At 63.4% G+C, this 56,137-nt stretch carries 55 protein-coding genes, 1 pseudogene and 1 riboswitch (1 of these 57 cut by a window edge); of the genes and pseudogenes, 30 read left to right on the plus strand and 26 right to left on the minus strand.

Annotation, left to right across the window (positions count from 1 at the left end; genetic code table 11):
* A pseudogene (locus EN885_RS08270) lies at positions 1-118 on the plus strand (IS630 family transposase); the annotation flags it as partial.
* 86 nt (positions 119-204) lie between these two features.
* Here EN885_RS08270 and EN885_RS08275 read toward each other — a convergent pair.
* A complete protein-coding gene (locus EN885_RS08275; RefSeq protein ID WP_128244311.1) occupies positions 205-630 on the minus strand; it encodes a GNAT family N-acetyltransferase in 426 nt (141 codons plus the stop codon).
* Between the two features lie 164 nt (positions 631-794).
* The gene (locus tag EN885_RS08280; RefSeq protein WP_128244312.1) at positions 795-1,967 is read right to left on the minus strand and encodes an MFS transporter; all 1,173 of its coding nucleotides are present in this window, start codon (positions 1,965-1,967) and stop codon (positions 795-797) included.
* Positions 1,968-2,015: 48 nt separating this feature from the next.
* On the opposite strand from EN885_RS08280, the gene EN885_RS08285 reads away from it, so the two are divergent.
* Complete coding sequence (locus EN885_RS08285) at positions 2,016-2,555, plus strand: Lrp/AsnC family transcriptional regulator (RefSeq protein WP_128244313.1); 540 nt, start codon at positions 2,016-2,018, stop codon at positions 2,553-2,555.
* Between the two features lie 64 nt (positions 2,556-2,619).
* Here the strand turns inward: EN885_RS08285 and EN885_RS08290 are convergent, their stop codons facing one another.
* From EN885_RS08290 to EN885_RS08315, 6 genes are read right to left on the minus strand one after another with little or no spacing between them, the layout of a single operon-like run.
* Positions 2,620-3,879: an ABC transporter substrate-binding protein gene (locus tag EN885_RS08290; RefSeq protein ID WP_128244314.1), complete on the minus strand. Its 1,260-nt coding sequence runs from the start codon at positions 3,877-3,879 to the stop codon at positions 2,620-2,622.
* 53 nt (positions 3,880-3,932) lie between these two features.
* Positions 3,933-4,361: a DUF4440 domain-containing protein gene (locus EN885_RS08295; protein ID WP_245493031.1), complete on the minus strand. Its 429-nt coding sequence runs from the start codon at positions 4,359-4,361 to the stop codon at positions 3,933-3,935.
* 8 nt (positions 4,362-4,369) lie between these two features.
* On the minus strand, positions 4,370-5,425 hold the full coding sequence (locus EN885_RS08300) for an aldo/keto reductase (protein ID WP_128244316.1): 1,056 nt from the start codon (positions 5,423-5,425) through the stop codon (positions 4,370-4,372).
* On the minus strand, positions 5,422-5,781 hold the full coding sequence (locus tag EN885_RS08305; protein ID WP_095483805.1) for a TIGR04076 family protein: 360 nt from the start codon (positions 5,779-5,781) through the stop codon (positions 5,422-5,424). Before EN885_RS08305 ends, EN885_RS08300 begins: the two co-directional genes overlap by 4 nt.
* The gene (locus EN885_RS08310; protein ID WP_128244317.1) at positions 5,782-6,270 is read right to left on the minus strand and encodes a DUF3830 family protein; all 489 of its coding nucleotides are present in this window, start codon (positions 6,268-6,270) and stop codon (positions 5,782-5,784) included.
* Positions 6,267-7,004 (minus strand): GntR family transcriptional regulator, encoded by a 738-nt coding sequence (locus EN885_RS08315; protein WP_095483803.1) that lies wholly within the window; start codon positions 7,002-7,004, stop codon positions 6,267-6,269. Before EN885_RS08315 ends, EN885_RS08310 begins: the two co-directional genes overlap by 4 nt.
* A gap of 128 nt (positions 7,005-7,132) precedes the next feature.
* Here EN885_RS08315 and EN885_RS08320 point away from each other — a divergent pair, with 128 nt between their 5' ends.
* The 7 genes from EN885_RS08320 (at position 7,133) to EN885_RS08350 (ending at position 12,901) form a co-directional block, all read left to right on the plus strand.
* Entirely contained in the window at positions 7,133-7,933 is an 801-nt protein-coding gene (locus EN885_RS08320; protein ID WP_128244318.1) for an ABC transporter ATP-binding protein, read from the plus strand.
* On the plus strand, positions 7,930-8,697 hold the full coding sequence (locus EN885_RS08325) for an ABC transporter ATP-binding protein (RefSeq protein ID WP_128244319.1): 768 nt from the start codon (positions 7,930-7,932) through the stop codon (positions 8,695-8,697). The genes EN885_RS08320 and EN885_RS08325 overlap by 4 nt, the downstream gene beginning before the upstream one ends.
* Positions 8,694-9,602: a branched-chain amino acid ABC transporter permease gene (locus EN885_RS08330; protein ID WP_128244320.1), complete on the plus strand. Its 909-nt coding sequence runs from the start codon at positions 8,694-8,696 to the stop codon at positions 9,600-9,602. Before EN885_RS08325 ends, EN885_RS08330 begins: the two co-directional genes overlap by 4 nt.
* The gene (locus EN885_RS08335) at positions 9,599-10,576 is read left to right on the plus strand and encodes a branched-chain amino acid ABC transporter permease (RefSeq protein ID WP_164759010.1); all 978 of its coding nucleotides are present in this window, start codon (positions 9,599-9,601) and stop codon (positions 10,574-10,576) included. Before EN885_RS08330 ends, EN885_RS08335 begins: the two co-directional genes overlap by 4 nt.
* Positions 10,573-11,871, plus strand: coding sequence for an FAD-binding oxidoreductase (locus tag EN885_RS08340; RefSeq protein WP_128244321.1), 1,299 nt, complete (start codon positions 10,573-10,575; stop codon positions 11,869-11,871). The genes EN885_RS08335 and EN885_RS08340 overlap by 4 nt, the downstream gene beginning before the upstream one ends.
* Before the next feature lie 183 nt (positions 11,872-12,054).
* Positions 12,055-12,249 (plus strand): hypothetical protein, encoded by a 195-nt coding sequence (locus EN885_RS08345; RefSeq protein WP_127203636.1) that lies wholly within the window; start codon positions 12,055-12,057, stop codon positions 12,247-12,249.
* Complete coding sequence (locus EN885_RS08350) at positions 12,242-12,901, plus strand: GDSL-type esterase/lipase family protein (RefSeq protein WP_127203635.1); 660 nt, start codon at positions 12,242-12,244, stop codon at positions 12,899-12,901. Before EN885_RS08345 ends, EN885_RS08350 begins: the two co-directional genes overlap by 8 nt.
* A gap of 154 nt (positions 12,902-13,055) precedes the next feature.
* On the opposite strand, the gene EN885_RS08355 is transcribed toward EN885_RS08350, so the two are convergent.
* The 6 genes from EN885_RS08355 to EN885_RS08385 all read right to left on the minus strand — a co-directional run bounded on the left by EN885_RS08355 (position 13,056) and on the right by EN885_RS08385 (position 19,047).
* Complete coding sequence (locus EN885_RS08355; RefSeq protein WP_095484009.1) at positions 13,056-13,892, minus strand: GNAT family N-acetyltransferase; 837 nt, start codon at positions 13,890-13,892, stop codon at positions 13,056-13,058.
* A gap of 5 nt (positions 13,893-13,897) precedes the next feature.
* On the minus strand, positions 13,898-14,644 hold the full coding sequence (locus EN885_RS08360; RefSeq protein ID WP_095484008.1) for an aspartate/glutamate racemase family protein: 747 nt from the start codon (positions 14,642-14,644) through the stop codon (positions 13,898-13,900).
* A gap of 8 nt (positions 14,645-14,652) precedes the next feature.
* Positions 14,653-15,471, minus strand: a complete 819-nt coding sequence (locus EN885_RS08365; RefSeq protein WP_095483797.1) for an ABC transporter permease — start codon at positions 15,469-15,471, stop codon at positions 14,653-14,655.
* A 4-nt stretch (positions 15,472-15,475) separates the two neighbouring features.
* The gene (locus tag EN885_RS08370) at positions 15,476-16,390 is read right to left on the minus strand and encodes an ABC transporter permease (protein WP_095483796.1); all 915 of its coding nucleotides are present in this window, start codon (positions 16,388-16,390) and stop codon (positions 15,476-15,478) included.
* 245 nt (positions 16,391-16,635) lie between these two features.
* Entirely contained in the window at positions 16,636-17,925 is a 1,290-nt protein-coding gene (locus EN885_RS08380; protein WP_095483794.1) for a PotD/PotF family extracellular solute-binding protein, read from the minus strand.
* 33 nt (positions 17,926-17,958) lie between these two features.
* Positions 17,959-19,047 carry an ABC transporter ATP-binding protein gene (locus tag EN885_RS08385; RefSeq protein ID WP_095483793.1) on the minus strand — a complete coding sequence of 363 codons (1,089 nt, stop codon included), beginning with the start codon at positions 19,045-19,047 and terminating at the stop codon, positions 17,959-17,961.
* 261 nt (positions 19,048-19,308) lie between these two features.
* Between EN885_RS08385 and EN885_RS08390 the strand changes: the two genes are divergently transcribed.
* Positions 19,309-20,022, plus strand: a complete 714-nt coding sequence (locus EN885_RS08390; RefSeq protein ID WP_128241198.1) for a GntR family transcriptional regulator — start codon at positions 19,309-19,311, stop codon at positions 20,020-20,022.
* Between the two features lie 180 nt (positions 20,023-20,202).
* Here EN885_RS08390 and EN885_RS08395 read toward each other — a convergent pair whose 3' ends face one another.
* The 8 genes from EN885_RS08395 to EN885_RS08430 all read right to left on the minus strand — a co-directional run bounded on the left by EN885_RS08395 (position 20,203) and on the right by EN885_RS08430 (position 28,373).
* The gene (locus EN885_RS08395; RefSeq protein ID WP_206616814.1) at positions 20,203-20,805 is read right to left on the minus strand and encodes a HupE/UreJ family protein; all 603 of its coding nucleotides are present in this window, start codon (positions 20,803-20,805) and stop codon (positions 20,203-20,205) included.
* A gap of 37 nt (positions 20,806-20,842) precedes the next feature.
* Positions 20,843-21,361: a hypothetical protein gene (locus EN885_RS08400; protein ID WP_095483790.1), complete on the minus strand. Its 519-nt coding sequence runs from the start codon at positions 21,359-21,361 to the stop codon at positions 20,843-20,845.
* A gap of 2 nt (positions 21,362-21,363) precedes the next feature.
* The gene (locus EN885_RS08405) at positions 21,364-22,572 is read right to left on the minus strand and encodes an agmatinase family protein (RefSeq protein WP_095483789.1); all 1,209 of its coding nucleotides are present in this window, start codon (positions 22,570-22,572) and stop codon (positions 21,364-21,366) included.
* Between the two features lie 12 nt (positions 22,573-22,584).
* The gene (locus EN885_RS08410; protein WP_126103452.1) at positions 22,585-23,394 is read right to left on the minus strand and encodes an ATP-binding cassette domain-containing protein; all 810 of its coding nucleotides are present in this window, start codon (positions 23,392-23,394) and stop codon (positions 22,585-22,587) included.
* Positions 23,391-24,203: an ABC transporter permease gene (locus EN885_RS08415; RefSeq protein ID WP_245465521.1), complete on the minus strand. Its 813-nt coding sequence runs from the start codon at positions 24,201-24,203 to the stop codon at positions 23,391-23,393. The genes EN885_RS08410 and EN885_RS08415 overlap by 4 nt, the downstream gene beginning before the upstream one ends.
* Positions 24,204-24,305: 102 nt before the next feature.
* Positions 24,306-25,370, minus strand: a complete 1,065-nt coding sequence (locus EN885_RS08420) for a putative urea ABC transporter substrate-binding protein (RefSeq protein WP_127289523.1) — start codon at positions 25,368-25,370, stop codon at positions 24,306-24,308.
* 100 nt (positions 25,371-25,470) lie between these two features.
* A riboswitch (guanidine-I (ykkC/yxkD leader) is annotated at positions 25,471-25,585 on the minus strand.
* Positions 25,586-25,793: 208 nt separating this feature from the next.
* Complete coding sequence (locus EN885_RS08425) at positions 25,794-27,374, minus strand: adenylate/guanylate cyclase domain-containing protein (protein WP_128241199.1); 1,581 nt, start codon at positions 27,372-27,374, stop codon at positions 25,794-25,796.
* A 306-nt stretch (positions 27,375-27,680) separates the two neighbouring features.
* On the minus strand, positions 27,681-28,373 hold the full coding sequence (locus tag EN885_RS08430; RefSeq protein ID WP_185928188.1) for a GntR family transcriptional regulator: 693 nt from the start codon (positions 28,371-28,373) through the stop codon (positions 27,681-27,683).
* 300 nt (positions 28,374-28,673) lie between these two features.
* On the opposite strand from EN885_RS08430, the gene EN885_RS08435 reads away from it, so the two are divergent.
* From EN885_RS08435 to EN885_RS08490, 12 genes are all read left to right on the plus strand, one after another.
* The gene (locus EN885_RS08435; RefSeq protein WP_095483784.1) at positions 28,674-29,801 is read left to right on the plus strand and encodes a BMP family ABC transporter substrate-binding protein; all 1,128 of its coding nucleotides are present in this window, start codon (positions 28,674-28,676) and stop codon (positions 29,799-29,801) included.
* Positions 29,802-29,859: 58 nt separating this feature from the next.
* Positions 29,860-30,966 (plus strand): ABC transporter permease, encoded by a 1,107-nt coding sequence (locus EN885_RS08440; RefSeq protein WP_245329789.1) that lies wholly within the window; start codon positions 29,860-29,862, stop codon positions 30,964-30,966.
* Positions 30,966-31,892 (plus strand): ABC transporter permease, encoded by a 927-nt coding sequence (locus EN885_RS08445; protein WP_095483782.1) that lies wholly within the window; start codon positions 30,966-30,968, stop codon positions 31,890-31,892. Before EN885_RS08440 ends, EN885_RS08445 begins: the two co-directional genes overlap by 1 nt.
* Positions 31,893-31,917: 25 nt before the next feature.
* Entirely contained in the window at positions 31,918-32,619 is a 702-nt protein-coding gene (locus tag EN885_RS08450; RefSeq protein WP_095483781.1) for an isochorismatase family cysteine hydrolase, read from the plus strand.
* A gap of 9 nt (positions 32,620-32,628) precedes the next feature.
* Positions 32,629-34,155, plus strand: a complete 1,527-nt coding sequence (locus tag EN885_RS08455) for an ABC transporter ATP-binding protein (protein ID WP_128241200.1) — start codon at positions 32,629-32,631, stop codon at positions 34,153-34,155.
* Positions 34,155-34,823, plus strand: coding sequence for an isochorismatase family cysteine hydrolase (locus EN885_RS08460; protein WP_095483779.1), 669 nt, complete (start codon positions 34,155-34,157; stop codon positions 34,821-34,823). Before EN885_RS08455 ends, EN885_RS08460 begins: the two co-directional genes overlap by 1 nt.
* Positions 34,816-35,166, plus strand: a complete 351-nt coding sequence (locus tag EN885_RS08465; RefSeq protein ID WP_127203632.1) for a cupin domain-containing protein — start codon at positions 34,816-34,818, stop codon at positions 35,164-35,166. The genes EN885_RS08460 and EN885_RS08465 overlap by 8 nt, the downstream gene beginning before the upstream one ends.
* Entirely contained in the window at positions 35,163-36,992 is a 1,830-nt protein-coding gene (gene atzF, locus EN885_RS08470) for an allophanate hydrolase (protein ID WP_095483777.1), read from the plus strand. The genes EN885_RS08465 and atzF overlap by 4 nt, the downstream gene beginning before the upstream one ends.
* Before the next feature lie 185 nt (positions 36,993-37,177).
* On the plus strand, positions 37,178-39,337 hold the full coding sequence (locus EN885_RS08475; protein WP_245493032.1) for a di-heme oxidoredictase family protein: 2,160 nt from the start codon (positions 37,178-37,180) through the stop codon (positions 39,335-39,337).
* Positions 39,334-40,764: a putative sulfate exporter family transporter gene (locus EN885_RS08480; protein ID WP_128241201.1), complete on the plus strand. Its 1,431-nt coding sequence runs from the start codon at positions 39,334-39,336 to the stop codon at positions 40,762-40,764. Before EN885_RS08475 ends, EN885_RS08480 begins: the two co-directional genes overlap by 4 nt.
* A 45-nt stretch (positions 40,765-40,809) precedes the next feature.
* The gene (locus EN885_RS08485) at positions 40,810-41,523 is read left to right on the plus strand and encodes a phosphoadenylyl-sulfate reductase (protein WP_127203630.1); all 714 of its coding nucleotides are present in this window, start codon (positions 40,810-40,812) and stop codon (positions 41,521-41,523) included.
* Positions 41,524-41,693: 170 nt separating this feature from the next.
* Positions 41,694-44,924 carry a hypothetical protein gene (locus tag EN885_RS08490; RefSeq protein WP_128241202.1) on the plus strand — a complete coding sequence of 1,077 codons (3,231 nt, stop codon included), beginning with the start codon at positions 41,694-41,696 and terminating at the stop codon, positions 44,922-44,924.
* A gap of 60 nt (positions 44,925-44,984) precedes the next feature.
* Here the strand turns inward: EN885_RS08490 and EN885_RS08495 are convergent, their stop codons facing one another.
* Together EN885_RS08495 and EN885_RS08500 are read right to left on the minus strand one after the other, a co-directional pair.
* Positions 44,985-45,623 (minus strand): LysE family transporter, encoded by a 639-nt coding sequence (locus tag EN885_RS08495; protein WP_126103467.1) that lies wholly within the window; start codon positions 45,621-45,623, stop codon positions 44,985-44,987.
* Positions 45,624-45,972: 349 nt separating this feature from the next.
* On the minus strand, positions 45,973-46,992 hold the full coding sequence (locus EN885_RS08500; RefSeq protein ID WP_127203628.1) for an isopenicillin N synthase family oxygenase: 1,020 nt from the start codon (positions 46,990-46,992) through the stop codon (positions 45,973-45,975).
* A 503-nt stretch (positions 46,993-47,495) separates the two neighbouring features.
* Here EN885_RS08500 and EN885_RS08510 point away from each other — a divergent pair.
* From EN885_RS08510 to EN885_RS08530, 5 genes are all read left to right on the plus strand, one after another.
* A complete protein-coding gene (locus tag EN885_RS08510) occupies positions 47,496-48,842 on the plus strand; it encodes an extracellular solute-binding protein (protein ID WP_126103469.1) in 1,347 nt (448 codons plus the stop codon).
* A 98-nt stretch (positions 48,843-48,940) separates the two neighbouring features.
* Positions 48,941-49,879 carry a sugar phosphate isomerase/epimerase gene (locus tag EN885_RS08515; RefSeq protein ID WP_126103470.1) on the plus strand — a complete coding sequence of 313 codons (939 nt, stop codon included), beginning with the start codon at positions 48,941-48,943 and terminating at the stop codon, positions 49,877-49,879.
* On the plus strand, positions 49,876-50,805 hold the full coding sequence (locus tag EN885_RS08520; RefSeq protein WP_127203627.1) for a sugar ABC transporter permease: 930 nt from the start codon (positions 49,876-49,878) through the stop codon (positions 50,803-50,805). The genes EN885_RS08515 and EN885_RS08520 overlap by 4 nt, the downstream gene beginning before the upstream one ends.
* A complete protein-coding gene (locus EN885_RS08525; protein ID WP_128241203.1) occupies positions 50,805-51,707 on the plus strand; it encodes a carbohydrate ABC transporter permease in 903 nt (300 codons plus the stop codon). Before EN885_RS08520 ends, EN885_RS08525 begins: the two co-directional genes overlap by 1 nt.
* 1 nt (position 51,708) lies before the next feature.
* Entirely contained in the window at positions 51,709-52,881 is a 1,173-nt protein-coding gene (locus EN885_RS08530; protein ID WP_128241204.1) for a Gfo/Idh/MocA family oxidoreductase, read from the plus strand.
* Here EN885_RS08530 and EN885_RS08535 read toward each other — a convergent pair.
* The gene (locus EN885_RS08535) at positions 52,793-53,596 is read right to left on the minus strand and encodes an SDR family NAD(P)-dependent oxidoreductase (protein ID WP_128241205.1); all 804 of its coding nucleotides are present in this window, start codon (positions 53,594-53,596) and stop codon (positions 52,793-52,795) included. The genes EN885_RS08530 and EN885_RS08535 overlap by 89 nt on opposite strands.
* On the minus strand, positions 53,593-54,447 hold the full coding sequence (locus EN885_RS08540) for an NAD(P)-dependent oxidoreductase (RefSeq protein WP_127203624.1): 855 nt from the start codon (positions 54,445-54,447) through the stop codon (positions 53,593-53,595). Before EN885_RS08540 ends, EN885_RS08535 begins: the two co-directional genes overlap by 4 nt.
* Positions 54,448-54,680: 233 nt before the next feature.
* On the opposite strand from EN885_RS08540, the gene EN885_RS08545 reads away from it, so the two are divergent.
* The 3 genes in view from EN885_RS08545 to EN885_RS08555 are tightly spaced (at most 48 nt apart) and all read left to right on the plus strand, a layout consistent with a single transcriptional unit that may run on beyond the window.
* Entirely contained in the window at positions 54,681-55,325 is a 645-nt protein-coding gene (locus EN885_RS08545; RefSeq protein WP_128241206.1) for an isochorismatase family cysteine hydrolase, read from the plus strand.
* A gap of 48 nt (positions 55,326-55,373) precedes the next feature.
* Positions 55,374-55,925, plus strand: a complete 552-nt coding sequence (locus EN885_RS08550) for a MarR family winged helix-turn-helix transcriptional regulator (RefSeq protein ID WP_128241207.1) — start codon at positions 55,374-55,376, stop codon at positions 55,923-55,925.
* A 41-nt stretch (positions 55,926-55,966) separates the two neighbouring features.
* On the plus strand, positions 55,967-56,137 hold the 5' portion of the coding sequence (locus tag EN885_RS08555; protein ID WP_095484005.1) for an amidohydrolase family protein. 1,017 nt of this gene lie beyond the right edge of the window; the window shows 171 of its 1,188 coding nt (coding positions 1-171); its start codon is at positions 55,967-55,969; the stop codon falls past the right edge of the window.

Genomic DNA, 56,137 nt, shown 5'->3' on the forward strand with positions numbered 1-56,137 from the left:
TCAGAAACGCACCATCGAGGACACTTGGCGACACATCGGCCATCTCGTCGCAACGATCGAACCCGGCGAATGCAAGAACTACTTCGCAAACGCCGGGTACGCTTCCGTCAAAACGTGAAAGACTCTAGAGCAAGATGAGATCAGGTTGGTCATTTTGCCGGGCTGGTTTGGGCCAAATCCTTCGGGCTTCGGCCCGACGGTACTTCAGGCCAACAATTTCTTCTGCAGGAAGACGCGGCTGCGGCCGACGGGAAAATCGGGAAGCATGCCGAAAGGCCGATATCCCTGACGCTCATAGACCTTGGCCGCTTTCGGATTGAACGTGTCGATCAAGGCGCCATGACAGCCGCGTGCGACGGCTTCCTGTTCGGCTGCGTCCAGCATCCTGCCGGCCATGTGCTGGCCGCGCAGTCGTTCGTCAACCCAGAGCCATTGCACATAGAGCCAGCCCCAGGCGGTGTATCCCGAGATACCGGCGACAACCGCCCGGTGCTCGTCGCGCACGAGCACGGCGAGCGCCTTTCTCTCTGCCGGACCGACATCGCTGTCGTTGAACGCGCTGAGCCGCTCCCCGAGAAAAGCGAGTTCTTTTGGCGAAGGATCGGCGGTCGTTTCAAGCGTCGTGATCATCGCACGTCCAGACGGGCTCACAGCCGGATATCGGTATACAGCGCCGCGCGTCCTTCCGGATGCTATCGCACTTTCATTTGCATTTATCGAAGGACAGGAGGGAGGCGCAAGCTCTGCCGCTTGCTGCCGCGTGGCTTAAACCGGCGACTTGCGATGGTCCGCGACTACCGCGGCGAATGCCACGCTGCCGCCGAAGCGGCAACCAGCATGAGCAACGCTGCGACCACGGCCGATGCCGCAAAGCCAAAGCTGGAATAAAGCGGTCCGAAGGCCGTGGTGCCGACAAACACCGCAAGATAGGTCACCGCGCTGTTCAAACCCATGATCGTGCCGCGCCGCGCCGGATCGAGCGCCGAAAGACGCATCACCAGGACGTTCAACCCGAAATGATTGGCAAGACCCCAGACCGCCACCATCGCGATGGTCAGATGAAAACTACTGCTTGACGCGGCAAGCGCGACATAGACGACCGCGATCAGAAGATAGGCGAACGGCATGACGCGTCGCGCGCCAAGCCGATCGATCACGCCGTCAAGAAGTGCCGCCATGCCGAAGCCGGCGCCATAGGCGAGCGCGGCCAACCCGTTGGCACTGACCGGCCGTCCCAATCCATTGTGAAGGTGATCGCCAAGATAGCCATAGACACCGTAAAAGGCGGTCATGAAGGCACCGCAGGCGACCAGAAGCGGCACTATGCCGGGAACGGCCAAGGCGCCGAGCGACGTCGGCGCCGGACCGCTTTTCCTGACATCGCTCAACGACGTCAACGTAAGCCCGGTCAACGCGAGCCCAGCAAGGACTGCGACCGCTGCGAAGACGGCGCGCCAATGCACCAGGTCGGCGAGCACCGCCGATAGCGAAACGCCGGCCACCATGCTGAGCGTCCATCCGGTCAGCACGACGCCGATCGTCCCGCTTTCGCGGCCGGGCGGCGCGATCGCCGCGGCGCTGGCATAGATTGCCGGCATGGCGATACCGGCGGCGATGCCGGCGAGAAGCTGGGCCGCAACCAGCGCCGTCACCGTCGGCGCGGCGGCGCTGGCGAGAAGCGCTATCGCCAGCAGCAGCAAGGCCCCTTGCAGCATGCGGCGAGCGCCAAGCCGATCGATATAGCGCGCCAGGAACAAGGCGCTTGCCGATGTTCCGAGGCCGAACGCAGCGGACGCGATCATGACGGCCGGCACGCTTGTCGCAAACGACGCGGCCACCGCCGGTGCTATCGGACCGAGAACCAGCGAGTTGGAGCCGATCACGGCGATGCATCCGGTGAGCAGAAAAGCGAGCGCCGGGATAGGCGGCTTAGCCGTCAACGTTGCGACTTGATCACTATTCGACATATGGCAATAATGGCCGTATTAAATTCTGTATCAATAAGGAATTTCATTATGGACGAAGAAACAGATGGCATTCCGCAGAACAGGCCTGCCGCCCGCGACATCGACGCCACCGACCGAAAAATATTAGGCATTCTGGTCGACGACGCCACGATCAGCTATGCCGAGCTCGGCGAACGCGTCGGCCTGTCGCCGCCGGCAGCCCATGAACGGGTGAAGCGGCTTCGGCGCAGCGGCGCCATCCGCAACACCGCGGCGATCATCGATCCCAAGGCGGTGCGCAAGCCGCTGCTTGCTTTCGTGCACATCGACACCAAGGGCTGGGGAAAGACCCCCGAACTGATGGCGATTTCCGAGCACCCCGAAGTCGAGGAGATTCATTCGGTGGCCGGAGACACCTGCATGCTGATCAAGGTCCGCACCGAGGACACGCGGGCGCTCGAAGGCCTGCTGTCGCGGCTTTACGAAACGCCCGGCGTCACCTCGACGCGAAGCTACGTGGTTCTATCGACCTATCTGGAGCGGCCGGTGCAGCCCGGGATCACGACCGAATGGCCGACGCCCCGGCATATGGCCAAGCCGCTCTACTAGCCGAAGCGCGCAAATACGATGTCCGGCATCAACCTCAATGAAATGATGCCGGACAAGAGGTGCCTTACTGAAGCTTCGCCTGCAGGGCGTTGACGTCATCCGTCGTCATTTCGCCATCGGTCGTCACCTTGCCGTCGACGATCTTCCAGAGGCGGAACGGGCCGGTGATGTCGCCGTATTTGTCGAAGGCGACCGGGCCGATGACGCCTTCGTAGCGGATCGGCTTGCCATCCTTGATCAGGCCGAGCGCCTTGGCGAACTCGTCCTTGCCGGCATAGATCGGCGTGCCGGCCGGATCGACCGCCTTGTACATCGCGTCCTTGATCTTGGCCGGATCCTCGGAGCCGGCAATGGCGATTGCCAAGCCGACGATGGCGCCGGCATCATAGGACCGGTCGGCCGCCGGGTTCGACGGTTCGATGCCCGAAAATTCCTTGTAGTTCTTGGTGAAATATTCGGTCGATGCGGTCGGGCTGGTGCCCGAGGAAGTGCCATAAGCGTCCTTCAAATAATCGGCGCCGACGGATTCGATGAAGTCCGGGCTGTTCATGCCGTCATTGAGCAGGAATTTCTGGACACCGCCCTGCGAAATCCAGGTACGGGCGATGGTCGCGCCGTCGACAGGCGTGCTGACGAGATAAAGCCCGTCGGGCTCGCCGGCCATTGCCGCCGTGACTTCGGACGCATAGCTCGACTGCTTTTCATTGTAAGGCGTGTCGGAGACGATGGTGCCGCCGAGCGCCTTATAGGCGCGCGAGAATTCCGCCACCATGTTGACGCCGAAGTCGTTGTTGACGTGGATGACCGACAGCTTCTTGAAGCCCTTGTCGATGGCATATTTGGCTGCGGCGACGCCCTGCAGCGCATCCGAGGTGATGGTGCGGAAGAAGATGCCGTTGGTCTTGCCGTCGCGCCCAAGCGCCGTCAGCGTCGGCGACGAGGAAGCCGGCGAGACCTGGACGATCTTGGCCGGAGCGGTGACCGAGGTCAGGATCGGGATCGACACCGAGGAGATGATGCCGCCGATGATCACCGGCACCTTCTTGACCTGCACGAGCTGGGTCGCGGCGTCGACCGCAATGTTGCCCTGGCTCTGGCTGTCGCGCGTGTCGGTGGCGAGGTCGCAACCGCGCACGCCGCCGGCGTCGTTGATATCGCGGAAGGCCATTTCGACCGACTTGGCGCCGGCCTGGCCGTATTCGCCGGCCGGGCCGGTCAGTTCCATGACGAGGCCGACCGTGATCTTGCAATCGGCGGCTTGCGCTGCACCGGCCGCTGTCAGCAGAGCCAGCGCGGTGGTGATCTGAAGTATCGTCTTTGTCATTGTTGTTCCCCTTTCGTTACACGACTCTGATTCAATTCATGTTTTGAGCCTGTTCAGCCTTCCGACACCTGCAGCCAGGTTTCATGCAGATGTCGCCATTCAACGCCATTGGGCGCCGATGAGCTGGTGGTGAAAACGGCACTCGAGCGACGGCGGCTGTGCTTGCCGGCGCGCTGCTGCGTTTCGACGTAGCAGACGACGATCGCGTCGTCGGCCTGCCAGCCGGCCCGGATATCCTCGATCGAAATGGTGAAGTCGCCATCACAGGTAGCGCGGCCTACCCTGACGTGGTCGACCACTGCGTCACGATCGAGGATCTGGCCGTCCGGCGCAACCATGCAGAAACTTTCGTTCATGACGCGTTCGAAGCGGCTGAAATCCGCCCTGTCCGCGCTTCCTGCAACGAACCAGTCGACGAAAAAGCGGTGAAGATCGACGACCTCGGCGCTCGCGCGGGAAAGCAGAGAGGACCTCTCGTCCATGGCGGCGCTCATATCCGGCCTGCGTTCAAATTGTAGTGCATGATCGAGCCGTGGCGGCCGTGACGGTCGCGTTCCAGCGTGTAGACATCGCCCAGGGGGCCGCGGCTTTGCGCGATCACGGCGGCGATCCGCGCCCGGTCGTCGGCATCGAGCGCGACGTCCATAATTCGGGCGTTGGCAAGGGCGTGCGCCTGGTTGCGGGCGCCGACGATGACGGCCGCCACTTGCGGCTGCTCCAGCACCCAGGCACTGGCGATGGTGGCGATGTCGACGCCATGGCGGTCGGCGACGGCCTTCAATGTGCGAAGCAACTCCTGGAAAAGCTCCCAGCCGCCGAAGTCGTCGATGATCAGCTTGTATTTGACCAGCGACCGGTTTTCGAGGGGCGTCTGCGGCTCGGCAGCATCAAGCCATTTTTCGCTCAGGAAGCCGCCTGCCACCGAACCATAGCAGAGGAAACTGACGCCGTTTTGCTTGGCGAGTGCCGCGAGGCTGTTGGCCGGCCGCTGGTCGAGCACGGAGTATTGCAGTTGCTGACTGACCAGCGGCACCCCGGCGGCCAGGATCTCGGCCAAATGCGGCGTATCGAAATTGGTGGTGCCGACATTGCGCACCTTGCCTTCCAGGCGAAGGTCGTTGAGCCAGCCCATCGCGTCGACATAGCCGGGCAGCGCATAATCCCACCAGTGGAACTGCACGAGATCGAGCCGCTCCGTCTTCAGCCGCCGCAGCGACTGGTCGACGATGCCCCTGATATAGTCGCGGCTGATGTTTGCAAGCCTTTCCAGGTCAGGCACCAGCTTGGTGTGAACCTTCATTTTGGCGGCGGCGTCGAGACCGCGCTCACTGGCGAGCCGCAGCCGCGCCGCGCCGATCAGCTCCTCGACACCGGTATAGATATCGGCGCAATCATAGGTACTGATGCCGGCATCGAAAGTGGCTATCAGGTCGGTCACCGCCTGTTCGCGATCGATCGTGCCGTGCCCGCCGGCAAGCTGCCAACCGCCGCGGATGACGCGTGAGATCGTATAGCCGGGGCTGAGCTCGAAAGCCTTGACGGTCATCTCTGGTCATTCTCCTTCGGCAGCGGCACCGCCGTGGTTTCGGCATGGCTGAACCGCCGCTTGCCCGTCCTGACGATCCTGAGCCGACTGGCGCAATTGGGATCGGGACAGGCGATCTCGGCGTCCGAGGTCATCCAGTCGTTCTTGTGGGTCGGGCGCTGTTTAGCCGCGAGCAGCGGCAACACGGCTGATATCGAATAGATCGAAAAACCCTGCCCCGCCGGCATCGACAGCATCTCGCCCTTGAGCTCGAAATAGTCACCCGCCTTGGCACCGCAATAGATCGGCTTGCCCTCGGGAATGACCGCCTCGACACGAAGATCGAAGAGTTCGAAACTGTCGTCGTCCTCAGCCATTCATATCTCCACACGAGTGAAGGTGATGTCGCAGGCGCCGTTGCGTCGGATCACGCCGCAGGCGGCGGCGAAGCGGTCGCGCTCCTCCGGACGCACCTGCGCGACCACGCTTCCGGCAAGCCAGCCGATCGGGAACAGCAGGCGCGCACCCTGTCCGTAAAACAAGCCGATGTCGAAAATCGCATTCGGATTGCCGCCCCACATGCGGGGCGGCACGTAGGATAGCACGATGTCGCCCGGCTGCGGCGTCAGCGTTGCATTCTCCGCCGGCAGGGGCCCGGCATAGGTTTGGCCCTCAATATCCGCTGACGGAACCGGGCAGGAGATCTCCGGCCCCGTCCACATCGCATGGATGCCGGCAACGACGCGCGGCTGCTCGAGATAGGCCAGCAGGAAGGCAGCGTTGTCGGGCGCCTTTTCAGGCAACAGCAACGCCGTCACGGAAAGCTTTGAGCGTCCCTCAGTGATCCTGATGGCAGGCGTCGTCATGCCCTCAATCCTTCTTTGCTTGCGGATTGGAGCTTGTCGCGCAGGAAGGCGAAGGGCCGGCTGATGTCGGCCACCAATGCCTCGCGCGCCGCTTGGGCATCCTGTCTCGCAAGCGCTGCGACGATGCTGCGGTGATAGTGGGCGGTATCGACCTCGCCGGCATCCGAAAAGGCGTAAATCGCGACGCGGATACAGGGTCCGGATTGCAACCAGAGGCTCTCGATCATCGGGATCAGCACGGCGGAGCCGCAGCAGCGGTAGATCTCGAAGTGGAAGCTCTGGTTGAGCGTCGCCTCGCGATCGATATCCTTCTTATGCTTCAGCGCCCGCATCTCGTCCCACTCGCCGAGCATGGCCTCGACCGAAGCAATCTGGCGCGGGTTCATGCGCGTGGCAGCCAGCGCAATCGCTTCGCCCTCGATCAGGGAGCGGGCGCGCAAGAGATCGTCGATCCGCTCCAGCGTGATCGGCGGCACGCGCACGGAGCGGTTGGGAAGCGCTTCCAGCGCCTTTTCTGTGATCAGACGTCCGAGCGCCTCGCGCACCGGCATGGTGCTGGTGACCAGCGCGTCGGCGAGGCCGCGGATGGTCAAAACCTGGCTCGGCTCGAAAAGGCCGCCAATCAAGGCGCGACGCAGCTCCGAATAGACGCGATCCTGCACGGTCTCGCGGCCGACCGGCGTAAGCTGGGCTGCGATCGTTTCGTTGTTCCGTTCGATGGCGGCCTTCTGCATGGGCAGTCCCGGTCTTTGGCCGTTTTCGGCTTGCGGAAGAAATTAAAGCCGAATAGCGTGATCAAAGCAAGTGTGATCACAAATCAAAACCAGAAGGCGGCGACGATCGCTTTCGGCCAGAGGGTTCCATGAGTGACACAACCGCACAACAGCGGGCGGAGACCCGCACGCCGGTTCTGACGGCCAGGAACGTCGTCAAGCGCTTCGGCGGTCTCGTCGCGGTCAACAATGTCTCGTTTGAGGTCCAGCCGGGTGAGATACTCGGCCTCATCGGCCCGAACGGCGCCGGCAAGACGACGATGTTCGACCTGCTGGCCGGCAGCATCCTGCCGACCAGCGGCGAGATCCTTCTCAACGGCACACTGGTGTCGGGGGAAGCAGCGCATCGCCGCATCGGCCGCGGACTCGGCCGCACGTTCCAGATCCCCCGGCCGCTGCCCAACCTGACGCTGATCGAAAACGTCATGCTGGCCGCGCAGGGACAGGCCGGAGAACGGCTGCTCGCCAATTTCCTGACGCCACGGCGGGTCGCCACTGAGGAAAGGGCTGCCGAGGCGAGAGCCATCGAATTGCTCGAGCTCGTCACGCTTGCCCGCCTCGCACATGAACCGGCGCGCGTGCTTTCCGGCGGCCAGCGCAAGCTGCTCGAGCTCGCCCGCGTCATGATGGCCAACCCGGCGATCATCCTGCTCGACGAGCCGGCGGCCGGCGTCAACGCGACGCTGCTCGAAGTCATCATCGACCGCATTCGCGACATCAACAGAGGCGGCATCACCTTCCTGCTGATCGAGCACAATATCGACATGGTGACGCGGCTCTGCCACCGCGTGCTGGTCATGGCGAGCGGCCAGCTTCTGTGCGAAGGCAGCCCGGACGAGGTGGCGCGCGATCCGCGCGTCATCGAGGCCTATCTCGGAGGCGCGGCATGAGCCAAACGGTTCTCGATGTCCGCAACCTAGAAGCCGGCTACGAGCCAGGCGTTCCGATCGTGCGCGGCGCCTCGATCACCGTCGACAAGGGCGAGATCGTCGTCGTTCTCGGCCCCAACGGCGCCGGCAAATCGACCTTGATCAAGGCGATCGCCGGCCTTGTCCCGATCACCGGCGGCACGGTGCTGCTGGACGGCAAGGATATCACCGCCGCACCCGCCCACACCATGGTCCGCCTCGGCCTTGCCTTCGTGCCGCAGACCGAAAATATCTTCCCGCTAATGTCGGTCGAGGACAATCTGAAGGTCGCCTGCGGCATCCTGAAGCCGCGCGAGACCCCTGCCCGCATCGAGGAAATGTATGCGGCCTTCCCCGATCTCGCCCGTCAGCGCAAGACCGCCGCCGGCAACCTCTCGGGCGGACAGCGGCAGATGCTGGCGGTCGCCCGGGCATTGATCGTCCATCCCAAGGTGCTGGTGCTCGACGAGCCGTCGGCCGGCCTGTCGCCGAAATTCGTGGCGATGGTGTTCGAGATGCTGGCCGGTATACGCATATCCGGCGTCACTATTCTGCTGGTCGAACAGAACGCCAAGGCAGCGCTTGCCATCGGCGATCGCGCCTATGTGCTGGTCGAGGGCAAGGACCGGCACGAGGGCGTCGCCTCCGAGCTCTGGAACGATCCGGTCGTCGCCGAGCTCTATCTTGGCCAGCGCCGCCTCGATCCTGAACGAGACCGGCACTCCGGCAAAGGAAGTGCGGCATGAACCTGCAATTTGTCGTCGACGGACTGCTGGCAGGTTCGATGATCGGCCTCGGCGCCATTGGCGTGACGCTCACCTATTCGATCCTGCGCTTCTCGAACTTCGCACATGGCGACTTCATGGCCTGGGGCGCCTATGCGACGCTCGCCGTCGTCGGCGCCATCGGCGCGATGTTCGGCAAGATCGCGCCGATCGCTCCCCTCTCCTTCGGCTGGCCGTTGATCGCCGCGGTCGTCATTGGCATGGCGGTCACCGGCCTGCTGGCGTTGCTGCTCGACATGGTGCTTTTCGCGCGGCTGCGGGCCAAGGGCCAGGCAATCATCGTGGTGATGGCGAGCTTCGGCGCCTCGATGGCGCTGAGAAGCCTGCTCGAATTCATCTTCAGCTCGCGTCCGACCTATTTCAGCCGGGCCATCCAGATCGCCATGCCGGTCGGCTTCGGCATTCGCATCACCCCCGACCAGATCGCGCTGCTGCTTCTGACCGCCGTTCTGGTGCTCGGCGTGCATCTCCTGATGACCCGCACCCAGACCGGCCGCTCGATGCAGGCACTGAGCCAGAACGCGGCATTGGCCCGCATTGTCGGCATCGACGTGGCCAAGGTCGTGCGCGTCACCTGGATCGTCGGCGGGGCGCTAGCCTGTGTCGCCGGCGTGATGATCGGCATTCTCATCCAGATCCGCCCATTCATGGGTTTCGACATGCTGCTGCCGATGTTCGCGGCCGCCATCCTCGGCGGCATCGGCAGCGTGCCTGGCGCCGTTCTCGGCGGCTTGATCATTGGTCTCGCCGAAGCCGGCGCAGTGCAGTTGATCGGCGCCGAATGGCGGGCGGCCGTCTCCTTCATCATCCTGATGACCGTGCTGTTCGTGCGGCCCATCGGCCTTTTCGGAGTGAGAGAACGCTGATGGATCTGCTCGGCTACGGCGCTTTCTTCCTGACCACCGCGCTGATCTTTTCGCTCGTCACGCTCGGGCTCAACCTGCAATGGGGGCTGACCGGGCTTTTCAATGTCGGGCTCGCCGGCTTTGTCGCCATCGGCGCCTACACCTCGGCGCTGCTGACCACGCCCGACGATGCCGCACGCCTCGGCGGCTTCGGCCTGCCGATCCTTGTCGGCTGGCTGGGCGCGATGGTCGTTGGCGGGGTCGCCGCCGCGATCACCGGCATCGCCACGCTGCGCCTGAGATCGGACTATCTGGCGATCACCACCTTCGGCGTTGCCGTCGTCGTGCAGCTGGTGGCGCTCAACGCCCAAAAACTGACCGGCGGCCCCTTCGGCATCGGCTTCATTCCGCGTCCCTTCGGCGGCCTCGCGGAGACGCCGTTGCTGTTCAACCTGTCGAACCTAGCCGTCGTCTCGGTGGTGACACTGATCGTCTATCTCGCGCTGGAGCATCTGTCGCGCAGCCCGTGGGGGCGCGTGTTGAAGGCGCTTCGCGAGGATGAGCGGGCCGCGATATCCCTGGGGAAAAGCGCGCGTTTCTACCGCGTCCAGGCCTTTGCCGTCGGCGGCGCCATCATGGCACTGGCCGGCGCGTTGCAGGCGCATTTCACAGGCTTCATCGCGCCGGACAATTATTTGCCGGCGCTGACTTTCCAGGTCTGGGTGATGCTGATCGTCGGCGGCTCGGGCAGCAACATCGGCGCCGTCATCGGCAGCATCCTGGTCTGGGCGATTTGGGCCGGATCGGGAGCCTTGACGAGCGTCTTGTTCTCGCCGGAACAACAGGCGCGCGCCGCCTCGCTGCAGATCGTCGCCATCGGCGTGATGCTGTGCGTCATCCTTCTGGTCAGGCCGAACGGCCTGTTTGGCGACAGGCCGCGGCGTCCAAGGTTCGGCAAGCGTGCACGCGTGGCCCCGAGCGAGAGCGGCTCATGAGCGCTGAGATCCGGCCGCACGGCATTTCCCTTTGGCATGCCGTCAGCCGCAATCGCCGTGATCGGCCCGCGCTCGAAGGCGCACTCGATGTCGATCTGGCAATTGTCGGCGGCGGGTTTTCAGGCCTTTCCACCGCGCTGCACAGCGCCGAGAAAGGCATCTCGGTCGCCGTCCTCGAAGCGGAAATCATCGCCTGGGGAGCAACCGGCAGGAATGCCGGCTTCGTCGTGCCGAATTTCGCGAAAAGAGACCCCGACGATATCATTGCCCAGCTCGGGCCAGAACGTGGCGAACGCCTCATCGATTTCGCGGCCGGCAGCGCCGACCTCGTCTTCGACCTGATCAGGCGGCACGGCATCGAGTGCGATGCCGTCCAGAGCGGATGGATACAGCCAGCCCATTCGCAGGCTGCTCTCGAAAAAACCAGATCGCGCGCCGAACAATGGGCGAGGCGCGGAAGACCGACTGTTGCGCTGGACAGGCGGGCGGTCGAAGAGCTGACCGGCGTTCGCGGTTATGTCGGTGGCTGGATGGACCGTTCGGGCGGCGTCCTCAATCCGGTCGAATATGCGCGCGGATTGGCCGACGCTGCGGAAAAAGCCGGCGCGCGCATCTTCGAGCATACGCTCGTTACATCGATCGATCGCATTGGGGATGGCTGGGTCTTGAAGACGGCGTCGGGCTCGGTACGCGCCGGAAAGGTGCTGATTGCCACCAATGCCTATGGCGGGCCGCTAAACCGCACGCTTGAGCGAACCTATTTCCCGCTGAAAATCTTCCAGATCGCGACGGCTCCGCTGCCACGCGAATACCGCACTCGCCTGCTTCCAGGCGGGCAAGGCGTCGGCGACACAAGACGCAATCTTTTCACCTTCCGCTTCGACAGCGAAAACAGGCTGATTACCGGCGGCATGCATAGTTTTGGTCCGGGCGCCGAAGCGCGGGTGCCGCAAGCGATCTGGCGGCGGCTGGCAAAACACCTCGACCTCCCGGAGATCCCACCGCTCGAATATAGCTGGTCGGGGATGGCCGCCGTCGAGCCCGACTTCCTGCCGCACCTCGTCGATCTCGGGCCCGGCCTGATCGCGGGCTTTGCCTGCAACGGACGCGGCATCGCCATGACCACGAGCATGGGCAAGGTGCTTGCGGATTGGGCTGATGGCGCGAAGCCGCAGGACTTGCCGCTGCCGTTTGCGCCGCCGTCGCCGATCCCGTTCCACAGCCTGATGCGGCATGCGCCAAACATGCTGCTTCCCCTAAGCATGCTGCGCGACCGGCTGGATGAGGCGGGCTAGTGTATGTCGCCCAAAAGTGCGCAGCGGTTTTGGGACAACGACATGCACTATGCAACGCGCAAGATTGGATAGCTCTGCCGCACTCGGCCCTTTCTTCTACCTAGACCCGCCATACTTCGGCAGCGAGGGCGACTACGACAAAGAGCTATTCGTGCAAAAGAAGGCGTCTGGAGTAGGTTCCTCGTGTCGGAGGAGACCGGAAAACTGGTCTTCGACAAAACCATTCTTGCTAATCTAGAGCAACGCTTGAAGGAGATCGATGAGCAGTTGCCGAACGCCTCGCCGAGAATGAGAGCAAAACTTGGCAATGACGGGTTGGCCATGGCGCTCGATTCCTTAAAGTATCTGCTCCGTGTATGCGAGCCGCGAGATGCCTAAGTGCTTCATCCATCCATCGGCAGCGCTGATCTTTGGCGCAATGCTGTCGATTCTGTTGGCGACGGCCCTTGCTACGCGGTCCGAAAACGCCGCGTGGCAAGCCAAAGTCGACGAGTTCCGTCAATTCAAAGGACATGCCGACATCGTCATGTTTGGCGATTCTCTCACTGCGAGTGGCCATTGGCAGGAGATGTTTCCCAGACTATCGATTATCAATCGAGGCATATCTGGCGAACGCGTCGGCAGCGCGCTCCTGAGGCTCGACCAGATTACGGCAGCGCAGCCCCGACTGGTTTTCATCATGCTCGGGATCAACGATATTCGCAGGTCAACCAGCCCCGACGACGTGGCTGCATCCTACGACAAGATCATCGATCGGTTGGCGGATGTGGAGAGCATCGTCGTCCAGTCGACGTTGCTCACGAACAGCGAGGTCCACAACGCCGCGATAAAGCGATTGAACAGTGCGCTCATCGCCCTGTGCTCAAAGGCTGCAAACTGCCGATTCGTGGATCTTAACGTGCCTCTCTCCCGAGATGGCAGCCTACGACCGGACCTCACGACTGACGGGATCCACCTCAACGGCGCCGGCTATCGGGTTTGGGAGAACCAGCTCCGGCCGATGATGGCTGCGGTTTCAGCGGAACGATAAACAATAGTCACGGATCTCCCCAACAGGAGTGTTTGACCTGTGACGTTGGGCTTTAAGGCACCGTTAACGGCCGTAGAAAGCGCGCGAGTTAGTGCCAAGTGAAGTTGCGCGGAGGTGCCAACCGACTTTGCGCGTTACAAATAGACGCTCCGCCTCAACCAAGCTCCAAGGTCGTCATCGCAAAGACCCCGGGCTGCGTGAGCTGCGGCGCTTTTCCCTTGTACATTCGAGCGGTTTCGAAGCCCGGTTGAAGACCGGCGGCCGTCAGCCGGGCTGCAAAGTCCCCGCTGGTCTCGGGAACGTCGAGATGGATATTTCCGGGTCCGGAAGCATTGGCGAGTGCGGCGAAGAGACGGCTTGCCGCGCCCAGGCTGTCGGCAAAGAGCGGGCCGATCTTGTGACCGTCCCGGCATCGGCGCGCGACGCCGTATCCCTCGATTGCGCCGTCCCTGACGATCGCAAGCGCGATGTGCGGCGGGCGCAGCCAGTGTTCCAGGAACGACCGTCTCGGAGCGGGAAAGAACCGGCTGTCGTAGCCCAAGAGATCCGCTATGAGGTCAGGGCCTATGGCACGGATGTCACTGTCGGTGCCTGCCGAAACATTCGGCGCTCCGACGAACCGGATCGTCCGGTAGACCGGCGCAAAGCCCATGCTGCGGTAGTTGGCCTGCTGTTCAACGACACCATCGAGGCCGATCGTGCGGCTGCCGAGCCGCGCCGTGCCGGCATCCCAGACCGCCTTGCCATGGCCCTCTCCGCGCCTGTCCGGCCGACAGATGTACAGGCCGATGAAGCCAAAATCGTCGCCATAGGCCACGGCCGAAATACCGGCCACCATCTCGCCATCGACAAAGGCGCCAATGAAGCCGTCGGGATCCGCCGCGTGGAACGCTGCGGCATCGCCGAGGCCGGGATTCCAGCCCTCCGCTGCCGCCCAGTCGACAAGCGTTTCCACTTCTTCAAGTGCGAGCGTTCTGATCGTTCGGGACATTGCGATCACTCGGCGGCAACTATACCGGGGGCGAAGGATTTCAAGGCGCCACGATAAGGCTTTGCCAGTGGGTTTGCATAGGCACCACGCTTGGATGTCGACAGGCCAAGCGCGATCAACGCCTCGGCCTGTTTCACGGCGGCGCCGACACCGTCGATGACCGGAACGCCGAACTCCCGCTGCAGCGCAGCCGCAAGATCGGCCATGCCGGCACAGCCGAGCACGATGGCCTCGGCGCGATCCTCCTCGAGTGCGCGCGCGATCTCGCCGCGCAGCTTCAGGATCGCGTCCGATGCCGGGTCTTCGAGGGCAAGAACCGGAATGTCGGCGGCGCGCACGCGTGCCCGCCCCGCCATGCCATAGCGCTGCACCAGCCCTTCGACCGGCACGCGCGAGCGCTCGGTCGTGGTGACGACGGTGAAGCGCTGGGCGATGAACGAGGCCGTGCTGAGCGCTGCCTCGCAGATACCGATGACCGGGATGTTGGCCATGGCGCGCGCGGCATCGAGGCCGGTGTCGTCGAAACAGGCGACGATCGCAGCCTGCGCGCCCGAGCGCTCGCCAGCGGCGATCTCGACCAGCAGGCCCGGCACGGCAAGCGCCTCGTCATAATAGCCTTCGATCGAAACCGGACCCATCGACGAGGTGACGGCGACGATTTCCGTGCCGGCGCCGGCCACGAGCCGCGCCGCCGCTGCAATGGTTTCGGTCATGCTGGCGGTGGTGTTCGGATTGACAACGAGGATCTGCACTGCGGTTCTCAAATACGTGCCCGGCGACGGCCGACATAGACGATTGCGCCGAGCGTCAGCAGGATCACCAGGAAAGAAAACACTGATGTCACCGTGCCCAGCGCATAGAGCACCGGCGTCGTCACATTTGTCGTCATGCCATAGATCTCGAGCGGCAGCGTGTTGAACGTGCCCGAGGTCATCAGCGTGCGGGCGAACTCGTCATAGGAGAGCGTGAAGCCGAACAGGCCGACACCGATCAGGCTGGGCGAGATCATCGGCAGGACGACATGCGCGAAGGTCTGCCAGGACGATGCTCCGAGGTCGCGCGCGGCTTCCTCATAGGCCGGCGAGAACCGGTTGAAGACGGCGAACATGATGAGCACGCCGAAGGGCAAGGTCCAGGTCAGATGCGCCCCGAAGGCGGACGTGTACCAGGCGGGGCGAAAGCCGATCTGCTGGAAGACGACGCCAATGCCGAGCGAAATGATGATCGACGGCACGACGAGGCTGGCGACGGCCAGATAGAACAATGCGGTGGCGCCACGAAACTTTTGGCGGAAGGCAAGACCGGCAAGCAGCGACACGATAACGGTCACGATCATCACCATAAGGCCAAGGATGAAGGAGCGTTTGAAACTGCCGCCGAAATCGCCGACCGCCTGGCGCTCGAACAGATTGGCGAACCAGTGCAGCGAAACGCCGTTCAGCGGAAAGGTCAGCCCGCCATTCTCGCCCTGAAACGAAAGAATGAGAATCGCCGAAAGCGGGCCGTAGAGAAACAGCACGAAAATAGCGAAGAAGGCTGCCAGCACGTAGAATTCGAGGGAGCGCTTGTCCTGGCTCATCGCTTCACAGCTCCTTGCGGATGTCGACGATGCGCAGGATGCCGGCGACCATCAGCAACACCAGCACCAGGAGCACGACCGCGTTGGCGGCAGCCGCCGGATATTGCAGCAGCGACATCTGGTTCTTCATCATCAGCGCGACGGAGGCGCTCTGCCCGCCGGACATCACCTGCACGGTCGAAAAGTCGGCCATCACCAGCGTGACGACGAAGATGGTGCCGATCGCCATGCCGGGCTTGGCAAGCGGGATGATGACGTTCCACAACACCTGCCAGCCGGACGCGCCGGCGTCACGCGCGGCCTCGATCAGCGACTTGTCGATGCGCATCAGCGTGTTGAAAATCGGTGTCACCATGAACAGGGTGTAGAGATGCACCATGGCGAGCACCACGGCGAATTCGGAATAAAGCAGCCATTCGATCGGCTTCGGGATCAGCCCCATCTGCACCAGCGTCGAGTTGACCAGGCCATTGCGGCCAAGAACCGGAATCCAGGAGATCATGCGGATGATGTTGGAAGTCAGGAACGGCACCGTGCAGACAAGGAACAGCACCATCTGCATAGCAGTGGTCCTGATATGGAAGGCGAGGAAATAGGCGACCCAGAAGCCGATCAACAGCGTCAGCGCCCAGACGATGGCGGCGTATTTCAGCGTATTCAGATAGGTTTTCCAGGTGACCCAGGAGCCGAGCGTGTCGGCGTAGTTGGTGGTCAGGAAATCCGGGTACATCGCCGCGAAATCATAGTCCCAGAAGGAGACCACGGCGATCATCAGGATCGGCAGCAGAAGGAACGTGCCGAGGATCAGCGCCAGCGGCGTCGCCTGGAGGTAGGGGGCGAGGGTGCCGATCGAGAGCCGGCGGCGTCTGGCGGGGTTTGCGGCGGTGGTGGCTACAGGCTGGTTGAGGACCACGGTCATCTGGAACAGCCCGGGCGTGTCGCGGAGGGCCGACAATCTGGCAAGCTGTGATCCTTCGCGCCCCCCTCTGTCCTGCCGGACATCTCCCCCACTTGGGGGGAGATTGGCAGCTTCGCTGTTGGCGCCTCTTCTTGCGAAGTTGGAGATTGGCGAAAGCAGCGGCGACGGCCGATCTCCCCCCAAGTGGGGGAGATGTCCGGCAGGACAGAGGGGGGCGCGAAGGAATGCAACATCTCAGCCTTGCATCAAGCCGCGATGAATTCGTTCCAGCGCTTCACCATGTAGCGGTCCTCGTCCATGACCGAGTTCCAGCAGGCGACCTTGCCCATGCGCTCGACGAAGGAGCCGCCGTCGCGCACGGCGCCCGCCTTTTCCATGACCTTGCCGTCCGGCGCCATGATATCTCCCTTGGCGGCCTTGCCGTCGACCCAGTAGCCCCATTCGTCCTCGGACATGAACTGCTTGGCCGTGTCCATGGCGGCCGAGTAGTAGCCTTGGCGGTTGAGATAGGCGCCGACCCAGCCGGACAGGTACCAGTTGATATACTCGTAGGCGGCGTCGAGTTGGGCGCCCTCGAGATGCGCTGCCAGGCCAAGGCCGCCGCCCCAGGAGCGGTAGCCTTCCTTGAGCGGCTGGTATTTGCAGGCGATGCCCTTGGAGCGGACCGCAGCGACCGCAGGCGACCACATCGACTGGATGACCACTTCGCCTGAAGCCATAAGGTTGACGCTCTCGTCGAACGATTTCCAGAACGCGCGGAACTGGCCGTCCTGCTTGGCCTTGATCAGGAAGTCGATCGTCTGATCGATCTCCTCCTTGGTCATGTTGCCCTTGTCGGCATATTTGATGTTGCCCATGGCTTCCATGATCATCGCCGCATCCATGATGCCGATCGACGGGATGTTGAGGATGGCGGCCTTGCCCTTGAAGGCCGGATCCATGATGTCGGCCCAGGTGGTGATGTCGCGACCGACAAGGTCGGGGCGGATGCCGAGCGTGTCGGCATTGTAGATGGTCGGAACCATCGTCATCCACTGGGTCGGTTCCTTGGCGAAGGTCTTGGCGTCCTGTGCCTCGACGAAGCCGACGGTGTGCGGCGCGGTGCCTTGCGCGATGGCGCTGTCGGGCGTCAGCTTGCCGGTGATGAAAAGCGGCACGATCTTGTCGTAATATTTCAGCTTCTTGACATCCATCGGCTGCATCACGCCGGAGGGATACACCTTCTTGGCGATCCAGTATTCGATGTCGGCGATGTCGTAGCTGTCCGGCTGGGTCACCGCGCGCTGGGCGGCGGCGTCGGAATCGGTCGCCGTCATCTCCAGCGTGATGCCGAGGTCGGCCTTGCACTTGTCGGCGATGGCGTTGAGGTTGGACACGCCGGTGCCAAACTGGCGCAGCGTGATCGGGTTCTGCGCCCAGATCGTCGGGAAGCCGGTGATGACGCCGGAGCCGGCTGCAAAACCGACGGCGGCGGCACCTGTCTTGAGCAGCGAGCGGCGGGAAATTCCTGTCTTCTTGTCGGTGGTGTTGGTCATGTCAGTTCCCCTTTTTTGATTGGTTGTTCTGGTTCAGGAATCGAGACGGCCAAGGACGATCGCGTCCTCGGGGTCCCAGGCGATCGGCACCGCGTCGCCGACGGCGACCGGCTTGGCGAAAAAGCTGGTGTCGTCGACGATCACCGTGAAATCCTCGATGCCGGCGCCATTGACCGAGAGCTTCACGGTCGAGCCGCGGTATTCGACGTTGGAGACGATGCCGGTGAAACCCAGCCCCACGGCCGGCGGGTCGCCGATCCGCACATGGTCGGTTCGAATGGCGATATCGATCGGCTCGCCGATCGCCTTGCCCTGGCCGCTGGCCGCAAGCGAGGCGCCACCCGGAACATCGAAGACAATCATGCCGTCCCGGCTGCCGCTGACGCGGCCGGAGACGACGTTGTGATCGCCCATGAAACGGGCGACGAAGGCGGTGGCCGGCCGCTCAAAGACGATGCGCGGATGCGCCGCCTGCTCGATGCGGCCGTCGTTCATCACCACGATCAGATCGGCGAGCGCCATCGCCTCTTCCTGGCTATGGGTGACGTGAACGAAGGTGATGCCGAGCGACGTTTGCAGCTTCTTCAGTTCGGCCCGCATCCTGATCTTCAGGAACGGATCGAGTGCCGAGAGCGGTTCGTCGAGCAGCAGCGCCTCGGGGTCGGTGATCAGCGCCCGGGCCAGAGCGACGCGCTGCTGCTGTCCGCCCGAAAGCTGCGCCGGGCGGCGGCCGGCATAGGCTTCCATCTGCATCAGCTTCAGCATGACGAGCGCCTTGGCGCGGCGCTCCTCCTTGCCGACACCCTTCATCTTGAGGCTGAACGCAACATTGTCGATCAGGTCGAGATGCGGAAACAGCGCGTAGGACTGGAACATCATGGCGGTGCCGCGCCTAGCCGGCGGCAGGTCGGTGACCACAATATTGCCGAGCCGCACGTCGCCGCTCGATATGCTCTCGTGCCCGGCAATCATGCGTAACGTCGAGGTCTTGCCGCAGCCGGACGGGCCGAGCAGGCAGCAATAGGTTCCCGCGGGAATTTTCAGGCTGATGTCTTCGACGGCAGTCGTTGCGCCATAGATTTTCGAAACGGACACGATGTCGATTTCGGCGGCTTTGGACATCCGGCTTCCTCTCTAAATCAACTTAAGCAAAGCATCATGCATGCCAATTGCTCCACATCGGCCTCAAGCGATTGAAAGCTTAGGAAAATCAGGATTGCATCCGGCTGGCTGCCGAAACGGCACGCTTGTGCAATGCACAAATTATAGGCGATAGCGGGCGATTCCCGCAAAAATCGTATGCAATCTTTTTTGGGATCGTATTCACTTTGGCCCTCGTGCACGCGACCCGATTCAGGGTAGAAAGGTGCAGGGACTACCATCATGAATATAGCCGACCAGACTTTCCCTGCTGTCGACAATGCCAACGAGGACCGCGCCCAAGCGATCCGCGACCAGTTGCGCGACGCGATCGTCGATCGCCGGCTGGCGCCCGGAACCAAGCTGTCCGAAGGCGAGGTCGGCACTTTGTTCGACGTCAGCCGCACCGTGGCCCGCGCGGCGCTGCAAATGCTCTCCTTCGAAGGTTTGGTGCGGACCGAGCGCAACCGCGGCGCCTTCGTCGCCAATCCGTCGCCGGAGGAAGCGCGCCAGGTTTTTGCTTCGCGCCGGCTGATCGAGCCCGGCATCGCGATCGCCGCGGCCGGGCGCATGACGCCGGCGCATGTCGTTGCGTTCAAGGCCCAGCTCGATGAAGAGGGCCGCTTCATTGCCGAACGCGGACCAAGCGCAAGACGGTCGGAGATCAAGGCTTCTGGCGATTTTCACCTGCTGCTGGCGTCGGTCGCGGGAAACGTCATCCTCCAGCGTTTCATGGAGGAGCTGGTCGCGCGGTCATCGCTGGTGATCGCGCTTTATGGCCGCTCGGGCGTCTCGAGCTGTGGCCATAGCGAGCACATGAATATCCTCGAGGCGCTCGAAAATGGCAATTCCGAACGCGCCAGCGCGCTGATGCTGCACCACATCGACCATATCGAGGCCGACCTCGATCTGCGCGTCAGGAGCGGTCCGGCACTCAGGCGGGCGCTCGAATTCTGACGCTCATTCCGACCGGAGGGACGCGAAAGGCGCGCCCCTCAAAGCCGTTCGGCACGGGTTTTCAGGATCTGGTGCAGCATGTCGCGAATGCGTCGCAGCCTCATCAACCACTTCTGGCTCATCTGCTTTCCAGTTCTGTTTGCCCACCGCGCGCCGGTTGCTTCACTCGGAAGAGGTGCCTCAGAAGGCTTGCGCTGCCATGGCCATTCCAACCAGCGAGGTGGCGACACCCGCGGTGCGGACCGTCGTCGGCCAACGGCCGAGCTTGAGGACGAACAAGACCCCGATCGCATGCAGCGTCGATGTGCCGAGCACGAAGCCGGCGGCGTACGCGACGCCGCCGGCGCTCTCGGGGATCTCGAGGCCGTGGGCATTGCCGTGGAAGAGGCCGAACAAGGCCGTCAGTGCAGCCGCGGCGGCCAGCGGCAGCGGCCTGGCAAGACCGACCATGGCGCCAAAGACCACAAGCGACAGCGCGATGCCGGTTTCAAGCGAAGGCAGGCCGATGCCGGCCATGCCGAGCAAGGCTCCGGCGACCATGGCCGAGACAAAGAACAGCGGCACAAGGGCAATACTGCGCCCGTCGGCGCGGGCGCCAATCATGCCGACCGCGACCATGGCGAGCAGATGATCCATGCCGAGGAGCGGGTGTTCGAGGCCGGCGAAAAGGCCGTGGACGTGAAGGCCGCCGCTATGGGCAAACGCCAGCGACGGTGTGAGGGCGGCCATAACTGAAAGTGTGCCAAGTCTTGCTAGTGTTTTCATGCCTGCGAATGTTTTCATGGTTGTACCTGTTCGATGAGAGTGACGGGTTCTGGTTTCAGTGCCCGGGAACGGTGAATTGCGAAGCGGCGGAACGGTCCGCGAGAGCGCGCGCCGCGGCGAAGCCGAGAGGCTTTTGCTCACTGCCATCGTGATAGATGAAAGCGAGGCGGCGGCGGTGCGATGTCAGGCGCGCCGGCAACGGGTGATAGGCGACGCCGGTGCCGCCGACGAGCGGCATGACCGCGCCGACATCGACCAGATCCTCGGTCTCGACGCGCAGCAGATGAAGCCGCACGCCGTCCGCCCTCTCACCGACAAACGGTATGCCGGCCAGACGTAGAAAGCTGGACGGGTCCGGCGCCCGCGCAAAGCCTTCGAGGAAAGCGGATTCGACAAGATCGAGGTCGACCGTCGCTGGATCGGCCGGCGGCTCGTGAGCCTGGTCCGGCAGGTGCGGCGTCTGCCATTGCAGCGGCTTGCCCGCGGGCCCGTTGTGGCCGAGCGCGTGCGGATGGTCGTGGTGATGGTGGCCGTCGCCATGGTCGTGACTGTGGTGGTGGTGATCGTCGTGCATGGTCAAAAACTCACCGGTTTGTCGATGATCGATTTATGCTTGCCGAGATTGCCGTGAGCGACCATCGAGCCGAGCGCCTCGACGACGACCCGCACGCCGAACAGCGCTGTGATGTCCGACGTGTCGTAGGGCGGCGAAACCTCGACCACTTCCAGCCCGCAAATGCCCGGCGCCGTCACCAGCCCAAGCAGCTTGAGCGCCTCGCGCGGCAGGAAGCCGCCCGGCTCAGGCCAGCCCGTGCCCGGCACGAAGCCGCAGTCGAGGCTGTCGACGTCGAAGGAGATGTAGACGGCGTCGGTGTCTTTCCATGCGAGCTCGAGCGCGATTTCCGCCGCCTTCTCAAGCCCCATCTGCTCGATGTCGGCAATGGTGAGCACGTTGGTGCCGCGTTTCCTCGCTTCGGCGACGCCGTAGCGGGGAACCTGCCAGCCGCCGATGCCGAGCTGCACGAGATTGGTCGCCGAGACATTCGGCAGGTTGGTCGCCCAGTACCAGGGCGTGGTGTGCATGCGCTCGTCGAGATCCTTTTCCTGGATGTCGATATGGCGGTCGAAATGGATGATGCCGATGCGTTTCGAGGTCACGTCGGCGATGCCGCGCACGCAGGGAAATCCAATCGAATGGTCGCCGCCAAGCATGATCGGCAGCGCGCCGGACGAGGCGACATGGCTGACGCCCTTGGTGATCTGGTCAAAACTCTTTTCGAGATTGGCGGGAATGGTGAAGACGTCGCCGGCATCGCACAGCGTCATCTGCTCGCGCAGGTCGACACCGAGCTCGTAGTTGTATGGCGTGTAGAGCGCCGAGATGCGACGAATGCCTTGCGGGCCGAAGCGGGTCCCCGGCCGGTAGGTGGTGCCGCTGTCGAAAGGAATGCCGATGACGGCGGCATCATATTTGCCGACGTCGCGGACGTTCTCGACATAGGGCGCCTTGAGAAAGGTGTTGATGCCGGCGAAATGCGGCAGCTCGCCGCGCGCGAATGTCGGGATCGACTTGTCGACGATCGACTCCGATCCCGGCAGGCCCATGTCGAGCGCCCATTGCTGCTCCTTGCGCCAGCCGCTTTCCGGCAGCTTTCCCTCGGCCTCGATCGACTTCCAGCCCTGCGTTCCGCGGGCATCGAAATCCGGGTGGTGGAAGCGTTCCCTTGCCTCCCGAGCGACGAGCCCTGCCCGGCGGTGGCTGCGTTCGGGGATATTTCTGAACATACACGGTCTCCGTTACGACGCCGTCGTCGCCATTGCTGTATCCGGCCGGGTCGTCCCGACCATCGCGGCCACCTTGGCCAAGTGATGAGAGGAAGCCCGGGTCTTGCGATCGAGCCTCAAGTCGTAGGTGATCGTCGCGCCATAAGCCGACGGAAACTGCGGATCGTGGCGCACCTTGTCGAAGACCAGCACGCGGGTGCCGAGCTTGAAGGCCTCGCCGATATCGTGGGTGACCATCACCACCGTCATGCCGTGCTCGGTCCAGAGCTCGGTGAGCAGCTCGTGCATCTCGACGCGGATGCCCGGATCGAGCGCACCGAACGGTTCGTCGAGAAGCAGTATCTGCGGCCGGCCGAGCAAGGTCTGCGCAATCGCAAGCCGCTGCTGCATGCCGCCGGAGAGCGATGCCGGATACAGGTCGCGCGCATGGGCAAGCCCGACCCGTTCCAGCATGGTCTCGGCCTCTTGCCTGGCGTTTGCGCGCCTGGCGCCGAAGACGCGGCCAAACGGCCCGCCCGAGCGAAAGTCTTCGACCAGCTGCAGGTTTTGGATGGCGGTCAGATGGGGAAACACCGAATAGCGCTGAAAGACGATGCCACGCTGCGGCGTCGGCTCTGGGACGATCGGGCCATCGCCGACGATGACGACGCCACTGCTCTGCTGCTCCTGGCCGAGCAGGATGCGCAGGAACGTCGATTTTCCGCAGCCGCTGGCGCCGACCAGCGACAGGAATTCGCCGGCTTCGGCAGTGACGTTGACCCGCTCGAGCACGCGGGCATCGCCGTAGCTCTTTTCCAGCCCATGGACGACGATGCGGCTCATCTGGCCTCCACGGGATGCGCCCAAGGGGAGACCGCCCGCGACAGCCGCACCAGCAGCCAATCGGTGATGACGGCAAGCAGCGTGATCCAGGCGACATAGGGCAGGATGACGTCCATCGAGAGATAGCGGCGGACGAGGAAGATGCGGTAGCCCAGCCCTTCGGTCGAGGCGATGGCTTCGGCGGCGATCAGGAACAGCCAGGCCGGCCCGAGCGCCAGCCGCACGCAAGTGATGAGGCGCGGCATGACTTGCGGCAGCACCAGCCGCAAGATCATGGTCCAGCTGTTGCCGCCAAGCGTCTGTGCCTTGGCCACCAGTTCGGACGGCAACTCCATCACCCGGTTGGCGATGTCGCGCACCATCACCGGCGCGACGCCAAGGGCGATCAGCGTGATCTTGGCCGTTTCGCCGAGGCCGAGCGCGATGAACAGGATAGGCAGCAGCGCCAGCGGAGGGATGACGCAGACCACGGTGACGAACGGCAGCAGGAAGGCCCGCACCCGTGGAATGAAGCCGATGGCGACGCCGAGCGAAAGCGCCGCGAAGGTGGCAACACCCACGCCAGCGAACAGCCTGAGGAGACTGGCATAGGTGTCGACCCACAGGATGAGATCGCCCGAGCGTTTGTCCGGAACCGTGGCAAGGTCAAGAAAGGCCGACCACATCTGTGCCGGCGAAGGCAGCAGCTTATCGCTGGGATTGACCGCCAGTCGTTGCGCCGAGGCGATCAGATAGGCGATCGCCACGAACAAGAACGGCAAGCCGCCGAGGAACAAGGCGCTGCCGCGCGAGACCTTCGCATTGATCATGCGAAGGCGCACCTTCGGCCTTGGCCGGGAAGGACGCATGCCCTCCCCGCCCGTTTCGGAGACTGTATTCATGTCGCTCGGTCCCCTGGCCAACATGTCGTGTCAGGGCGTTGCGGTTGCGGCCTCGGCCATGAAGGCTGGATCGAAACGCAGCTTGACGTTTTTGGCGTCGCCCAGCGTGGATCCGTCGGGAAAGCTCATGCCGATCACGTCGACACTCGCCGCGTTGGTGCCGAGAATGCCGTGGCTGAACAGGAAGTTGCGGACAAGATCCATCGTCTTCGGCAATTCGGCGCCGTTGGTGAACTCGACCGCCTTGGCAGGGTCGAAGAACATCGCCGTCGAGGCGAGCTGCGCGTCGAAGCCGGCGAGGTCCGTGCCGGACGCCTTGGCCATCTCCTCCTTGGCTGCCTTGCCTTCCGGCGTGTCGGAGGTCATCAGGTCCATCGCTTCGTACCATGCGCCGACAAGCGCCTTGCCCAGCGCTGGATTGTCCTTCAGCGTCTCGGTGTTGACGACCATCATGTCGATGATCTCGCCGGGAATCTGCGAGGAATCGAACACTTTGCGAGCACCCGGCATGGCGGCGATCTCGGAAACCAGTGGGTTCCAGGTGACGACGGAGGTGACGTCGCTGGTGCCATAGGCGGCGACCATGTCGGCGTCGGATGTGTTGACGACGGTGATGTCCTTCTCGGCGAGCTTTACCGTGTCCAGCGCCCGCGCCAGCAGGTAATGCGAGACGGAGAGCTCGACGAGATTGACCTTCTGGCCGGCAATGTCGGCGAGCGCGGACTTGTCCTTGAGGATCACCGCATCATTGCCGTTGGAGAAGTCGCCGATGATCACGGCGGTCGTGTCGACGCCGCCGCCAGCGGGGATCGACAGCGCGTCCATGTTGGTCATCGAACAGCCGTCGAAGCCGCCGGCGGTGTACTGGTTGATGCTTTCGACATAGTCGTTGATGCGGGTGATCTCGACATTGATGCCGTATTTATCGGCCCATTTCTTCATGATGCCGCTGTCTGAGAGATAGCCCCACGGCATCCAGCCGACATAGATCGACCAGCATATCTTGAAGTCTTTCTTGGGCGCCGCGTCGGCGGCGGAAATCATGGGAAGGCTGAGTGATGCGGCTAGGATGATTGCGGCCAGCTTGCGAAGCATTGCGTACCCCTGTTCGCGATCCGGATTGCGTCCGGACTTTATGTTGGGGTTTACGGAGCGCGCATCCGGGAGAGGTTCGCGCCAGCAAACCCGTGCAGGGTTCTCCCGGGATTTTGGCCCGCCGTGTTCCGCCGGATGCCTCAGTGCACCCCTGGCGGTCGCATCTCTTGGACCAGCACCGCTTTGTCGCGGCCGGAACCCTAGACGCTCTGCACATCACCAACGACGCAAGGAGCATGCCAATGCCGAATTATGCCAAAAGGCCGGCATTTGTGGACTTCTGCGGCTTCGAGCATTCGCACGGGTGACGCGAAAATCATCGCATCGCCGACGGATTGGGCAGTTTGCCTGATTGCTAGTGGTCCCGCTTGACATAAGAGTCCGACGGGAGATTCTCTTTGACGCGTGCGACTCGATGCCTACTCACTGGGGGAGGCCAGCGAGACGGAGGCTCTCAGCGAGGTATTGGACGTGCGGACCACGCTGGGCGGTTATCTCTAGCCAGGTCCTCACAGTAAAGCTTGGGCTTTCCGCCAGTATGCCTGCCACCACCCGTCGCGCTTCTTCAACTAGCCCGAGGCGAGCGTACGAGGCGGCGAGCACCCGCCGCACGAATGGAGGAGGTTCTGGATGTTCTCGCATGGCGCGGAGAGACCATTCCAATGCCATCTCGTGCCTTCTTGCCGCAAGGTGGCACTCAGCAATCGAGGCATGAAAAAGGTACAACAGCGGGTCGAACGGGCTCAATCGCATTGCCCTTTCCAACGAAGGGATCCCATCAAGTCCGATCCAGGAAGTCACCCAACCTTTTGCTGCCCAGGCCTGTGCGGAATTATGGTCGATTGCCAACGAGCGCTCGATCAGCTCGAGAGCATGTTCATGTTCGTGTACGACACTTGCGAGCGCCGTAGCGGATGCCCACAGTACGGCTGGATCTTCCATATCGAGCTTGAGCGCTTCCCTGGCAAACCGAACACACAACTCCTGCTGGTCGGGCCGCCAAGAGTGCCAACCCGAATTCTTGCTGAACATCAAAGACCAGGCCGCCATCGCGTAGGCATACGCATAAGAAGGATCGACGGCGGTTGCTTTTTGAAGGAGATCGTGGGCGATTGCACTCCTTTCGGGCGACCCTGACCAGGCATGCGGCAGGGCACGCAGAACAAAGTCGTAAGCAGTCAAATCTTCGGTTCGCTTTCGCGACGTGCGATCGATTTCCGCTCGCTGAAGCTTCGGAGCGATCGCACCGACCACGCTCTGGGCCACCCCATCTTGCAGTTCGAATACGTCTTCGAGACTGCCATCGAAGCGATCAGCCCAGACATGATTCCCGCTTTCCGCCTCGATGAGCTGTCCCGTGATCCTGACCCGATTGCCCGCCTTGCGGACACTCCCTTCCAGCACGTAACGCACGCCGAGTTCGAGCCCGACCTGCTTCACATTGACCGCTTTGCCTTTGTAGGTGAAACTCGAATTCCGCGCGATCACGAAGAAGCTGCGCACCCGGGACAGCGCCGCTATGATGTCCTCCACCATGCCGTCGCTAAAATACTCCTGCTCCGGATCGCCGCTCATGTTAGTGAACGGCAGAACGGCAATCGACGGCTTGTCGGGAAGCGCCAAGGCAGGCCGCGCCATCGCCGCTTCGCGGTCCGGCCGCAGTCGGTAGATCCGCACCCGCTCGGCGATGTTCTTGAGTTGCTGCTCGCCGAGATCATCGAATCCGAGCTTCACCTTGCCCCGGACGTGGTTGAAGACAGTGCGAGAGACGACGATGCTCCCAGCATCAGCCAAGGCCTCGAGCCGAGCCGCGATGTTGACTCCATCACCATAGAGATCGCCGCCTTCGACCAACACGTCGCCCAGGTTGATTCCGACGCGCAGCACAATCCGGGAATCTTGGGGCACGTCGGCGTTGGCAGCTGCCATCGCGTTCTGGAGCTCGACCGCGCATTGGACAGCATTCACGGCGCTGGCAAATTCCACCAGCACCCCGTCACCCATCAGCTTGACGATGCGGCCATTATGCTTGGCGAGCAGTGGCTGTAGGATGTCTTTGCGACGGGACTTGAGGCAACAAGGGTCCCAGCCTCGTCCCGCTCCATGAGGCGGCTGTAGCCGACCACATCGGCGGCCAATATCGCAGCAAGGCGGCGTTGGACGCGTTCTTCTGCCATGTCATGCATCAGCCTTCGGAGGCCCACGGGACCGGGATTGTATTGGGGGCCACGTTGCGAGTCCATTGGGCGAGAGTCTGCGATGGGGTGGACCGGAAAACGTCTTCCACGTCGGGTACCGAGCGTCAGATTTTCACTTGTAGGAAGACACTCCGATCGAATCCGTCTCCGACTTCATCGGGTCAACCGCGGCAAAAACGGCGCTCGCCTCGCTGACGATCGAAACATGATCCTTGGCTGCGTTTCCCGCGGCGGCGCCGTCACCGCGCATGATCGCGGTAACGATGACGTCGTGTTCCTGCCAGGATTTGGCCAGGCGGCCCGGCAGCATGAATTGCGCGCGCCGGAACGGCGCCAGCCGGCTGCGCGTCATGACGGTCAGTTCATAGATGTGCTTGCTGTGCGCGCCGCGATAGAGCCGGGTGTGGAACTCGGTGTTGAAATACTCATAATCCTCCTCCGCAGCCAACTGCACAAGGCGCGCCGATGCCTGATGCTCGACCTCGAGCGCGCGGCGCTCGCCGGCGGTCATGCGCTCGGCCGAGAACCGCGCGCAGATCGCTTCAAGCTCGGCCATGCTCTCGAACATCGAGGCGAGATGCTCCTGCGTCACCACGGCGACGGTGGCGCCCCGGTTGGGCCGCCTTTCGACCAGCCCCATGGCGCTCAGCCGGCCAAGCGCCTCCCTGACGGGGGTGCGCGAGACATCGAAACGGGCCGCCAGCGAGGCCTCGTCGAGCTTTTCGCCGGGGCGCAGGAAGCCGGTGACGATCCGGTCACCGATCGCCCTCACCATCTGATCGACGGTCGTGCCCGACCTGATCAAGCTGCGCTTCCCCGACAATTCTCCTCCGTCCAGTCTGTTCGCGGCTATGCGGCAAGCGGCTCGCCGGCCAGTTTCGACTCGGGCGCGCCTCTCTATGCCTCTATTTTAATCTACATGTCAAACTGGCTATTTGAAAGGCAAAAAGTGTATGCAATTGCCTTTCGCTTGAGCAGGGCGGCTCGGCACATCCGCTGATTTCATTGAATAAATTTTATCTTTTGAACTGGCACACCGATTGCATGCACTTTCGTGAGAAGGGAATTAATCGACCCGGAAAAGGGTCCAACAGGGAGCATTCACATGACCGAGAGATTCATGCTTAGCCGCCGCGATCTGCTCAAGACCTCCGCCGCCGGAGCGGCGCTCGGTCTGGCCTCGGCGTCATTTCCGATCAGCAGGGCGTTCGCCGCGGCCGCCACTGTCGGCTTCATCTATGTCGGGCCGAAGGACGACTACGGCTATAACCAGGCGCATGCCGAAGGTGCCGCGACATTGAAGGCCATCGAGGGCATCTCCGTTGTCGAGGAGGAGAACGTCCCCGAGACGGTCGATGTCCAGAAGACGATGGAATCGATGATCAACCTCGACGGCGCCTCGCTGATCTTTCCAACCTCGTTCGGCTATTTCGATCCGCACATGCTGGCCATGTGCGCGAAATTCCCCGACGTTCAGTTTCGCCATTGCGGCGGCATGTGGAACAAAGACAAGCATCCGATGAATGCCGGTTCCTATTTCGGCTATATCGGCATGGGCCAGTATCTCAACGGCGTCGCCGCCGGTCATGCCACCAAGACCAAGAAGATCGGCTTCGTCGCGGCAAAACCCATTCCGCAGGTCCTGCTCAACATCAATTCCTTCCTGCTTGGCGCACGCTCGGTCGACCCGGCAATCACCTGCCAGGTGATCTTCACCGGCGAATGGTCGCTGGCGGTCAAGGAGGCGGAAGCCACCAATGCGCTGGTCGATCAAGGCGCCGACGTCATCACCTGCCATGTCGACAGCCCGAAAGTGGTGGTCGAGACGGCGGCGGGGCGCGGCGCCTTCATCTGTGGCTACCACGCCAACCAGAGCCCGCTGGCGCCCGAAAAATATCTGACCGGCGCGGAATGGAACTGGGCAAAAGTCTACAAGATGTTCGTCGACGACCTCATGGCCGGCAAGCCGCTGCCCAATTTCACGCGCGGCGGACTGGCCGACGGCTTCGTCAAGATGAGCCCGCTCGGTCCCGCCGTCAGCGAGGCGGCGCGCGCGCAGTTCGACGGCACGCTCGCCGAGATGATGAAGGGCGGCTTTTCGGTCATCAAGGGTCCCCTGAAGAACAACAAGGGCGATGTCGTCGCAACCGAAAGCCAGACGTTCGTCGAGACCGCGATCGAGTTGGAAAGCATGGACTATCTCGTCGAAGGTGTCGTCGGCTCGACCGCTTGATCATGCATCGGAGACGGGGGCCATGGCAGACACGGTGAGCAGCGCGGGCGCGCCAGCGATGTTCGGCGCCAAAAGCTATCCGGCGGCGCTCGAATGGATCGCCCGGCGAGCGGAAGCCTTCGTCATCCCGCTCGCGGCGCTGATCGTCGGCATGGCCCTGTTCAGCCTGTTCATCGCGCTGGTCGGCAAGTCGCCCGTGCAGCTCTATGAAACGATGTGGCGCGGCGGCTTCGGCTCGTGGTTCTCGATCCAGAACTCGCTGTCGCGGGCCGCACCCCTGCTGCTTGCGGCGCTCTGCGTGGCGCTGCCGGCCCGGCTCGGTCTCGTCGTCATCGGCGGCGAAGGCGCGATCGTGCTGGGCGGCGTTGCCGCGGCCGCCATGGGCGTCGCCACCAGCGGCGCGCCCGCCTTTTTCGTTGTTCTTGCCATGGGCGTGGCGGGCCTGGCCGCCGGCGGCATCTGGATCGGTGCCGTCGGCGCGCTACGCCACTACCGTGCCGTCAACGAGACCATATCGAGCCTTTTGATGGCCTATATCGCCATCGCGCTGATGAACCATCTGGTGGAAGGACCGCTGCGCGATCCCGCCTCGCTCAACAAGCCCTCGACCGAGCCGCTGGCGGAGGCCTACCGCATCGGCAACATTCCGGGCATGGACGTGCATTGGGGCCTCGTCGTCGGCGTCATCGCCTGCATTCTGTCCTGGCTGCTGATCGAAAAGACCCGCTGGGGGTTCGCCGCCCGCATCGCCGGCGGCAATGTCAGGGCGGCCCAGGTGCAGGGACTTGCGGTCGGACCGCTGATCGTCGGTTTCACCGCGCTGGCCGGCGGTTTCGCCGGCCTTGCCGGCATGCTGGAAGTCGCCGCCGTGCAAGGCAGCGCCAACGCCTCGCTCGCCGCCGGTTATGGGTATACCGGTATCCTCGTCGCCTTCCTCGCCCGCCACAATCCGCTCGCCATCATCCCGGTCGCCTTCCTGCTTGGCGGCATCGACGCCTCCGGCGGGCTGATCCAGCGCCGCATGGACCTGCCCGACGCCACCGTGCTGGTGCTGCAAGGCATGCTCTTCGTCGTCATCCTGTTCAGCGAAACCTTCTACGGCCGCTTCAAGGCCTTCAATCCCGACCTCTGGCAGAGGCCAGTTCTTTTGAAGGGGACTGCGTGATGGACTCGACCGAGATCGGCCTCTGGGGCGTTCCGCTCGCCATGCTCGGCGGCGCTATTCGCGTGTCGACCCCCTTCATCTTCGTGTCGCTGGGCGAAGCCATCACCGAGCGTTCGGGGCGCATCAACCTCGGCCTCGAAGGCACGCTGGTCTTCGGCGCGATGACCGCCTATGCCGTGGCGGTGATGACCGGCTCGCCATGGCTCGGTCTGCTGGCCGCCGCAGCCGCCGGTCTTTGTTTCGGCCTGTTCCACGGCTGGATCTGCAAATTCCGTGGGGTCAACGACATCGCCATCGGCATTGCGCTAATGCTGTTCGGCTCGGGTCTCGCCTTCTTCTTCGGCAAGCCGTTCATCCAGCCCTCGGCGCCCGACCTGCCGGCGATCCCCTTTGGCGGCTGGTCCGATGTTCCGCAGGTGCAGGCGGCGCTCAACGTCAACGTGCTGTTCCTGATCGGCGCAGCACTTGCCGTGTTCCTGTGGTGGGCTTTCCGCAACACCCGCGCCGGTCTGATCCTGCGCGTGGTCGGCGACAGTTCCGACGCCGCGCGCGCCATGGGCCTCAACCCGAACACGGTGCGCCTCCTCGCCACCGGCCTCGGCGGCGCGCTGGCCGGAATCGGCGGCGCCTACCTGTCGCTCTACTATCCCGGCAGTTGGACCGAAGGCATTTCGTCGGGCCAGGGGCTGATGGCGGTGGCGCTGGTCATCTTCGCGCGCTGGAACCCGCTTGGCTGCTTTGCCGCGGCGCTATTGTTCGGCGGCGCCGGCGCGCTGGGGCCGGCGCTGCAATCGGTCGGCGTCACGCAAGGCTACTATCTATTCTACGCCGCACCCTACATTCTCACGCTCATCATCATGATCGCCACCTCGTCGCCGAGCCGTTCGCTCGCCGGCGCGCCGGGCGAACTGTCGATCACCAAATGACGTTTCCAGACTGGAGTTTTGCTCAATGAACGCCAGAGCCGAGGTCACGCAGCGCTACATCGACGCCGATCCCTATCCATGGCCCTACAATGGCGAGCTCCGGCCCGACAACACGGCGCTGATCATCATCGACATGCAGACCGACTTTTGTGGGCCGGGCGGCTATGTCGACCATATGGGCTACGACCTTTCGCTGGTGCGTGCGCCGATCGAGCCGATCAAGTCGGTGTTGTCGGCCATGCGGGCGAAGGGCTACACCATCATTCATACGCGCGAGGGCCACCGGCCCGATCTCGCCGACCTGCCGGCCAACAAGCGCTGGCGCTCACGCCGCATCAATGCCGGCATCGGCGATCCCGGACCTTGCGGACGCATCCTGGTGCGCGGCGAGCCGGGCTGGGACATCATCCCCGATCTCTATCCGGCCGAAGGCGAGCCGATCATCGACAAGCCAGGAAAGGGCTCGTTCTGCGCCACCGACCTGGAGCTGATCCTCAACCAGCGCGGCATCGAAAACATCGTGCTCACCGGCATCACCACTGATGTCTGCGTCCACACGACGATGCGCGAGGCCAATGACCGCGGCTTCGAATGCGTGATGCTGGAGGATTGCTGCGGGGCGACCGACCACGGCAACCATCTGGCTGCGATCAAGATGATCAAGATGCAGGGTGGCGTGTTTGGCGCGGTGTCGAACTCGGCGTCCTTCGTTGCCCAGTTACCATGAGGCTCGACCATGAGTGACCGCAAAAAAGCAGTCGGCGTCGAGACGATCGGCATGACAATGCGCTTCGGCGCCTTCACCGCGCTGGACGACGTGTCGATCAAGGTGCCGGCGGGATCGTTCCATGCGCTGCTTGGCGAAAACGGCGCCGGCAAGTCGACGCTGGTCAAATGCATGATGGGTTTTTATCACCCGACCGCCGGCGACATTCTGGTCGACCGCCGCGAGGTCGCGATCACCAGCCCGAAGGATGCCTCGGCGCTCGGCCTTGGCATGGTCTACCAGCATTTTACCCTGGTCCCGTCGCTGACAGGTGCGGAAAACCTGGTCATCGCCCGCGAAAAGGTGCCGGGGATTATCGACTGGCGCAAGGAGCGCGCCGCACTTGCCCAATTCATGCAGCGGATGCCGTTCAAGTTGCCGCTCGACGTCAAGGTGGCCGAACTTGCCGCCGGCGAGAAACAGAAGCTCGAGATCATCAAACAGCTTTATCTCGGCCGCAGTTTTCTGGTGCTGGACGAGCCGACGTCGGTGCTGACCCCCGGCGAGGCGCAGGAAGTGCTCGGCCTCGTGCGCGGCATGACCAAGGCGGGCGACCTCACCGTATTGATGATCTCGCACAAATTCCATGAGGTGACGGCATTCGCCGACGACATCACGGTGTTGCGCAAGGGCAGACTGACAGGAACAGGGAAAGTCTCGGAACTCTCTCACAAGCGGATGGCGGCGATGATGATCGGCGACCAGCCGATTGCCGCGCTCGACAGCCGCGCTCCAGTGCCTGTCGGCGCCCGGCAAATCCTGACGGTGAAGGCACTGAAGGCGCCCGACCGAACCGGGCTGAAGACAATCCATATCGGCGCGCTTGATGTGAAATCCGGCGAGATCGTCGGCGTCGCCGGTATTTCCGGCAACGGCCAGAAGGAATTTCTCGAAGTCCTTGCCGGACAGCGTGCGCGTGATGCCGGCGACGTGCTGGTGAAGGGCTCGCCCTATGGCGCCAGCCGCGCCGAGGCCCGCACGCTCAACGTGCGCTTCATCCCGGAGGAACCGTTGCGCAATGCCTGCGCGCCAAGGATGACGGTGGCGGAAAACATGGCTTTCCGAACCTTCGACCTGAACGAGGCTGGCAAACCGATCAACTGGATCAAGATGAGTGCCATCAGGGACTATGCGGCCCGCCTAGTCGAGCAGTTCAAGGTCAAGACGGCCTCGCTCGCCTCGCCGATTTCGTCGCTCTCCGGCGGCAACGTCCAGCGCGCTGTGCTCGCCCGCGAACTGACCGGCGAGGTCGATCTGCTGATTGTTTCGAATCCGTGCTTCGGACTCGATTTCTCCGCCGTCGCCGAGATCCGCGCCCGCATCATGAAGGCACGCAACGCCGGTGCTGCGGTGCTGCTGATGTCGGAGGACCTCGACGAATTGCTGGAACTCTCCGACCGCATCTTCGTCATGTCCGACGGCGCGCTGGTCTACGAGACGCCGATCGCGCAGGCGAGCGTGCAGACCATCGGCGAGCACATGGCTGGACATCATTGATGGCCGAGATCGACGCGCTGCCGTTTCCGTTTGCTTTCAAGCCTGAGGCGGTGGCGCTGGTCGTCATCGACATGCAGCGCGATTTCGCCGAGCCGGGCGGCTTCGGCGCCAGTCTCGGCAACGACGTCAGCCGGGTGGTGGCGATCGTTCCAACGGTGAAGAGACTGATCGAGGGATTTCGCGCCGCCGGCCTGCCGGTGATCCACACAATGGAGTGCCACAGATCAGACCTCTCGGACCTGCCACCGGCCAAGCGCAACCGCGGCAATCCGTCGATCAGGATCGGCGATGTCGGCCCAATGGGCCGCGTGCTGATCGTCGGCGAGCCGGGAACGGCGATCCTCGACGAGCTTGCCCCGCTGCCTGGCGAAATCGTTATCGAAAAACCTGGCAAGGGCGCGTTCTACGCCACCAGCTTCGGCGAGGACCTGAAGCGGCTCGGCGTGCAGCAACTCGTCTTCGCCGGGGTAACGACGGAAGTCTGCGTGCAGACGACGATGCGCGAGGCCAACGACCGCGGCTATGAATGCCTGCTGGCCGAGGATGCGACGGAGAGCTATTTTCCGGAATTCAAGGCGGCCGCGCTGGCCATGATCAGGGCGCAGGGCGCGATCGTCGGCTGGACGGCGATGACGGACCAGGTGCTCAAGGGAATTGCCGATGCCTAACATTGCATATCCGGCTCTCACCGATGGGGCCTGGCGTGATCTGACATTCGAGCATTTTCGCGAAGGCATCTCGGTGCATTGGCTGCTCAAGGGCGGACCGGCTGAACCGTCCGTCGCGATCCTGAACTATCGGCCCGGCGCCGGCGTGCCGCGCCATCGCCATGTCGGGCTGGAAACCATCGTCGTGCTGGAGGGCATGCAGAGCGACGGGAATGGCGACTATCCTGCCGGAAGCGTGGTGCTGAACCCGGCCGGGACCGAGCATTCGGTGTGGACGAAAGACGGCTGCGTCGTGCTGATCCAGTGGAATCTGCCGGTGATCATTCTGGACGAGACGAAATGAGCGAAATCCGCTTCGATATCGGCAGCCTGCACGCGGCCTATGCCTCCGGCATGTCGGTTGCGACCGTCGTTGAAACCGTGTTTCAGCGCATAGCGGAAGCGGACGATCCCGGCATCTTCATCCATCTGGCAAGCAAGGCCGAGATGCTCGCCGAAGCCGAGGCACTCGGCGGATTCGATCCCGTGGCAAAGCCGCTCTGGGGCGTGCCGTTTGCGGTCAAGGACAACATCGATGTTGCCGGCATGCCGACCACGGCCGGCTGCGCCGAATATGCCTACTTGCCGACGAAAGACGCCACCGTCGTCGCGCATCTGAGGGCGGCCGGCGCGCTGGTCGTCGGAAAAACCAATCTCGACCAGTTCGCCACCGGCCTCGTCGGCGTGCGCACGCCCTATCCGATACCGAGAAACGCGATCGATCCTAAACTGGTGCCGGGCGGCTCCTCGTGCGGCTCGGCCGTGGCGACGGCGCGCGGCATTGTTTCTTTCGCGCTCGGCACCGACACCGCCGGCTCCGGCCGTATCCCCGCCGGCCTCAACAACATCGTCGGGCTGAAGCCGACGGTCGGCGCGCTGTCGGCCGCCGGCGTCGTGCCGGCCTGCCGCACGCTCGACTGCGTCTCCGTCTTCGCGCTCACCGTCGATGACGCCTACAGCGTCTTCAGGGCCGCGGCGGCAAAGGATGACGCCGATCCTTATTCGCGCGTTATCGCGGCGCCGTCGCTCGGTCCGCGTCCACCGGTGCCGTCTGTCGGCATTCCGGCAAAGACGGACCGGCAATTTTTTGGCGACGCCGCCATGCAGGCGGGATTCGAAACGGCGCTGCGGACGCTGGAACAGCTCGGCTGCCGATTGGTAGAAATCCCCTTCGGCGATTTCTACGCCACCGCCAACCTGCTTTACGAAGGCGCATGGGTGGCCGAGCGCTATGCGGCGATCGCGGATTTCATGGAAGCGAACGAAGCAGCCATGCACCCGGTGACGCGCACGATCATTGGCGGCGCGCGAAAACTTTCGGCAACGGATGCTTTCAAGGGCTTCTATGCGCTGCAGGCCTACAAGGCCGGGCTGGCGCCTGTCATCGCCTCGGTCGACCTCTTCTGCGTGCCGACGGCGCCGACGCACTATTCGCTGGCGGCTGTTTTGGCCGATCCGATCGTCACCAACAGCCGGCTCGGCACCTACACTAACTTCGTCAATCTGCTCGACATGTGCGGCATCGCCGTGCCGACGGGCAAGCGCGACGATGGCTTGCCGATGAGCGTCACCTTGCTTGCCGCTGCCGGCAAGGACGCTCTGACGGCGGCGCTCGGCAGCGAGCTCCATGCAGCCGGCGGTCTCGGGCTTGGTGCGACCGGCTGGCCAATGCCTGCCTCATCCGCCAAAACGCCTGATTTCGATGACGCCATGATCGAGCTCGTGGTCGTCGGCGCACATTTGTCGGGGATGCCGCTCAACGGCCAACTCTGCGCGCTGGGCGGCCGAATGAGCAGGATCGCCAAGACAGTTGCTTCCTATCAGCTCTATGCGCTTGCCGGCCAATCCGTGCCGAAGCCGGGGCTCGTGCGCGTTGCCGATGGCAACGGAGCGGCGATCGATGTCGAGGTTTGGCGGCTTTCAGCAGACGCGTTCGGACGGTTCGTGGCCGCGATCCCACCGCCGCTCGGCATAGGCACGATCGAGCTCGATGACGGGACATCGGCCAAAGGCTTCCTGGTCGAAACCGCCGGATTGTCACAGGCTATCGACATTTCGGCCTATGGCGGTTGGCGCAGCTTCATCGCAAAAGCCGGCGGAAATCGACTGGGAACCGCTCCGGCCGGTTGAACGATCGGCGTTCGCGCCGCAACGTCAGCGCGACCTCAAATCATAGCAGCGATGCTCGGCTCGCAGTTGATACGGCGAGCCAGTTACGCCGAATGCCGTAAGCGATCCGTAAGCGCGCGTGGTCGAAACGTTGCACCGTGAGTGGCAGGCGTCACCGAGCGCTTGCGACCGCCGGAGACCTCGCGATGCGAACAGGCAGTGCAGTGGCCCCCACGGATTTCGCCGGGACTCATCAGACCCGGCGATGGTCCGCGCTGTCGGGGTTTTCTGCTCGCTGGAACATGGCGACGGCGGCGATACTTGTCGGCCTGCTGCCGACCTGGGCGTTCGCGGGAGATCAGACCCCCAACTGGCGCCTGAACGCGCGTGTCGTCGCGGTCGGGCTGCCCGACGTGGCCGGCGTGCGCGAGGTGGGCCGCTTTCATGTCGGCGGGCCGATTCCAGGAAATCCGGAATTCCTCATGGCGACGCGCGAAGGGCGGGTGCTCGATCCGCTCAGGGTTCTTGTCGCCGTAGGTAGCAATTTCGGCGCGCCGCCGGGCGATCCAGTATTTGAGGTCGGGACGATCCTGTCCATCGATCCGCGCGCGGGCAAGTCTGCTGGCACCATCATCGTTCCGCAAGATCTCACCGGCAAAGACGCGGATGCGAGGGTTCAGCTCTACACGGCGCAGAGCGAACGGTTTCTCAACCGGCGGTACAATGCCGGGGCTCGAACCGCGCGCCACGCAGCTGCGTCCGGACCGCGATACATTTCCATCAACAACGCGTTCGGAAGGCCCTGGATCGCAAACGCGCCTGGCGGGGTCAATGGCGAGGGCAGCGTCACGGTCGTCGACCCCGACGGTGCGCCACTCGCCAACGCGCCAAGCCGCGAGGCCGGCGGCGTGTTCGCCGGCCGGCATACCGATCGCGAGAATACGCCGAAAGCGCAGCCCAGCGGCTGGCTTGGCAAGCTCATGAATTACCAGGCAAGCGGCCAGCTGACATCAGGCGGAATGCAGACGGGCGCGCTCGGAACGGCGTTTCTCGGTCGATCGCCGGACGGCAGCGGCTTTGCCGTGTTCGCCGCCGTCACCGCGGATGGAAGCGTGGTTCAGATCCACGTCCAGGATGGCGTCGACGGCTTGGCCGGCCCCGGCACGGTAAGCACCGGCCTGGGCACGGTAAGCACCGGCCACGGCATCGGCGACGATCCCGGCGTCATCGGCGTCGCCTTCAAGTGGAACCCGGACCGCGCTCTCTACATCGCCGACCCCGGCCGTGACCGGCTGGTGCTGCTTGAACTGGAGGACGACCGGCGGCATTTCGCGGTCGCCAGGAGCCGCACGATCTCGCTGCCGGAATTCGACCGTCCGGTCGATGTCGCCGCGGCCATTCCCGAGATCGCCAATCCGCAATTCTCGAGCCACACGACGCTGGCTGGCGGGTCTGATCTGTTCGTCGCCAATCGCGGCGACGGCTCGCTGCTGCGCTTGAGCCAGGACGGCCGGCTTCTCGCCCGGGCGACGATCGAGATTCCAGGGCTCGGGCCCCTCGGCCCCGATCGCCTTCGCGCGATCGCGACCTCGGCGGATGCACAGCATATCTGGATAACGATTGGCGGCGAGGTTCCGGGATTTCCGGGCCTCGAAGGGGCGCTCGTCGAGGTTGGGGTCTTCGACGAGCACGGCGCGGCGGCAGCGATGCAGGGGACGCAGGGCGCTGCCGCCGACGCCAATCTTGCGGCGCGCGGAAAAAAGTCGTTCCAGACCGATTTCACGCCGCGCATGGGCCTCGGCCCATTGTTCGATGCAACGTCCTGCGTGGCCTGCCATCCCGGCCCTGGCGGTGCGAGCATCGATGAAAACCACTTTGCGCGCAGAATAGCCCATATGGATCCGGGCTCTGGGCGCACGGTTCCGATCGATCATCCCAACAGTCCGGTCGCCAGACGCCATGCGTTGCGCGATGGCGTGAGGATCGTGTCGGCGACGATGCCAAGCCAGGCCAATGTGATCTCGCTGCGCATGCCGCTCGCACTCTACGGTATCGCTGGGATCGACGAGATACCCGACAGGGTCATCGAAGCGCAGGCGGTCAGCAAGGGCGACGGCATCAAAGGCCGCGCGCATCATGTCGTCGATGGTCAGGGCGCATCGCGGGTCGGCCGATACGGCTGGAAGGCTGACATAGCCACCCTCGAAGACATGGTAGCGAACGCTTTCGCAAACGAACTCGGCATCACCAGCGCGACTGTCAGCCGCGAGGCGGGCTCGCAGCCGATCGAAGACGATACCGCGCAGATCGAGGCGGTCGCCTTCTATCTGCGAACGCTCCGCCTGCCCGACGGGGCAAAGCCATGAGCCTCGCCCTGACGCTCTCCCATGCGCCCGAAAAAATGCGCCCGGTCTTGCCTGGCGTCATCGTTGCTGCGGCACTTGCCCTTGCGGCCGGCTGGATCGCCGGCGGACTGGGCGAGCCGCTGTCGCGCAACCCGGTCCTCGTCGCCATGCTCTTCGGGCTCATGATCGGCAGCAGCTTCGCCTGTCCAGACGCCTTGCGGCCGGGGCTCGACTTCACCAAGCGCTATTTGCTGCGGCTCGCCGTGGTGCTGGTCGGCTTCCGTATCACGACGCGGCTGTTCCTGGATCTGGGGTTCATGCCGCTCGCGTTGGCGGCCATCGAGCTGATCCTCGTGCTGACGCTGCTCTACGCCATCGCGCGCAAGCTGTTCAGGCTCGACGCCGAGATCGCGCTGCTTGTCGCGGTCGGCAGCGCCGTCTGCGGCGCCGCGGCGATCCTCTCCATGGCCGCGCTGGTGCGTGCGCGCGACCAGAGTGCCGGCATCGCCATCGCCCTGATCACGCTGAGCGGCACCGTGGCGTTGCTCGCCTATCCGGTCATGTTCCTGAGCGGATGGCTGCCGCATCTCGACGACCGCCTCTATGGCGTGTTCGTCGGGGCGAGCATTTTCGAGCTGGCGCAGGTCTACGGCGCCTCCTTCGCCATTTCCGATGGCGCGCTGAACACCGCCACGCTGGTCAAGCTCAGCAAGGTGCTGATGCTCGTCCCGCTTCTGCTCGCCGCCAGCCTGGTCTTTCGCAGCCGCAACAAGGCGCAAGAGGCAGCGCCGATCCCGTTCCCGTGGTTCATCGTCGCGTGCATCGGCGTGGTGATGCTCAATTCGGAGATCACCCTCAATCCGCAACTGCGCCGCGTCATCCTCGATGTCGACCAGTTCCTGTTCCTCATGGTGATGATCGCGCTCGGCATCACCACCCGGGTCAGCCGACTCGGAGAGGCCGGCGGCGCCTGGCGCCTGGTCGGCGTGGGCCTCGTCGGGTTGGTACTGTCGGCGGCGCTGGCCTATGGCGCATTGCTCCCATTCTCGTCGACCTTCCGGACCGCATCGCCTTCATCGAGCCACAGCGCGATGCTCGGCAGCCATGGCGGACGGCTTTTCGCCTCGGTCGGTTGCGCCAAATGCCATGTGCCGGCGCTGGAAGGTGTCAACGGCGAAGTCCGGCTTTATTCCGACCTTTTGCTGCACGACATGGGGCCGGCACTCGACGACAAGATCGTCCAGGGCGATGCCATCGGCGCCGAATGGCGGACCACGCCGCTCGTCGGCATCCGCCTGCGCCAACGCTACCTGCACGACGGCCGCGCGAACACGCTGCGCGATGCCGTCTTCGCCCACGGCGGCACGACGCAGATCGTGCGCGACCGTTTCTTCGACCTGGACGAGACCGACCGCCAGGCGATCCTCGATTTCGTGGCGAAGCTATGATGCGGCCTTGTCACGCCACCACCGTCTTTGACCGGCCGAACCGCGATGTATGAAGCTGTCGTCGCAGAGCTGAACCATCTCGACGGGCCCGACCTGCTGGCGCCGCTCGTCACCGATCTGTTTTGTGGAAACATAGCGCTCGTGTCCTCGTTCGGCGCAGAATCCGCAGTGCTGCTGCATATGGCAGCCTCGATCGACCGTTCGCTCCCCATCATCACGCTCGACACCGGAAAGCTGTTCGCGGAGACGATCGCCTATCGCGCGCAGCTGACGGCTCTGCTCGGTCTCACTGATCTGCGCGTCGTCAAGCCTCAGACCGACGTCTTGCGCGTGCTCGACGGCGCTGGAGCGCTGCACCGCCGCGATCCGGACCGGTGCTGCCACATCCGCAAGGTTCTGCCGCTCGAAAATGCGCTGACCGGTTTCAAAGCCTGGATTTCCGGTCGCAAGCGATATCATGGCGGGCTTCGCGCGGATGTTTCGACACTGGAGGAAACTGACGGGCGCCTGAAGATCGACCCGCTTGCCCGCTTCACCCGCCAGCAGATTGAGGACTATCTCGACCGTTATCATCTTCCCCAGCATCCGCTCCTCGAAAAGGGCTACCTCTCGATCGGCTGCGCGCCCTGCACGGTCAAGTGCGGCAGCGCGGACAATCCGCGCGCGGGCCGCTGGAGCGGCCTGTCGAAGATAGAGTGCGGGATCCATCGGTCGCCCGCCGGCGCTGCCTCTCGCAATTCGGTCTCATCTGCGTCCTGATTTCGCGATCGCGCAGGCATCCAGTCGACGGCTGGAATCGGCCATCGTCGCTTCATCGGCGAAGCCACTACGAATTGTCGCACGATTGCGCTACCCTAGGGTCAATCTGGGCGGCGGGACGGTCACGGCGGCACGACCGGCGCTCGATGATTGGTCGAGCGCGAGCCCCCATGACCCCTCTAAACGCCATCGAAGCCGATGCGAGGCGCCCGCTCTCGGGCACAGGCCGGATCGCCAAGCTGGCGGCGCCGCGCAGCGCCAGGATATTGCGGCGGAACCGCGTTCTCGCAGCGATCGATCGGAAGTCGCAATCAACCATATGCTGGGTGGCGGCGCCGGCCGGCTACGGCAAGACGACGGCGGTCATCGACTATCTCGAAAGCGTCGAGGCGCCGCATGTGTGGTTCCGCGTCGACGAGGGCGATCAGGACATTGCGCGCTTTTTTCAGTATCTGACGCAGTCACTCGCCCCACCTGCGGTTGGCGACATGCCGGTGTTCGGCGTCGAATATGCCGAGCAGCCGAAGGAGTTCGCCAGGCTCTTCTTCAGAGCCTATTTCGCGCGGCTGAAACCCGACACCATTCTGGTTCTCGACGATCTGCACGATGCCGACACGCCAGAGTTTCGTGGCGTGCTTTCGGTGATGTTCCGTGAGCTTCCGGACACGGTTCGGTGCATTTGCGCCTCGCGAACGCTGCCACGGGAAGAACTTAGCGACCTAGTCCTCAGAGGCCAGATGGCCGTCGTCGACAGGTCGGCGCTCGAATTCTCGACCGCGGAAGCGCGCGATCTCGTCCAACTGCGTTCCGAGAACGCCTCAGTCGATGTCGAAGCCGCGCGCGGCTGGGCGATCGGACTGGTTCTGCTCGCGGACCACGGCTCGACGGTCGGACCTGATGACACGAGCGGCGGGCAGAACGCGCTGTTGGATGTCCTTGGCCGTCATTTCTTCCTTTCCCTCCCCGCCACCGACCAGGATATGCTGCTGAAGCTCAACTTGCTGCCTGAGATCAGCGCCGAACTGGCCGACGAGATGATAGGATCTGGCGAGGCGGGAAAACTGCTCGACAGGCTCTACAAGCGGCAATTGCTGGTCACGCGTACGGAAAGCAGCCGCGACGTCTTCTACCTGCATGATCTGTTGCGGGATTTCCTCGACCGAAGTTTCGCTGAGCGCGTGCCACGAGAAGAGCAGAGATTGCTGAAACGAAAAGCGGCGACGATCCTCGTCGAGGCGGGCCGTCTGGATGAAGCCATCCCGCTTGCCTTGCAGGCGGAGGACTGGGGGCTTGCCAGCAAACTCATACTGAGCCGCGCGGAGGATGTGCTGGCGCAAGGCGGCCGGGCGACTTTCATCGACTGGTGCGGCCGATTGCCGGAAGCGCTGATGAGCGGCTGGCATTTTTATTGGCTGGGCGTTGCCCACGTGCCGGACGACGTCGCCGCGGAGCGCTGGCTGGCGAAGGCATGGCAGGCTTTTGGCGAGGCGGACGATCAGCGCGGCCTGTGTCTCACCGTGTCGCGCGCCGTCTTGGTCAAGACCGCCAGTTGGCGCACCTACGAAGGCCTTTCCATGTGGACCCGCCGGGCATTCGAGCTGATCGAGCGCGGTCTTCCGGAACTCCCTCGCGAGGAAGCGATGCTGGTGCGCATTGGCATGATGCGGGCGCTGAACTTCGGCGACGACTACTACCGCGGCAGCCCGGCCGGACAAGCACTGGAAGCCGAACTGCTGGAGCGACTGACCAAGAACTCCGGCCAGGATCCGAGCGGATTTCGGTTGCTTGCGAGCGAAACGCTGATCGATCTTTCGGCGTCGACCATGCGGGCCGATCTGTTCGCGAAGGCCGTCGACAGCGTTATCGACGATTTAGGCGAGAAGGACGTGCTGCCCTGGATCCTTGGCATGTGGTTGGTCGCCTTCGGTGCGGAGAGTGGTCGTTACTTCCCCTACAAAAGAAGAAATTTTCCTTATCCTTCGTCCGAAGCGGCGTTGCGGGAGGCGATCGCCATTGGCGAGCGCGAGTCGCTCAAGAGCGTGGAGTTCGGCGGGCTCTACCATCTCCAGATGCAGATGAAGGTCCGCAACGATTTTGCGGAGTTCCACCAGGTGGTCGAGCGCCTGGCCGAGATCGCCGACAGCCGCTTCACCACGCAAGTGGCCGTCGTCGCTGACTGCCACGCCGCGCTGCATGCCAGGCAAGGCGATTTCGCGGCCGCCTACCGGGATTGCGAGCGCTTCATGGAGGCCATCGAGGCCGCCAACGAGCCGATGGTTGAGCGCTGGCCGCACTACATCACGAAGTTCCAGGTGCTGCTGGCCGACAGGAAGCCTCGCGAAGCCGCCGCGCTGCTCAGCGACCTGCTGCCGCGGCTGGACGGCGGCGCCCGCAAGCGAACCGAGATATGCATTCTGGCGGCGGAGGCGCTGGAGACCCTGTGGGGCGGAGATTCGCACTATGGCGACCGGCTGAAGATCTTCCTGAAGGCGCTCCGCGACATCAGCTGGCCAATGGTGCTCCTCAACGTTCCGGACTTGCTCGCCGAACTGCTTGGCGATGCGCTTGAGCGCGGCATCGAGCCCAAGCTTTGCCGGTCGCTGATTGGGGAACGCCGGTTGGACGTGCCGCAGCGGCGGCCCGCGGCCTGGCCGTGGCCGCTCAAGGTCCATGTTCTCGGAGGCTTCCGGCTCGAACTCGACGGAAACCCTCTTCCTCTCGGCGCCAAGCCGCCGACGAAGGCCCTCGACATCCTGCGGGTGCTGGCGATCTCGAAAGACAACACCTGCTCGCTGGAGACCCTTCAGGACTGGCTGTGGCCCGACCTCGACGGCGACCAGGCGCGGGCGGCCTGCGAGCAGGCGCTGCATCGGCTGCGCAAGCTGCTCGGGCGGACCGATCTCATCGTCCAGCGCGAAGGCAAGCTTCGCCTCGCGTCGGACAAGGTCTGGGTCGACCTCGCCGACTGGGATGCACGGCTCAAATCCCTCACGACAACCAATGGCGAGACGGCCGGGCTGCGCCCGGAAGCGGAAGCGCTCTTCCTCGCATTTCCCGGTCCGCTGTTTCTGCACGAGCGAGCCAGTTTCTGGTCGTTCGCTGCCGCTGAAAAAGTCCGTCGCGACCTGATCGATTTCGGATTGCGGATCGGCCTGCGGCTCGAGGCGACCGGCAACGCCCATGAAGCGCGCTCGATTTATCTGAGGACGTTGGACCTTTATCCCGACGCCGGGCCCGTCTGCAAGGCGCTGATCAAGGAGCGGCTGTCGCGCGGTGATTTCGAAGCCGCGGTCGACGACTATGGACGTTACGAACGAGCGCTGGATGCTGCCGGCGAAGCGGCGCCCGCCGCGGAAATACGCGCCTTGGTCGAACCCTATCTCGTGCGGCACAGGCGCTGAAGACGATGTGCGGCGCTGCCTAGCAAAACAGCGGGCCATCGTTGGTATGGCGGTCACCGCTCAAGCCCCGTTCAGGATGTTTACAGCCAGGAGAAGGGCTGCCAGGATCAGAACGAGACCTGCGACCGCGTCCATCCGCTTGCGGTAGATCGGGCTGTCGAAGTGGCGGGACAGGCTCACCCCGGCCAGGCTCCAGCCATAGAACTTGATTGCGGAGGCGGCGAGGAACCCGGCGGCGAACCCCGCCTGTTCCCCGCTGCCATAGCTGAATGAGAGCACGCCGACGAGAAACATCGCCTCGAACCAGGCCAGTGGATTGAGCCAGGTGACGGCAAGCATCGAACCTATCGCACGCAATCGGGATTTGCGGCCTGACGCAACAGTCTCCATGCGGGATGTCCCGTTGACCGCGAGCAAGGTGCGCGCGCCCAACCAGGCGAGAAATCCGGCGCATGCGGCCTGCAGCATGCCGGAGATCGCGGGATTGTCGGTTAGCAGCGTTCCAAATCCGCCGATTCCCATGGTCACCAGGGCGATCTCCGAGACGTAGCCTATGGAAGCGACCGCGAAAGGATGGCTGCGCGTCAATCCTGCCTGGATAAGCATTAGGTTCTGGGGCCCGAGGGAAAAGATCAGCCCGAGGCCGAACACGAAGCCGGATAGCGTTGCCGGCGACAACAGGGCGTCATGCGACGTCACCCGGTTTTTTCGATCGCGCGCTTTTGTGCATCTGCGGCCTCCTACGCGACGCAGTGTGGAAGGCAGGCGCATATGGATCGCTTACGGCAAAGCCGGCAGTCCCGTTCCCAGATTCACGGTTCGGGGATCACAGCTGACTTGCCGAAATCGCACGAAAAAATGGCCGGGCTCGAATGCGGCCCGGCCAAAAGAAGGTTACAACCTTCAGAGGGGAACACCGTTCAGCGGAATGGGAGGAAACCGTCGAACGGTCTTACCTGTTTGAGCTTGTTTGGGCGCGTTGGCGACGAATAAAATTCCAAAGCCGCCGGGGATGACGAAAATTTCTGTTCTATTTGCTCCGACGCCTTCAGACAGGTGACGCCCTCGTTTCGAGAAGATCGGCATAGTGCCGGCGCGCCACGTCAGGATGCGAGCGCAGGCGACTTTTCAGCACGTTGGTTCCAACGTCGCGAAACAGCGGATTTTCCGGATCGCTCGCGGGTCCGCGCGCTTCGGCAGCCAGTTCTTCAGGCAGGGTGAGCAACGGGATCGTCGCATCGAGCCGGGCGCTGAAGAAGAAAGGAATGGAAATCCGCTCGACACCGGCCAGTGGCGTGACGACACGGTGCACCGTCGCCTTGAGGTAACCGTTCGACGCCAATTCGAGGAGCTCGCCGATGTTGACCACCAGCGTTCCGGGGATCGGATCCACATTCACCCAGCTTTCGTCATATTCGACCTGCAGCCCCTTATTCTCGTCCTGAAGCAGGAGCGTCAGGAAGCCGCCGTCCTTGTGCGCGCCGACGCCCTGGTCGCCACCGGTTGCGTCGCGTCCGGGATAGCGCACGATCTTCATTCGATGGTTGGGCTCACCGCTATAGATCGGATCGAAAGCGTCCTCGGCCTGGTCGAGCGACAGCGCGAAGGCCTTGAGCAGGCGGATCGCCACCGCCGTTGCCCTGGTCTGCCATGCCAGCAGCGCCGGCTCGAGTTCCGGCAGGGCCGAAGGCCATTGGTTCGGCCCTTGCAGCCGCGTCCAGGCAGGAATGCCCGGCTCCTGTGGCACGGGTCGGCGCTCGACGCCGATGTCGAGCTGTTCGCGCCAATCGGCCTTGCCCTTGGTCAGTTCGCCACCGGTGCGCGTATAGCCGCGGAATTGCGGTGACTTGACCATTTCGATGGCCAGCTTGTCGGCTTCGGGCAAGGCAAAGAACCGACGCGAGGCGTCGAGCACCTCGTCAATCTCCGCAGCCGAAATCCCGTGGCCGCTGAGATAGAAGAAGCCGACGTCACGGGCCGCCGTGCGCAGGTCGAACAGAAAGGTCCGACGCTCCGACGCGCCCTGTCCGAGACGGCTGAGATCGAGCACGGGTACAATCCTGGCCATGGTCAACCTCCTTCTGCCTCAGGCTTGGATCAGGCCTCTACGGTGACACGCAGGTCGTTGCGATCAAAGCAATGCTCGATCCAATCTCGACGCCAATGGAAGAAAGTCAGCGCTGCGTTTGGCGGCCGGCAGGCAAATAATGTCCGAAAGGATGCTCCAGGGCGCGACGGAACCCTGGAGCCGCGGCGCTTCCGGCCGATGCCGCCAAACGCTCAAACACGCTTCCCGTATTCGCCTCCTGCGAGAGCACGTTCACCGTGCGCCGAACCTGACCGGCGCCGTGATCGTCTTGTTGGCGCCGGGCGGAGGTGCGGGAACGGGGGAAGCGCGGCGCATCAGACGACGCCGCGCTCGCCCGCCAACTCTCTGGGCCCATGAAATTGGTGAAATAATAGGCATGCCTACCGATTGACAAAATTTGCAACAGGCGACCAAGATCATATGACCATCAACGATCTTTGGTCCCGAGGTTGCCCCTCGGCATTGGCGTAAAGGAGAGCCAGATGCCCATTCAGCAGAGAGTGACCCATCGTTCGAAACAACATCCCGCCATCCTTGCTACCGCACTGCTCAGCCTGAGCCTGATCACGACGCCCGGCATCGGCCATGCCGAGGGGATCACGCTCAAGGTCTTCGGCGGTTCGGCCCTCGACCAGCTCGCTCCGCGTCAGGCGCCGGACGAGCAGAAGAAGATCCAGCAGCAGGTCATTGACGGCTTCCTCAAGGCCAACCCCGACGTCTCGAAGGTCGAGTGGGATGCCCAAGGACCGCAGACCGATTCCATCCAGCGCCTGATGACCGCCAAGCTGGCGAGCCAGGAAATGGACCTGATCGCCTGCCCGGCCTTTTACACCAATGGCGCCTACGTCAGGCGCAAGCTGGTCATGCCGATCACCGACAAGATCAAGCCGTTCCAAGACAGGATCGACGCCGCCGCGCTTGGCGCCTTCACGGTCAGCGGCCAGGTCTATGGTGTCCCGATCTCGACGCTGTCGACATCGACGATCTTCTACAATGTCGACCTCTTTCAGAAGCTCGCTATCCCGGTCCCGCCGACCTATGGCGACCTGAAGGCGGCCGTGCCGAAGTTCAAGGACGCGGACGTCATCCCTCTCCTGCATCAGGGCTCGAACACCGTGATGTGGCCAATGTGGTTCTTCGAAACTTTTTCGCAGGCCTCGGGCGACCCGGTCGGCAAGACGCAGAAGAATCTGGAGGGCACGGCAAAGTTCACCGATGCGCCTGACGTCGAAGGCTTCAAGCTGATCAAGCAGTGGGTCGACGACGGCATCCTTTCCAAAGACTCGCTTTCCGTCGACCAGGACGGAATGCGCGCAGCTTTCGCCGCCGGCAAGAGCGCCATGTATTATGGCGGCACCTGGGAAATCCCGTCGCTCCAGTCGAGCGTCAAGGACTTCAAATGGGGCGTCTTTGCCTTTCCGAAAATGGATGGAACGCCGGGCGCGCCAGGCCATGGCGGCGGCGCCGACAACGGGATCTGCGTCGCCTCGTCGATCCCGCCCGAGAAGCTCGATGCGGCGATCAAGTTCATCGAATATCTGACCCAGCCTGAGGTTGCGACGCTCTACCTTGCGCCGGAGCAGCCGATCGCAGCCTCGATCAAGGGCGTGCCGCAGGTCGACGACGCCTATGCGGTCGAGCTGCGCAAGGAAGCCTTCCCGAGCACCATCAAGTTCCTCGACTGGATCTGGCCGTCGGAAGTCGCGACAGCCACCGCTTCGGCGATCGCCGGCATCGTTGGCGGCACGACGACGCCCGAGGAGGCGGCGGCCTCGATCCAGACCACCTTCGACGACCTCAAGGCGCAGGGCAACTGGCCGCCCAAGTGAGCTCGCATGCAGGCGAGCGCATCCAGCCGAGCTGATGCGCCAGGGCAAGAAAACGGGGCCGCCCGTCTCGGGCTGCCTCTCTTACCGGAGACAGAGACATGACGACAAATCGCGCCGAGCGGCAGCGCTTCTCGATCGGCTATCATCTGAACAGCTGGGACCTCACCGGACTACCGCTCAGGCCGGCCATCAAATTCCTGGCCGATCAGGGTTTCGGCTGGTTCGAGATCCTCGCCTTCACCAGCCTCTCGGACCAGTACGCCCGCAAATATATGCAGCTCGGCAACCAGGCGCCGATGGGCGTGACGACCGATACCGACATTTTGCGGCGCTACGCGCTGCTGTCGGAAGGCCAGAGCGAGTATGGCATCAAGCTCTCCTCTTTCTACGTGAATGCGATCTTCACCAACCCTGTCGCCTGGCCTTATGAGCGCGATGTGCTTGTCGCGCTGACCAGGATGTTGAAGGGCTTCGGCTCCCCGGTCCTGGTTCTTGGAGGCGGTCCCTCTGAAGCCATTGCCGGCCCGCATACGGCCGACGACTACCGCGCCTTTTGCCGGGCGCTCGAAGATATCGGCAAGCGGACCAAAGACCTTGGCATCGAGACGGTCTATCACCCGCATCTCGACACTTTCATCGAGCGCCGCGACCAGCTCGACCGGATGATGGATGAGTTGGACACCGGTCTGGCCGGCCTGTGCATCGATCCGGCGCACCTCGCCCATACCAATTCCGATCCCGTCGATGCGGTCAAAACCTACATCTCGGCCGTGCGCTACATGCATTTCAAGGATACCAGGGTCGACCCTGCGCTGAAGGGCTATGACCGCTACGGCGCCTTTTGCGAGCTTGGCGCCGGCGTCGTCGATCTTGCCGGCATCGTCGACGTGCTGCTCGACGCAAACTATGACGGCCTCGCCATCATCGAACTCGACGCATCGAAGAAGACGGCCGAGCAGAGCACGCTGGAGAGCATCGCCTATATCCGCAATACGCTCGGGCTGGCGCTGACACCGAAAACCGCGAAGGCCGCATGAGCACGCGACCGCAAGAGGCGGCTCCTTCCGCGAGCCGTTTCGGGCGCTTCGTTTCAGGCGACGGCGCGACCGCCTTCGTCATGATCCTGCCGGCCGCGATCCTCTTCGGTCTGTTCTACCTCTGGCCGTTCGGCAACGGTTTCTGGCTCAGCCTGCACAATTGGGATGGGTTTTCCGACCCAAGCTGGGCGGGCTTCTCCAATTATCAGCGCCTTGCACATGATCGCATCTTCCTCGCCGCGCTGCGCAACAATTTGATCTTCGTCGTCGCAGTTGTCGTCTTGAAAAACGTGCTCGGCCTTGGGCTGGCGCTGCTTCTGAATCGGGTGGTCCTCGGCCGCACCTTCTTTCGCGCCGCCGCCTTCGTCCCGGTGACGATGTCCTTCGTCGCCGTCGGGCTGCTCTGGTCCTGGATCTACAATCCGGTCTTCGGGCTGCTCAATGGCGGCCTCGATCTGTTCGGCCTCGGTGGGCTGAAACAATCATGGCTTGGTGACGCCGATATCGCGCTCTATTCGATCATCGTCGTCGACGTCTGGAAATGGCTCGGCTTCCACGCCGTGATCTATCTCGCTGGGCTGCAGACGATCCCGGCGGAACTCTACGAATCGGCGAAGATGGACGGCGCGGGACCGGTCCAGCGCTTCTGGCATGTCACCTTGCCGATGATGATGCCGATCGTCTTCATCAACACCATTCTTGGCCTGTCCGGCGCCTTCGTGCGCAACTTCGACATCGTCTATGTCTTGACCAAGGGCGGGCCGAACCACGCCACCGAAGTCGTGCTCACCTACATGATGAGCAAGGCCTTCCAGGACGGTGCCATGAGCTATGCCGCGGCCATCGGCTATGTGCTCTTCCTGATCGTCGGGCTGGCCAGCGTCGGGCTGCTCGCCCTGATGCGGCGGCAAAGGCTTGAGGTCTGATGAGCGCCGCGGCCAACCCTCCGCTTTCCCGGGACAACGGCACGGTCGGCCATCGCCGCAACGCGCGGCGCCTCGGCGCGCGAGGTATTCTCGAACTTGCAGGCATCTATGCTGCGCTCGTCCTGGTGCTGCTGGAGACGCTTTATCCGCTGCTTTGGGTGCTCTTCGGCTCACTCAAGACCAAGCAGGAAATGCTCAGCAACATCTGGGGCCCGCCGTCGAGCCTTGTGTTCCAGAACTATGCCGATGCCTGGCGCATCGCCGGCATGGGATCGCGCATCGTCAGCAGCGTCTTCGTCACCGGTTCGGCATTGATCATCCTGGTGGCCGTGGCGACGCCCTGCGCCTATGCGCTGGCGCGCCTTCGTTTTCCCGGACGCGGCCTTGTGCTGGCGGTGGCCGTGGCGGCCATGCTGGTGCCGCCGCAAGTCATGGCCATTCCGCTGTTCATGGTGGCGCGCGATCTCGGCCTGATCAACAATCGGCTCGGCATCGCCTTCGTTTATGCCGCGACGTCATTGCCGCTTTCGGTCTTCATCCTGCGCAGCTTCTTCGTCACGTTGCCCGCCGACCTCGAAGACGCCGCGCGTATCGATGGCACCAGCCGGCTGGCGATCCTGATCCACATCATGCTGCCGCTGATCCGGCCGGGCGTCGCGCTGATCCTGATCTTCGGCTTCATCGAGATCTGGAACGATTTCTTCCTCGCCTTCCTGCTCCTGCGCGACCCGTCCGTGCAGACCATCCCGCTCGGACTTGTCAGCTTCTTCCAGCAATATGACTCGCTCTGGGCGCTCTACTTCGCCGCGTTGACGATCACGACACTGCCGGTGATCGTCGTCTTCATCGCCATGCAGCGGCAGTTCATCGCCGGCCTGACGGCCGGCGCCGTTAAGGGTTGACATGCAGGATCGCGTTATCGGCGTTGGCGTTATCGGTTGCGGCGAAATCGCCCAGTTGATGCACTTGCCCTATCTCCAGGAATTGCCGGCGTTTCGCATCGCCGCGCTGTGCGATATCTCACCCGGAACGGTCGACAAGGTCGGGGAGCACTACGGTGTCGCGGCCCGCTATACCGACCATCGCGCCCTGCTTGCCGATCCTGGTGTCGATGCCGTGGTGATCTGCACCTACGACCATGGCGAGATGGTTGCTGACGCCATCCGCGCCGGCAAGCATCTGATCGTCGAGAAGCCGCTTGCCTTCACGCTTGAGGAGGCGCACCCGCTGATCGAGCAGGCTGAACGCAGCGGCCTCGTTGCGCTTGTCGGCTATATGAAGTTCTATGACCCCGGCTACGAGATCGGCCTCGAGCGCATCGCCGCCATCGGCCGGCCGAAGTCGATCCATGTCCATGATTTCGCCGGCCGCTTCGACCTCTACGGCAAACTCTATACGCAAATCCATATCGCCGATGTGCCGGCCGATCTGCTCGCGGCCGGGCGAGACGCCGTCGCACGACGCGTCGAGGCGGCGCTGGGGCTGGACCATGCCGGCTATCGCGATCTCTATCTCCTGCTGCTTGGCCTGAGCAGCCACGATCTCGCCGTCATGCGCGGCGCCTTCGGCACGCCGAGCCGTGTCGTGCACGCGCAGCAGACCGGCGCGAACCAGCTTCTGGCCGTGCTCGACTATGACGGCGTTCCCTGTCTCTTCGACATGGCGCTCGCCCAATATGAATGGTGGGACGAATGGATCCACGTGCATGGCGAGCACGCGGAAGTGCGGATCGATTTCCAGAACCCCTATTTCCGCAATGCCTCGGCCATCGTGCGGGTGCGCGAAGCGGCCGGCGAGACGGCATCCGAACGCGTGCTGCCGGGCATCCCCGACACCGCATTCCGTCGCGAATGGCTGCATTTCGCCGATTGCATCCTGGCCGGCGCAAAACCGCGCACGCCGCTTTCGGGCGGTCTCGCCGACCTTGATCTCGCCGTCCAGATCATCCAGGCAATGCCGCCAAAGCGGCTTGAGACGAGGCCCCTTATCAGAATTTCGGAAACACGCCGCCGGCCGGCGCGTTGGCCCAGCTCTGCAAGGTCTGGCCGCCGTCGATCAGCCAATCCGCGCCGGTGACGTGCCTGGCCTCGTCGGAGGCGAGGAACGCCACGGCGGCCGCGACATCGTCCGGCTGGCCGATGCGGCGCAGCGGGATGCGGTCGGCGAAATGCTGCACGCTGCTCTTGAAATCGCCGTCGCCGCTCGCAGGCACGCCGAGCGTCGTCTCGATCACGCCGGGGCAGATGGCGTTGACGCGTATGCCGTAGGGCGCGGCATCGAGTGCTGCGACCCGCGTCAACCCGACCACACCATGCTTGGAGGCGACATAGCCGGCACCGCCCGCGAGCACGTCCCAGCCGGCCATGGACGAACCCATATTGACGATCGAGCCGCCATTACCGGCCTCGATCATCGCCCGAAGCGACGCCTGCAGGACGAGAAACATGCCGCGCAGGTTGATACGAATGATGGTATCCCAGTCGTCAACAGGCAGTTCGTGAACCGGAGCGATGACGCCGGAAATCCCGGCATTGTTGAACACCGCATTCAGCTCGCCGAATGTTTCCACGGTCGTTTCAACGGCGCGCCGCACGTCTGCTTCATCGGTGACGTCGGCTTCGATGGCGATCGCGTGCTCGCCCAGAGATTGGGCCAGTGTCCGCGCCGCCGCGCCGTTGCGGTCGACAATGGCGACGCGTGCGCCTTCTTCGAGGAAGCGCCGGACCGCCGCACTGCCGATCGCGCCGGCGCCACCGGTGACAAGGACGCATCTTTCGTCGAATCGCTTCATTTTCCAAGCTCCGGCTTCGGGTAAGAGCGCCACGAATGGCTCGGCTCAAAGCTGATGGTTTCGCGCGCATGGACTGTGTCGAGCACGGCACCATGGCCGGCGATCGGCCGCGATAGCGGGACATCCGGGTAGACACGGCGCACGAGCGGCTCGGTTTCCTCTTCCATGAACGTGTCGGCGGCGCTGAGCAGGACGCGGAGATGGCCGTCGCCTTTCCATTCCAACGCCTGCAGGAAGCCCTGCCCCGCGTCGCGCGCATCGAGATAGGCCCACAGGTCACGGGCGCTGTCGGCAGTGGCGCGGCGCGGGCCGACGCCCGCGAAAAAGCTGGCCGGGGTCTGGATCCATGGCATACGAATGCTGACAGCCGAGAATGCGCCGCGGCGCACCGCCGCGGCGACGATTTCCTCACCGAGCCATTTCGACAGGCCGTATGGATCCTGCGCGCCGACCGGGTGATCCATATCCACCGGCAGATAGGGCGGGCGCACCGTCTTCTCGAAGAACGGATAGCCGAAAACGCTGAAGGACGAGGCATAGACGAAGCGCGCGGCGCCAGCCATGGCCGCCGCCTCGACGACATTGTAGGCGGTCGCGACATTGGTCTTGAACACTTCGCCGCCGGCCCGCCCGGTCGGGCGCGGAATGGCCGCGACATGAACCACAGCGTCGCAATCGCGCACCAGCTGCAGCGTCGAGCCAAGATCCGTCAGATCCGCGGTTGCATGCCGCCATGCCACGTCACCCGGGGCGGCGGCATCAATGCCCATCACATCATGACCGGCCGCGACCAGCGCCGCGGCGACATGGCGGCCAAGCAGACCGCTGGATCCGGTGACGATCGTCTTCATGTCTCAGCCCTCGACGCCGCGAATTCAGCCAATTGAATATCATTGATGGTCATACAAATCGAACACCCGATTGCCGAACCTTGTCAATGCCATTCCGCATCGGAGAACGGCGCGGACCTTTGCCGGCGCGTCCCGCGCGCACCAGACGACAAGGCTTTGCCCCGAACGGGATTGACTTGGCATCCGCGACGGTTTTTTGTATGAGCATCAACGATCGACCAAAGGAGCTCGCCATGCCCGTGGACAGTTTTTCCTCACATCGGCACGATGACGCGATGCGCCTCGATCCGCAACGCGCGGCGGTTATTGTCATCGACATGGTCAATGAATTCTGCAAGCCCGGCGGGGCGATGGTGCTGCCGGGATATGAGACGCTTGTCGCACCGCAATTGGCGGTCATCGAGGCCGCGCGCGCCGGCGGTGTGCCGGTTATCTGGGTGCACGACACCCATAGGGCCGGCATGCGCCGCGAGCGCGAATGGGTGAAGCGCACGCCACATTGTCTCGAGGGTAGCTGCGGTCCTGAGATCATCGAGGACCTTGGCGCCCGCGACGATGAAATCCATCTGATAAAGCGGCGCTACTCGGCGTTTTTTCAAACCGACCTCGACCTGACGCTCAAAGACATGCAGGTCGATCAACTGGTCATCTTCGGCGTGGTCACCAACATCTGCGTGCGCTCGACCGTCCATGACGCCTTTTTCCAGGGTTATGAAGTGGTGGTGCCAAGCGATTGCTGCGCGGCGACGGGACCACGCGAGCAGGAAAGCTCGCTCTACGATATAGCGACGCATTTCGGCGTGGTCAGCGATTCGGCAAGCGTCGTCGCAGCCCTTCGCGACGGGACGTCGCTTCAACCGGCTGAAGTCGCGGCTTGAACTTTTTCGAGCCTGCGGCATCCGAGACAGCGGCAAGAGGAGCCCGGCGTGACGACTGATATCGAATCGCAACCCGAAAGTGCGGCACCCAAAGGGCCGGGCGACAGTGCTAAGCCGCTGAGCCGCGAACAGGTGCTGCAGCGATACGCCAAGACCGGCTACGAACTGGACCGCCATCCGGCGCACGTGATCCGCCGGGCACATCAGCGCGCGACGCTGCGCTTCCAACAGGTCATGGCCGGTGAGGATCTTTCGCCAACGCAATTCGCCGCCCTCGCCACCATTCTCAAGCAGGGCGACGTCTCGCAGAACCATCTGGGACGGCTGACCGCGATGGACCCGTCGACCATCAGCATCGTTGTCCGCAAACTTCTCAAGAACGGGCTGATCACCCGCAGCGCGTCCGATACCGACCAACGCCTGTCGATGATCGCGCTGACCGACAAGGGAACCAGATACACGCTCGACCGGCTCGAACGCAGCGTCGAAGTCGGACGGAGATTTCTGTCGCCGCTTTCGCCCACGGAACAGGCGACGCTGCTTCGCCTGCTCAATCGCATCAATGACGACGACCCATCGAATGGCGATAGCGGGAAGTAACTCGCGTTCCAAAATTCATGGAAATAACAAACGAGGTGCCGATGTCGCCCGACCCGAAACCCAACACGCTTGTCGTGCGCAACATCGGCCTGATGCTTTCCGGCGATCTCGCCCAACCGATCCTCGACGCCGACACGATCGTCGCGGTCGACGGCAAGATCACCGCCATCGGCAAAGCCGGCGCCCTTGATACCAGTGCTGCCGGCACCGTG

This window comes from Mesorhizobium sp. M6A.T.Cr.TU.014.01.1.1 (assembly GCF_004022765.1).
GTDB lineage: Bacteria > Pseudomonadota > Alphaproteobacteria > Rhizobiales > Rhizobiaceae > Mesorhizobium > Mesorhizobium mediterraneum.

What these genes read in the sequence shown, in the direction of transcription:
- EN885_RS08275 (WP_128244311.1), bottom strand. Translation starts at nt 630, where the DNA reads ATGATCACGACGCTTGAAACGACCGCCGATCCTTCGCCAAAAGAACTC.
- EN885_RS08280 (WP_128244312.1), bottom strand. Translation starts at nt 1,967, where the DNA reads ATGTCGAATAGTGATCAAGTCGCAACGTTGACGGCTAAGCCGCCTATC.
- EN885_RS08285 (WP_128244313.1), top strand. Translation starts at nt 2,016, where the DNA reads ATGGACGAAGAAACAGATGGCATTCCGCAGAACAGGCCTGCCGCCCGC.
- EN885_RS08290 (WP_128244314.1), bottom strand. Translation starts at nt 3,879, where the DNA reads ATGACAAAGACGATACTTCAGATCACCACCGCGCTGGCTCTGCTGACA.
- EN885_RS08295 (WP_245493031.1), bottom strand. Translation starts at nt 4,361, where the DNA reads ATGGACGAGAGGTCCTCTCTGCTTTCCCGCGCGAGCGCCGAGGTCGTC.
- EN885_RS08300 (WP_128244316.1), bottom strand. Translation starts at nt 5,425, where the DNA reads ATGACCGTCAAGGCTTTCGAGCTCAGCCCCGGCTATACGATCTCACGC.
- EN885_RS08305 (WP_095483805.1), bottom strand. Translation starts at nt 5,781, where the DNA reads ATGGCTGAGGACGACGACAGTTTCGAACTCTTCGATCTTCGTGTCGAG.
- EN885_RS08310 (WP_128244317.1), bottom strand. Translation starts at nt 6,270, where the DNA reads ATGACGACGCCTGCCATCAGGATCACTGAGGGACGCTCAAAGCTTTCC.
- EN885_RS08315 (WP_095483803.1), bottom strand. Translation starts at nt 7,004, where the DNA reads ATGCAGAAGGCCGCCATCGAACGGAACAACGAAACGATCGCAGCCCAG.
- EN885_RS08320 (WP_128244318.1), top strand. Translation starts at nt 7,133, where the DNA reads ATGAGTGACACAACCGCACAACAGCGGGCGGAGACCCGCACGCCGGTT.
- EN885_RS08325 (WP_128244319.1), top strand. Translation starts at nt 7,930, where the DNA reads ATGAGCCAAACGGTTCTCGATGTCCGCAACCTAGAAGCCGGCTACGAG.
- EN885_RS08330 (WP_128244320.1), top strand. Translation starts at nt 8,694, where the DNA reads ATGAACCTGCAATTTGTCGTCGACGGACTGCTGGCAGGTTCGATGATC.
- EN885_RS08340 (WP_128244321.1), top strand. Translation starts at nt 10,573, where the DNA reads ATGAGCGCTGAGATCCGGCCGCACGGCATTTCCCTTTGGCATGCCGTC.
- EN885_RS08350 (WP_127203635.1), top strand. Translation starts at nt 12,242, where the DNA reads ATGCCTAAGTGCTTCATCCATCCATCGGCAGCGCTGATCTTTGGCGCA.
- EN885_RS08355 (WP_095484009.1), bottom strand. Translation starts at nt 13,892, where the DNA reads ATGTCCCGAACGATCAGAACGCTCGCACTTGAAGAAGTGGAAACGCTT.
- EN885_RS08365 (WP_095483797.1), bottom strand. Translation starts at nt 15,471, where the DNA reads ATGAGCCAGGACAAGCGCTCCCTCGAATTCTACGTGCTGGCAGCCTTC.
- EN885_RS08370 (WP_095483796.1), bottom strand. Translation starts at nt 16,390, where the DNA reads ATGACCGTGGTCCTCAACCAGCCTGTAGCCACCACCGCCGCAAACCCC.
- EN885_RS08380 (WP_095483794.1), bottom strand. Translation starts at nt 17,925, where the DNA reads ATGACCAACACCACCGACAAGAAGACAGGAATTTCCCGCCGCTCGCTG.
- EN885_RS08385 (WP_095483793.1), bottom strand. Translation starts at nt 19,047, where the DNA reads ATGTCCAAAGCCGCCGAAATCGACATCGTGTCCGTTTCGAAAATCTAT.
- EN885_RS08390 (WP_128241198.1), top strand. Translation starts at nt 19,309, where the DNA reads ATGAATATAGCCGACCAGACTTTCCCTGCTGTCGACAATGCCAACGAG.
- EN885_RS08395 (WP_206616814.1), bottom strand. Translation starts at nt 20,805, where the DNA reads ATGAAAACATTCGCAGGCATGAAAACACTAGCAAGACTTGGCACACTT.
- EN885_RS08400 (WP_095483790.1), bottom strand. Translation starts at nt 21,361, where the DNA reads ATGCACGACGATCACCACCACCACAGTCACGACCATGGCGACGGCCAC.
- EN885_RS08405 (WP_095483789.1), bottom strand. Translation starts at nt 22,572, where the DNA reads ATGTTCAGAAATATCCCCGAACGCAGCCACCGCCGGGCAGGGCTCGTC.
- EN885_RS08410 (WP_126103452.1), bottom strand. Translation starts at nt 23,394, where the DNA reads ATGAGCCGCATCGTCGTCCATGGGCTGGAAAAGAGCTACGGCGATGCC.
- EN885_RS08415 (WP_245465521.1), bottom strand. Translation starts at nt 24,203, where the DNA reads ATGATCAATGCGAAGGTCTCGCGCGGCAGCGCCTTGTTCCTCGGCGGC.
- EN885_RS08420 (WP_127289523.1), bottom strand. Translation starts at nt 25,370, where the DNA reads ATGCTTCGCAAGCTGGCCGCAATCATCCTAGCCGCATCACTCAGCCTT.
- EN885_RS08425 (WP_128241199.1), bottom strand. Translation starts at nt 27,374, where the DNA reads ATGGGTGACGGGGTGCTGGTGGAATTTGCCAGCGCCGTGAATGCTGTC.
- EN885_RS08435 (WP_095483784.1), top strand. Translation starts at nt 28,674, where the DNA reads ATGACCGAGAGATTCATGCTTAGCCGCCGCGATCTGCTCAAGACCTCC.
- EN885_RS08440 (WP_245329789.1), top strand. Translation starts at nt 29,860, where the DNA reads ATGTTCGGCGCCAAAAGCTATCCGGCGGCGCTCGAATGGATCGCCCGG.
- EN885_RS08445 (WP_095483782.1), top strand. Translation starts at nt 30,966, where the DNA reads ATGGACTCGACCGAGATCGGCCTCTGGGGCGTTCCGCTCGCCATGCTC.
- EN885_RS08450 (WP_095483781.1), top strand. Translation starts at nt 31,918, where the DNA reads ATGAACGCCAGAGCCGAGGTCACGCAGCGCTACATCGACGCCGATCCC.
- EN885_RS08455 (WP_128241200.1), top strand. Translation starts at nt 32,629, where the DNA reads ATGAGTGACCGCAAAAAAGCAGTCGGCGTCGAGACGATCGGCATGACA.
- EN885_RS08460 (WP_095483779.1), top strand. Translation starts at nt 34,155, where the DNA reads ATGGCCGAGATCGACGCGCTGCCGTTTCCGTTTGCTTTCAAGCCTGAG.
- EN885_RS08465 (WP_127203632.1), top strand. Translation starts at nt 34,816, where the DNA reads ATGCCTAACATTGCATATCCGGCTCTCACCGATGGGGCCTGGCGTGAT.
- atzF (WP_095483777.1), top strand. Translation starts at nt 35,163, where the DNA reads ATGAGCGAAATCCGCTTCGATATCGGCAGCCTGCACGCGGCCTATGCC.
- EN885_RS08475 (WP_245493032.1), top strand. Translation starts at nt 37,178, where the DNA reads ATGCGAACAGGCAGTGCAGTGGCCCCCACGGATTTCGCCGGGACTCAT.
- EN885_RS08480 (WP_128241201.1), top strand. Translation starts at nt 39,334, where the DNA reads ATGAGCCTCGCCCTGACGCTCTCCCATGCGCCCGAAAAAATGCGCCCG.
- EN885_RS08485 (WP_127203630.1), top strand. Translation starts at nt 40,810, where the DNA reads ATGTATGAAGCTGTCGTCGCAGAGCTGAACCATCTCGACGGGCCCGAC.
- EN885_RS08490 (WP_128241202.1), top strand. Translation starts at nt 41,694, where the DNA reads ATGACCCCTCTAAACGCCATCGAAGCCGATGCGAGGCGCCCGCTCTCG.
- EN885_RS08500 (WP_127203628.1), bottom strand. Translation starts at nt 46,992, where the DNA reads ATGGCCAGGATTGTACCCGTGCTCGATCTCAGCCGTCTCGGACAGGGC.
- EN885_RS08510 (WP_126103469.1), top strand. Translation starts at nt 47,496, where the DNA reads ATGCCCATTCAGCAGAGAGTGACCCATCGTTCGAAACAACATCCCGCC.
- EN885_RS08515 (WP_126103470.1), top strand. Translation starts at nt 48,941, where the DNA reads ATGACGACAAATCGCGCCGAGCGGCAGCGCTTCTCGATCGGCTATCAT.
- EN885_RS08520 (WP_127203627.1), top strand. Translation starts at nt 49,876, where the DNA reads ATGAGCACGCGACCGCAAGAGGCGGCTCCTTCCGCGAGCCGTTTCGGG.
- EN885_RS08525 (WP_128241203.1), top strand. Translation starts at nt 50,805, where the DNA reads ATGAGCGCCGCGGCCAACCCTCCGCTTTCCCGGGACAACGGCACGGTC.
- EN885_RS08530 (WP_128241204.1), top strand. Translation starts at nt 51,709, where the DNA reads ATGCAGGATCGCGTTATCGGCGTTGGCGTTATCGGTTGCGGCGAAATC.
- EN885_RS08535 (WP_128241205.1), bottom strand. Translation starts at nt 53,596, where the DNA reads ATGAAGCGATTCGACGAAAGATGCGTCCTTGTCACCGGTGGCGCCGGC.
- EN885_RS08540 (WP_127203624.1), bottom strand. Translation starts at nt 54,447, where the DNA reads ATGAAGACGATCGTCACCGGATCCAGCGGTCTGCTTGGCCGCCATGTC.
- EN885_RS08545 (WP_128241206.1), top strand. Translation starts at nt 54,681, where the DNA reads ATGCCCGTGGACAGTTTTTCCTCACATCGGCACGATGACGCGATGCGC.